Annotated in this window: 60 protein-coding genes (2 of these 60 only partly in view); 48 read left to right on the plus strand and 12 right to left on the minus strand. The window is 44.9% G+C overall.

What is annotated here, in order from left to right; all coding sequences use genetic code 11:
* Positions 1-2846: the 3' portion of a hypothetical protein gene (locus AC1DM9_RS02150; protein ID WP_477578259.1), read on the plus strand. The gene continues 397 nt to the left of window position 1, outside the view; only the last 2846 of its 3243 coding nucleotides appear in the window; its start codon lies off the left edge, out of view; it ends in the stop codon at positions 2844-2846.
* An 85-nt stretch (positions 2847-2931) separates the two neighbouring features.
* Complete coding sequence (locus AC1DM9_RS02155; protein WP_477578261.1) at positions 2932-3801, plus strand: hypothetical protein; 870 nt, start codon at positions 2932-2934, stop codon at positions 3799-3801.
* A gap of 55 nt (positions 3802-3856) precedes the next feature.
* Here AC1DM9_RS02155 and AC1DM9_RS02160 read toward each other — a convergent pair whose 3' ends face one another.
* A complete protein-coding gene (locus AC1DM9_RS02160; protein WP_441884881.1) occupies positions 3857-4213 on the minus strand; it encodes a helix-turn-helix domain-containing protein in 357 nt (118 codons plus the stop codon).
* Between the two features lie 707 nt (positions 4214-4920).
* Between AC1DM9_RS02160 and AC1DM9_RS02165 the strand changes: the two genes are divergently transcribed.
* On the plus strand, positions 4921-11802 hold the full coding sequence (locus AC1DM9_RS02165) for a rhamnogalacturonan lyase family protein (RefSeq protein ID WP_477578263.1): 6882 nt from the start codon (positions 4921-4923) through the stop codon (positions 11800-11802).
* A gap of 74 nt (positions 11803-11876) precedes the next feature.
* Here the strand turns inward: AC1DM9_RS02165 and AC1DM9_RS02170 are convergent, their stop codons facing one another.
* Positions 11877-13046, minus strand: a complete 1170-nt coding sequence (locus AC1DM9_RS02170) for a hypothetical protein (RefSeq protein WP_477510687.1) — start codon at positions 13044-13046, stop codon at positions 11877-11879.
* A 144-nt stretch (positions 13047-13190) separates the two neighbouring features.
* Here AC1DM9_RS02170 and AC1DM9_RS02175 point away from each other — a divergent pair, with 144 nt between their 5' ends.
* The 3 genes from AC1DM9_RS02175 (at position 13191) to AC1DM9_RS02185 (ending at position 14773) form a co-directional block, all read left to right on the plus strand.
* Complete coding sequence (locus AC1DM9_RS02175; RefSeq protein ID WP_477578264.1) at positions 13191-14129, plus strand: VanW family protein; 939 nt, start codon at positions 13191-13193, stop codon at positions 14127-14129.
* 106 nt (positions 14130-14235) lie between these two features.
* Entirely contained in the window at positions 14236-14361 is a 126-nt protein-coding gene (locus AC1DM9_RS02180; RefSeq protein WP_477578266.1) for a hypothetical protein, read from the plus strand.
* Between the two features lie 124 nt (positions 14362-14485).
* Positions 14486-14773: a HesB/YadR/YfhF family protein gene (locus AC1DM9_RS02185; RefSeq protein ID WP_076269083.1), complete on the plus strand. Its 288-nt coding sequence runs from the start codon at positions 14486-14488 to the stop codon at positions 14771-14773.
* Positions 14774-14867: 94 nt separating this feature from the next.
* On the opposite strand, the gene AC1DM9_RS02190 is transcribed toward AC1DM9_RS02185, so the two are convergent.
* The gene (locus AC1DM9_RS02190) at positions 14868-15050 is read right to left on the minus strand and encodes a hypothetical protein (protein ID WP_477578268.1); all 183 of its coding nucleotides are present in this window, start codon (positions 15048-15050) and stop codon (positions 14868-14870) included.
* A 223-nt stretch (positions 15051-15273) separates the two neighbouring features.
* Here AC1DM9_RS02190 and AC1DM9_RS02195 point away from each other — a divergent pair, with 223 nt between their 5' ends.
* The 17 genes from AC1DM9_RS02195 to AC1DM9_RS02275 all read left to right on the plus strand — a co-directional run bounded on the left by AC1DM9_RS02195 (position 15274) and on the right by AC1DM9_RS02275 (position 28778).
* Complete coding sequence (locus tag AC1DM9_RS02195) at positions 15274-16056, plus strand: formate/nitrite transporter family protein (protein ID WP_076269082.1); 783 nt, start codon at positions 15274-15276, stop codon at positions 16054-16056.
* Positions 16057-16058: 2 nt separating this feature from the next.
* On the plus strand, positions 16059-16973 hold the full coding sequence (locus tag AC1DM9_RS02200; protein WP_477578270.1) for an L-lactate dehydrogenase: 915 nt from the start codon (positions 16059-16061) through the stop codon (positions 16971-16973).
* Positions 16974-16998: 25 nt separating this feature from the next.
* The gene (locus AC1DM9_RS02205) at positions 16999-17523 is read left to right on the plus strand and encodes a DoxX family protein (protein ID WP_477578272.1); all 525 of its coding nucleotides are present in this window, start codon (positions 16999-17001) and stop codon (positions 17521-17523) included.
* 162 nt (positions 17524-17685) lie between these two features.
* Positions 17686-18597, plus strand: coding sequence for a LysR family transcriptional regulator (locus AC1DM9_RS02210; protein ID WP_477578392.1), 912 nt, complete (start codon positions 17686-17688; stop codon positions 18595-18597).
* A 64-nt stretch (positions 18598-18661) separates the two neighbouring features.
* The gene (locus tag AC1DM9_RS02215; protein ID WP_477578274.1) at positions 18662-18787 is read left to right on the plus strand and encodes a hypothetical protein; all 126 of its coding nucleotides are present in this window, start codon (positions 18662-18664) and stop codon (positions 18785-18787) included.
* Between the two features lie 102 nt (positions 18788-18889).
* Positions 18890-19726 carry a transporter substrate-binding domain-containing protein gene (locus tag AC1DM9_RS02220; RefSeq protein ID WP_477578276.1) on the plus strand — a complete coding sequence of 279 codons (837 nt, stop codon included), beginning with the start codon at positions 18890-18892 and terminating at the stop codon, positions 19724-19726.
* 27 nt (positions 19727-19753) lie between these two features.
* Positions 19754-20542 (plus strand): amino acid ABC transporter permease, encoded by a 789-nt coding sequence (locus tag AC1DM9_RS02225; protein ID WP_477578278.1) that lies wholly within the window; start codon positions 19754-19756, stop codon positions 20540-20542.
* On the plus strand, positions 20532-21242 hold the full coding sequence (locus tag AC1DM9_RS02230; protein ID WP_477578279.1) for an amino acid ABC transporter permease: 711 nt from the start codon (positions 20532-20534) through the stop codon (positions 21240-21242). Before AC1DM9_RS02225 ends, AC1DM9_RS02230 begins: the two co-directional genes overlap by 11 nt.
* Positions 21239-21991, plus strand: a complete 753-nt coding sequence (locus tag AC1DM9_RS02235) for an amino acid ABC transporter ATP-binding protein (RefSeq protein ID WP_477578281.1) — start codon at positions 21239-21241, stop codon at positions 21989-21991. Before AC1DM9_RS02230 ends, AC1DM9_RS02235 begins: the two co-directional genes overlap by 4 nt.
* Positions 21992-22012: 21 nt before the next feature.
* Positions 22013-23023: an LLM class flavin-dependent oxidoreductase gene (locus tag AC1DM9_RS02240; RefSeq protein ID WP_076269075.1), complete on the plus strand. Its 1011-nt coding sequence runs from the start codon at positions 22013-22015 to the stop codon at positions 23021-23023.
* Positions 23020-24216: an amidohydrolase gene (locus AC1DM9_RS02245; protein ID WP_477578283.1), complete on the plus strand. Its 1197-nt coding sequence runs from the start codon at positions 23020-23022 to the stop codon at positions 24214-24216. The genes AC1DM9_RS02240 and AC1DM9_RS02245 overlap by 4 nt, the downstream gene beginning before the upstream one ends.
* Before the next feature lie 20 nt (positions 24217-24236).
* Positions 24237-25331: an N-methyl-L-tryptophan oxidase gene (gene solA / locus AC1DM9_RS02250; RefSeq protein ID WP_477578285.1), complete on the plus strand. Its 1095-nt coding sequence runs from the start codon at positions 24237-24239 to the stop codon at positions 25329-25331.
* Between the two features lie 36 nt (positions 25332-25367).
* The gene (locus tag AC1DM9_RS02255; protein WP_477578287.1) at positions 25368-25847 is read left to right on the plus strand and encodes a DinB family protein; all 480 of its coding nucleotides are present in this window, start codon (positions 25368-25370) and stop codon (positions 25845-25847) included.
* Between the two features lie 63 nt (positions 25848-25910).
* The gene (locus AC1DM9_RS02260; protein ID WP_477578289.1) at positions 25911-26447 is read left to right on the plus strand and encodes a GNAT family N-acetyltransferase; all 537 of its coding nucleotides are present in this window, start codon (positions 25911-25913) and stop codon (positions 26445-26447) included.
* A gap of 63 nt (positions 26448-26510) precedes the next feature.
* A complete protein-coding gene (locus AC1DM9_RS02265; RefSeq protein ID WP_076269071.1) occupies positions 26511-27839 on the plus strand; it encodes an LLM class flavin-dependent oxidoreductase in 1329 nt (442 codons plus the stop codon).
* A 121-nt stretch (positions 27840-27960) separates the two neighbouring features.
* Complete coding sequence (locus AC1DM9_RS02270; RefSeq protein WP_477510677.1) at positions 27961-28185, plus strand: helix-turn-helix domain-containing protein; 225 nt, start codon at positions 27961-27963, stop codon at positions 28183-28185.
* Between the two features lie 305 nt (positions 28186-28490).
* Complete coding sequence (locus AC1DM9_RS02275; RefSeq protein WP_477578291.1) at positions 28491-28778, plus strand: 4a-hydroxytetrahydrobiopterin dehydratase; 288 nt, start codon at positions 28491-28493, stop codon at positions 28776-28778.
* Between the two features lie 108 nt (positions 28779-28886).
* Here the strand turns inward: AC1DM9_RS02275 and AC1DM9_RS02280 are convergent, their stop codons facing one another.
* From AC1DM9_RS02280 to AC1DM9_RS02300, 5 genes are all read right to left on the minus strand, one after another.
* Positions 28887-29741: an SDR family oxidoreductase gene (locus tag AC1DM9_RS02280; RefSeq protein WP_477578293.1), complete on the minus strand. Its 855-nt coding sequence runs from the start codon at positions 29739-29741 to the stop codon at positions 28887-28889.
* Positions 29738-30829 (minus strand): mannonate dehydratase, encoded by a 1092-nt coding sequence (gene uxuA, locus AC1DM9_RS02285; RefSeq protein ID WP_477578295.1) that lies wholly within the window; start codon positions 30827-30829, stop codon positions 29738-29740. The genes AC1DM9_RS02280 and uxuA overlap by 4 nt, the downstream gene beginning before the upstream one ends.
* Before the next feature lie 19 nt (positions 30830-30848).
* On the minus strand, positions 30849-31526 hold the full coding sequence (locus tag AC1DM9_RS02290; RefSeq protein ID WP_477578297.1) for a GntR family transcriptional regulator: 678 nt from the start codon (positions 31524-31526) through the stop codon (positions 30849-30851).
* Positions 31527-31678: 152 nt separating this feature from the next.
* Entirely contained in the window at positions 31679-31837 is a 159-nt protein-coding gene (locus tag AC1DM9_RS02295; protein WP_179089827.1) for a hypothetical protein, read from the minus strand.
* Positions 31838-31948: 111 nt separating this feature from the next.
* Complete coding sequence (locus AC1DM9_RS02300; protein ID WP_430059548.1) at positions 31949-32830, minus strand: alpha/beta fold hydrolase; 882 nt, start codon at positions 32828-32830, stop codon at positions 31949-31951.
* A 234-nt stretch (positions 32831-33064) separates the two neighbouring features.
* Here AC1DM9_RS02300 and AC1DM9_RS02305 point away from each other — a divergent pair, with 234 nt between their 5' ends.
* The 11 genes from AC1DM9_RS02305 (at position 33065) to AC1DM9_RS02355 (ending at position 40288) form a co-directional block, all read left to right on the plus strand.
* Positions 33065-33229 (plus strand): DUF1328 domain-containing protein, encoded by a 165-nt coding sequence (locus AC1DM9_RS02305; protein WP_076269061.1) that lies wholly within the window; start codon positions 33065-33067, stop codon positions 33227-33229.
* A 73-nt stretch (positions 33230-33302) separates the two neighbouring features.
* Positions 33303-33701, plus strand: a complete 399-nt coding sequence (locus tag AC1DM9_RS02310; RefSeq protein WP_076269060.1) for a YflT domain-containing protein — start codon at positions 33303-33305, stop codon at positions 33699-33701.
* A gap of 201 nt (positions 33702-33902) precedes the next feature.
* Positions 33903-35039, plus strand: a complete 1137-nt coding sequence (locus AC1DM9_RS02315) for a SpoIIE family protein phosphatase (protein ID WP_477578299.1) — start codon at positions 33903-33905, stop codon at positions 35037-35039.
* Positions 35040-35168: 129 nt separating this feature from the next.
* Positions 35169-35783: a hypothetical protein gene (locus AC1DM9_RS02320; RefSeq protein ID WP_477578301.1), complete on the plus strand. Its 615-nt coding sequence runs from the start codon at positions 35169-35171 to the stop codon at positions 35781-35783.
* Between the two features lie 77 nt (positions 35784-35860).
* On the plus strand, positions 35861-36193 hold the full coding sequence (locus AC1DM9_RS02325; protein WP_076269057.1) for an STAS domain-containing protein: 333 nt from the start codon (positions 35861-35863) through the stop codon (positions 36191-36193).
* Complete coding sequence (gene rsbW / locus AC1DM9_RS02330) at positions 36190-36627, plus strand: anti-sigma B factor RsbW (protein WP_477578303.1); 438 nt, start codon at positions 36190-36192, stop codon at positions 36625-36627. Before AC1DM9_RS02325 ends, rsbW (AC1DM9_RS02330) begins: the two co-directional genes overlap by 4 nt.
* A gap of 188 nt (positions 36628-36815) precedes the next feature.
* On the plus strand, positions 36816-37217 hold the full coding sequence (locus tag AC1DM9_RS02335; protein ID WP_076269054.1) for a GntR family transcriptional regulator: 402 nt from the start codon (positions 36816-36818) through the stop codon (positions 37215-37217).
* On the plus strand, positions 37210-37899 hold the full coding sequence (locus AC1DM9_RS02340; RefSeq protein ID WP_477578305.1) for an ATP-binding cassette domain-containing protein: 690 nt from the start codon (positions 37210-37212) through the stop codon (positions 37897-37899). The genes AC1DM9_RS02335 and AC1DM9_RS02340 overlap by 8 nt, the downstream gene beginning before the upstream one ends.
* The gene (locus AC1DM9_RS02345; RefSeq protein WP_441883699.1) at positions 37896-38738 is read left to right on the plus strand and encodes a hypothetical protein; all 843 of its coding nucleotides are present in this window, start codon (positions 37896-37898) and stop codon (positions 38736-38738) included. Before AC1DM9_RS02340 ends, AC1DM9_RS02345 begins: the two co-directional genes overlap by 4 nt.
* Positions 38739-38749: 11 nt before the next feature.
* Complete coding sequence (locus AC1DM9_RS02350; protein WP_477578307.1) at positions 38750-40027, plus strand: hypothetical protein; 1278 nt, start codon at positions 38750-38752, stop codon at positions 40025-40027.
* A gap of 9 nt (positions 40028-40036) precedes the next feature.
* Complete coding sequence (locus AC1DM9_RS02355) at positions 40037-40288, plus strand: hypothetical protein (RefSeq protein ID WP_477578309.1); 252 nt, start codon at positions 40037-40039, stop codon at positions 40286-40288.
* 99 nt (positions 40289-40387) lie between these two features.
* On the opposite strand, the gene AC1DM9_RS02360 is transcribed toward AC1DM9_RS02355, so the two are convergent.
* Both AC1DM9_RS02360 and AC1DM9_RS02365 read right to left on the minus strand, forming a co-directional pair.
* Complete coding sequence (locus AC1DM9_RS02360; protein WP_477578311.1) at positions 40388-41278, minus strand: CheR family methyltransferase; 891 nt, start codon at positions 41276-41278, stop codon at positions 40388-40390.
* Positions 41251-44001, minus strand: a complete 2751-nt coding sequence (locus tag AC1DM9_RS02365; protein WP_477578313.1) for a response regulator — start codon at positions 43999-44001, stop codon at positions 41251-41253. The genes AC1DM9_RS02360 and AC1DM9_RS02365 overlap by 28 nt, the downstream gene beginning before the upstream one ends.
* Positions 44002-44163: 162 nt before the next feature.
* Here AC1DM9_RS02365 and AC1DM9_RS02370 point away from each other — a divergent pair, with 162 nt between their 5' ends.
* From AC1DM9_RS02370 to AC1DM9_RS02380, 3 genes are read left to right on the plus strand one after another with little or no spacing between them, the layout of a single operon-like run.
* Complete coding sequence (locus tag AC1DM9_RS02370; protein ID WP_076269047.1) at positions 44164-44595, plus strand: DUF948 domain-containing protein; 432 nt, start codon at positions 44164-44166, stop codon at positions 44593-44595.
* 38 nt (positions 44596-44633) lie between these two features.
* Entirely contained in the window at positions 44634-45074 is a 441-nt protein-coding gene (gene rsbW / locus AC1DM9_RS02375; protein ID WP_076269046.1) for an anti-sigma B factor RsbW, read from the plus strand.
* Positions 45071-45853, plus strand: a complete 783-nt coding sequence (locus AC1DM9_RS02380; protein WP_339204732.1) for a sigma-70 family RNA polymerase sigma factor — start codon at positions 45071-45073, stop codon at positions 45851-45853. The genes rsbW (AC1DM9_RS02375) and AC1DM9_RS02380 overlap by 4 nt, the downstream gene beginning before the upstream one ends.
* A gap of 81 nt (positions 45854-45934) precedes the next feature.
* Here the strand turns inward: AC1DM9_RS02380 and AC1DM9_RS02385 are convergent, their stop codons facing one another.
* Together AC1DM9_RS02385 and AC1DM9_RS02390 are read right to left on the minus strand one after the other, a co-directional pair.
* A complete protein-coding gene (locus AC1DM9_RS02385) occupies positions 45935-46075 on the minus strand; it encodes a hypothetical protein (protein WP_339204731.1) in 141 nt (46 codons plus the stop codon).
* Positions 46076-46079: 4 nt separating this feature from the next.
* Positions 46080-46436, minus strand: a complete 357-nt coding sequence (locus AC1DM9_RS02390) for a YtxH domain-containing protein (RefSeq protein ID WP_339204730.1) — start codon at positions 46434-46436, stop codon at positions 46080-46082.
* A gap of 419 nt (positions 46437-46855) precedes the next feature.
* Here AC1DM9_RS02390 and AC1DM9_RS02395 point away from each other — a divergent pair, with 419 nt between their 5' ends.
* From AC1DM9_RS02395 to AC1DM9_RS02445, 11 genes are all read left to right on the plus strand, one after another.
* Complete coding sequence (locus AC1DM9_RS02395) at positions 46856-47437, plus strand: GNAT family N-acetyltransferase (RefSeq protein ID WP_477578316.1); 582 nt, start codon at positions 46856-46858, stop codon at positions 47435-47437.
* A 42-nt stretch (positions 47438-47479) separates the two neighbouring features.
* Positions 47480-48961 (plus strand): methyl-accepting chemotaxis protein, encoded by a 1482-nt coding sequence (locus AC1DM9_RS02400; RefSeq protein WP_477578318.1) that lies wholly within the window; start codon positions 47480-47482, stop codon positions 48959-48961.
* A gap of 300 nt (positions 48962-49261) precedes the next feature.
* Positions 49262-50317 (plus strand): phosphotransferase enzyme family protein, encoded by a 1056-nt coding sequence (locus AC1DM9_RS02405; protein ID WP_477578319.1) that lies wholly within the window; start codon positions 49262-49264, stop codon positions 50315-50317.
* A gap of 213 nt (positions 50318-50530) precedes the next feature.
* A complete protein-coding gene (locus AC1DM9_RS02410) occupies positions 50531-50911 on the plus strand; it encodes a hypothetical protein (protein ID WP_477578321.1) in 381 nt (126 codons plus the stop codon).
* 1 nt (position 50912) lies between these two features.
* Complete coding sequence (locus AC1DM9_RS02415; RefSeq protein ID WP_477578323.1) at positions 50913-51440, plus strand: nucleoside-triphosphatase; 528 nt, start codon at positions 50913-50915, stop codon at positions 51438-51440.
* Between the two features lie 740 nt (positions 51441-52180).
* Positions 52181-52966, plus strand: a complete 786-nt coding sequence (locus AC1DM9_RS02420; RefSeq protein WP_477578324.1) for a nitroreductase family protein — start codon at positions 52181-52183, stop codon at positions 52964-52966.
* Between the two features lie 125 nt (positions 52967-53091).
* Complete coding sequence (locus tag AC1DM9_RS02425) at positions 53092-53274, plus strand: YezD family protein (RefSeq protein WP_076269036.1); 183 nt, start codon at positions 53092-53094, stop codon at positions 53272-53274.
* Between the two features lie 25 nt (positions 53275-53299).
* Complete coding sequence (locus AC1DM9_RS02430; RefSeq protein ID WP_339204725.1) at positions 53300-53608, plus strand: hypothetical protein; 309 nt, start codon at positions 53300-53302, stop codon at positions 53606-53608.
* Between the two features lie 96 nt (positions 53609-53704).
* Positions 53705-54673 carry an aldo/keto reductase gene (locus tag AC1DM9_RS02435; protein WP_477510656.1) on the plus strand — a complete coding sequence of 323 codons (969 nt, stop codon included), beginning with the start codon at positions 53705-53707 and terminating at the stop codon, positions 54671-54673.
* 98 nt (positions 54674-54771) lie between these two features.
* Complete coding sequence (locus tag AC1DM9_RS02440; protein ID WP_477510655.1) at positions 54772-55881, plus strand: ABC transporter ATP-binding protein; 1110 nt, start codon at positions 54772-54774, stop codon at positions 55879-55881.
* 36 nt (positions 55882-55917) lie between these two features.
* Positions 55918-57671: the 5' portion of an extracellular solute-binding protein gene (locus tag AC1DM9_RS02445; RefSeq protein WP_477578326.1), read on the plus strand. Its footprint extends 1201 nt past the window's final position; only the first 1754 of its 2955 coding nucleotides appear in the window; it begins with the start codon at positions 55918-55920; its stop codon lies beyond the right edge, outside the window.

Raw genomic sequence — 57671 nt, forward strand, 5'->3', positions numbered from 1 at the left:
AAGCCTCTGATTTGGAGGCTATTCGCACGAATCCAGAGTTTCGTGCAACGTTAAAGACGATTGCAGCTGCCGGCGGTGACGAGAACATCCGATTAGAAGACTTTCTTGTCTTTATGTTTGGCGATGGCAGCAGCCGTAAAGGCGTTGAAGGAACGATTGGCAGCCTGATCGCGGAGAAGTCTCCGGAGGAGCTGATTTTGCTGCTTGGCAATAAGCAGGGCATTGTAACGGTTCTTCTTCAAGCGATGGAGAAGCTGATGGGTGAGACAAAGGAGTACAAGTTCAGCTCTATTTTGAAAAATTTAGGCGTGACGCCGCAGGATGTAAGAGCGACCGTACAAAACTTCCAGGTGAAGCTTCAGAAGGACGAGCCTGCGATCAGCGCGATGACTGTGGCGTATATTCGTTCAAGCGTGAAGTCAAGCGTGAAAATAGACTACACCGGTCGTGTGCATTCGTATAGCTTAAATGTGTTCGGCGTATATCTTTTCCCACAAGTGCTGCAATGGTCAAAGGTATCCGGCGATTCTAATGTAAAGGTATTGCCTACGGGTGTCGTTACTATACCGGATGCTGCGAAAACCGGCACAGCTGTTATTCAGGCTAAGCTGATTAATCCATACGGTGGCTCGGCGAAAGTCATATTTGAGCAAGAGGTAACCTTAAACGCTGCAATTTCGCATGAGACCGAATTTCCTGTAGAGTCATTCCTTGCGCGGATGAATAAGCTGCATTCTGCTCTAGCAGCAGGAGATCCAGCAGATATTGGGGCTGTTCGCAATTTGCGTGATGAGCTTGCTGGGCTGGACTTTGCTAAGGATCACAATTTAATTGATCCGATTTGGAAGAAGATTGCGGCTAAGCTGCCCGCAGAAGCAGACCAAGCAAAGCTGAAGGCTGTTTTATTCAATATGGTTAAGGAAATTAGCTTGATTCCATATGACCCGCAGGCTGCAAGTTTAGAGGAGATTCGCAAAAATCCAGAATATCGTGCTGTGTTAGCTGAGCTTGGAGCAGCCGGAGGCGGCGAAACTAGCTTTGTAATAGACGATATTCTCATGTTTTTATTTGGCGATGGTGGCGTTAACCCAGGTGTAGATGGCGCGATAAGGCAGAAGCTTGCCAGCCTGTCACCGACTCAGCTGCTGCAGTTGATTGGAGATAAGCAAGCGATTTCCACACTGCTGCTCGAGAAGACAGAGGAGCTGCTAAGTGAAACCGGCAATTATAAGTTGAGCTCCGTTTTAAGCCAGTTGGGTGTAACTGCGGAGGAGTCTGCTGCGACCATGCTTAACTTCCAAGCTCGATTGAAGATGGATGAGCCGGCAATTCAAGCGCTAATTATCGCTCATATGCGCTCTGAAGCTGTCGAGGCTGTTAAAGTCAGTGAAGATGGCCGTGAGCAAAAATTCAGCTTGAAGGTGTTCGGCGTGGATGTTCCGCCGCTTGCGCTGCGGTGGAGCAAAGTATCTGGAAGCAAAGATGTGAAAGTATCTACTGGCGGTACGGTTACGCTTCCGCGAGGCGTTGCCAGCGGATCGGCGGTTGTTCAAGCCACATTGATTAACCCATATGGTGGACAAGCTAAAGTTATATTTGAGAAAGAGGTTACGTTAACAGCTACAAATGGAGAGGGAGAACACTTCCCGGCAGAAGAATTCCTTGAGAGAATGAATAAGCTTCACGCGGCACTGCTTGCTGGAGATCCTTCGGATGTGCAGGATGTACGCAATTTGCGCGATGAGATCGCCAAGCTTGATTTTGCCAAGGATCAATCACTTATTGATCCTGTCTGGGTCAAAATTGCTCCTAAGCTTCCTGCATCGGTTAATCAAGCGGAGCTGAAGAAGACTGTGTTCCAGATCATTCAGTCTGTAGGCTCCCTGCAATATGATCCAGAAGCGAAGGGACTTGAAGCGATTCGAACGAATCCAGAATTCCGTGCTGCACTGAAGACGATTGCCGCAGCAGGCGGGGTAACAAGCCTCAGCATGGATGATTTCCTCGTTCTGTTGTTCGGTGATGGAGCTGACCGCCTTGGTGTTGAAGGGACCGTTCGCAAAATTATCTCGGATATGAAGCCGCAGGAGATCGCTCAGCTGCTCGGCAACAAGGAAAAAATAAATGCGGTTATTATGGAAGCCATGGGTGAAATTTTATCCAAAAAGGATGATTATGCATTAAGCGAGGCGCTGAACAACTTAGGTGTTAAATCGGCTGATGTACGACTATCTGTTTTTAAATTCCAACTAAAGCTGAAATATGATGAGCGGGCCCTTAACGCATTAACAGTTGCTTATATCCGTTCAGAAGTTATTTCGGCGGTGAAGATTACGGCTAGCGGAAGGCAGCATGAATACAGCTTGAAGCTGCTTGGCACTGTTTTGCCATCCTCGTTCTTGAAATGGAAGAAAGTATCGGGAAGCAAAGATGTCACGGTCGATTCGCGAGGGAAAGTAACGATTCCGAAAAAGGTTGCTAATGGTACGGCTGTTATTCAAGCGACGTTAGTGAATCCATACGGCGGCTCTGCTAAAGTGATTTTCCAGCAAGAGGTGACGCTCGTTAATGAAGATGTGGAAATTGATCCTAAGGCAGAGTTTAAGAGAATAGCTGAAGAATTGGATAGCAAGCTGAACGAGGTTAAGAAAAAGCTGAAAGCAGCGACCAACGATGAGCAGAAGGCACAACTGATCATGGATGTTGTACAGGCTAGAAATGTAGCTGTTGATGAGATTAATAAAGTAAAAACAACGAACGCGCTGAAAAATAAGGCGATAAACGAAACGAAAAGCAAGGTCAACAAATTGCTTACTACTATTATTACGGAAATCATGCGATCTTAACAAAAAGCAGCCAGTCTTCCTTCTCGTCTAAGAGAAAGGAGACTGGCTTCTTTCTATTCAAAACGGAAGGTGGTATGAGCATAATATGAGCAAGCATCATGCAAGGAAGAAACGGCGTCCTCGGCTTCAGAAGCCGGATACGATTAATATTATTTTAGGCTCGCTAACGCTTATTCTATTATTTGTGTGGGGCGGTCTCTATTGGAATGAATCCTCACAACAATCACTTATTGTGAATGCGAATGGCGCAGCAATAAACGAGCAAGCACAGCTGAGTGAGGAAGAACTGTATGGGACTGCTCCTGAGAAAACGAGTCCAACTGTAGATGGCGTACCGCCAACAACTGACAAAACCGGCAAACCAGTGGAACAGGTGGCGGGTAAGCCTGCTGGAAGTGGAGGGGAAGCTGTACTGCCGGAGAAAGAGGCGGATAAGCCGGCTGGGGAAAATGAAAATCCTTTGCCCGTTCAGACGACGAAGCCATCAAGTACAACTAAACCGAACAAAGGGACGGAGACGAAGCCGAATGATGGTTCAACGTCAACGCCAACGACAAAACCAAAGCCAACGCCTTCGCCTTCGCCTGATCAGCCAAATGTGCCGGAAACGGAAGCTCCAATTACGTCAACGGAAAAGTATGAGCAGCAGATTGTCCAGATTCAAGCTAAGTGTACGCAGGATATGAATGATGTATTGGCAGGAGCGGAAACAAGTGTTGCGCAATTGGATATGTCTGACCCTTACGCGTTTCAGGAGTTAAGCCAGAAATGGATGGACGGGCTTTCGAAGGTGGAAGCGACATGCAGTACAAAAATGCAGGGAATTATTGCACAAGCAGAAAAGGATAATGTGGAGGCAGAAATTACGGATAAGTGGGAGCAAACGTTCAGCGATCTCATGCTGCAGCTTCAAGGGCAATTCGAGGCGAAGCTGCTGCAATTGATGGGCGGTTGAAGCTAAGAACGTTTGGAGTTCCTTATTTTAATCAAATATAGATATAGTGGATAGATCATCCATCCTTTGGCAAGGTGCGATCGCGGAGTACACGTTCGAGCAAGTTGCGAATTAAATCCAGGTCGTCCTTTTCCAAAGGAACCCCATCCCAGTGCAGCTGATCATAATTCAAATATTCCTTCGCATTATGATTGAGCTCGATTGGCGGCTCAGGATAATCAGTAAGCCCAAGAAGATAATCAGCGGAAGTGCGCAGCTTGCGTGAAATGGTTTGAATGGATTCAAGAGTCGGCTGTCGATAGCCGGATTCATAGCCTGCATAGGTGCTTTTCGCAACTCCTAAATAATCAGCAACTTCCTGCATCGTTAATTTCCTCGATTTACGCAGCTGTTTAAGGCGCTTCGCAAACATCAATATCCCCCCTCTCCAACGTCACAATGTCTATTTTAAATGATCATATTGCTTGCAAGGTAAATGCACACATAATTATATCATGTTTTCCAATTGCATGTACAAATCCGAACACTAGCTTGTTGTAAGCAACCTTACAGCCGCCAAAAGTCCCGCTCCGACTGCGAATTGACTCCATAAGCACATATATGTGCTTACAGCCGCCAAACTCATGATACTTCAAGGCTCTAAGAACATATACGTGCTAACAGCCAATTTAGATCACTATTTCAACGGTGGTTTTACTCCATAAGCACATATATGTGCTTACAGCGGCCAAACTCATGATACTTCAAGGCTCTAAGAACATATACGTTCTAATAGCCACCATAAATCCCCACTCCAACGGCCCACCTAACTCTATAAGCGTATATATGTACCTGCAGTTACCAAACTAACATAACTTTAAGGCTTTTAGAACACCGACGTGCTTACAGTCACCTTCACTAATCAACAGCCCAGTATGCCGCCGCCGAAGTCTGTCGTTTTTGCAAAAGCTGCCTAAATACACGGATATTTGAACAATCATTATGGTTTTTTCTAATGAAAGCGCATTCTTTATAAGAGTACTATTAAGAGGTAAATATTTCTTGGTAAAAATTTTGCATGATTGCTAGAAACGTTTACAGCTTATTTTAGCCCATTTATGAAAGGGGAACAAATGCTGAATGAGTAAGCGATTGAAACGGAGCATGTCGTTAGTATTGGCAGTAGTTATGGTTTTCTGCACGGTTTTTGCTGGATTTACAAATGAGCAAGCAGAGGCCGCGCAAACTGCACAGCCGCAGATGTGGAAGTTTGATTTTGGTTCAGCGCCAGCACCTGCTGGAAGTACAGGCGGTCCTGTTGCGGATGGTTATATCGGAATTACTGGAACGACGCTTTATACACCTGAGAAGGGCTATGGTTTGGATATGAATCTTGCTTCTCGTTTTCGAGGGGCAGAATCACCGGATAACGTAATTAATGATTTTGTTTTGGGAGGAACCAATGTTCCTTTTGTATTCAAAGCGGACATACCTAATGGCAACTACAAGGTCACGCTTTATTCCGGTGATCTTCTACAAACGACTTCTACCTACAAAACGAAGGTAACGATTGAGGATGTAGCCGGGGAATCTATCAACTCTCGCAGAGCTGTAGAGAGCAAGGTTTATAATGCTTCAGTCGCAGATGGACAACTAAATATTCAACTGACAGGCGATGGAACATTCAGTGTTTTGAACGCTGTCATCATCGAGCAAGTACTTCCTTCTGCGCCAGAAGGACTCATGCTGACGAGTATAAGCGCAAGCGGAGTTTCAATGAAATGGACAGCTGTCACGGATGCGGTTTATTACCATGTATACCGTACGACTGGCGGCAGTGAGCCAAGTGTGCCGTTTGCTGAGCAAATCAAAGAAACGAGCTATTCCGATGCTAATGTAAGTGTTGGGGACAGCTATACGTATTATGTTTCGTCCGTCAATGCCTTTGGCCAGCAATCGCCTTTAAGCACAGCTAGCGAGGCTGCCTCGATTCCGATGCCGCAGTCTCCTGTTGTTCCCACCAATCTAGCGGTTACCGAAGTGAATGCCGCCTCTATTCGGCTTGCTTGGGGCGCTTCTGCCGGAGCGGCGGACTATGTGGTATATCGTTCGGATGCAGTGGATGGGACGTATGCTGAGATTGGCCAATCAGCAGCATTGTCGTATATCGATCAAACTGCGAATACTGCTATCGTGCAATATTACAAAATAAAAGCACGGAATGGACAAGTCTTGTCCGACTTCTCGGCCTACGCGGCAAGCACCGTGTATGTGCCGCCGATCGTCTTGCCGGATGGAGATGTGAAACGTTTTGATTTTGGAAAAGGTTGGGCAGCCGATGGTTATGTTTCCGTTTCCTCTGCGGTTGCTTATTCTGCGGAGCGAAAATACGGATTCGGTGATCCGGCAAAGGTAAGCTTCGTCGACCGCGGCACAGCGGATGCGCTGCGCTCGGACTTCAGCATCGTAAAGGACACATCCTTCATTGTGGATCTGCCGAATGCAGATTACACCGTGTCTCTTATTGCAGGGGATCTGAATGACGTAACGGATATTTCAATTACGGTCGAGAACATGGAAAAGGTAAAACGACTGGACGGCAATGCGGTTAGGCCAGCAGGTCAATTTCTTGAAATGAGCTTTGATATTGCGCTCGTAGACGGGCAGCTGAACTTCGAGTTTGCGGGTACTGCTCCAAAAATCAACGCGCTCGTCATTACGAAAAAGGCGGAGCGTACACCAGGCGAGCTGCCTACAGTTTATCTAGCAGGTGATTCTACAGTACAAACGTACGATCCGTACTGGCTTCCACAAGCGGGCTGGGGACAAATGATTCCAAGCTTTTTCTCTGAAAATGTTATTTTCAAAAATCATGCGATCGGAGGTCGTAGCACCAAAAACTTTATATCCGAAGGCCGCTTGGACGAGGTGCTGAGAGCTATTAAGCCGGGCGATTATTTCCTCGTGCAATTTGGTCATAATGATGCAACGATTAGCGTTCCGGATCGTTATGCATCTCCAGCTGATTACAAAAACTATTTGAAAACGTATGTAAACGGCGCGAAGCAGCGCGGAGCAACGCCAATTCTTGTGACGCCGATGGGCAGGCGCAGCTTCAACGCCGAGACTGGAAAGTTTAACGTCAGCTTCCCAGAATACGTGCAAGCGATGAAGGAAGTTGGGCAGGAGCTTGACGTTAATGTGGTCGATTTGAGCACGCTGAGTATTGCGTATTACGATTCAATCGGTCCAGCAGCAACGTTATCGGTGTTCCTTCATACGCCAGCTGGTGTATACGGAGCATTCCCGAATGGCTCAGCTGATGATACGCATTTCCAAGAATATGGCGCCATCCAGCTCGCGCGTATGCTTTCGGCAGCGATCAAGCAGCTGGATTTGCCTCTGGCTCAATCGGTAAAAGAAATTGAATTGCCAGCAAACGTGCCAGCTAAGCCGACCAGCCTTGTCGCTGGAAGCATAAGCAATGCAGGAGCATTGCTCAAATGGGACAAAACAGCAACAGCTGATATTTACAAAATCTATCGCAAGCTTTCCTCAGAGCCGGATAGCGCGTATGCTATGATTGGTACTTCTACACTTCCGACGCTGAATATGGGCGGCCTTGTTGAAGGGAACAGCTATCATGTTTATGTGACAGCAGTGAATGGCAAAGGAGAGTCTGCGCCATCCGATCCCATCTTTATTCAAACGAAATCGGCATTGTACAAATATGATTTCGGAACGATTGGCGGTGTAGTTGAGGCTGGTTATACCGAGGTTACTCGCAATACGATTTACACCGCTGAACGCGGATATGGCATAACAGACAGCACAGGTATGATAGATCGCGACCGCGGAGCGGGTACGGATGCGCTCAGACGAGACTTTGTTGCTTATTTTGGCAATAGCTATGAATTCAAAGTAGACCTGCCAAACGGTTATTATTCAGTCAAAACCTATACGGGGGACTGGATCGGGTCAACGAAAACGAATATTAATATTGAAAATAAGGATTATGGCACGGTATCATCGGGCAAGGAAAATATTGCTGAACGGGTGTTCAACATGATTGCCGTTAAGGACGGCCAGCTGAACATGATCCTAAGCGGCCAGACTGCTCATTTGAATGGAGTTGAAATAACGCCGCTGCTTCTAGCGCCTACAAAGCTAGAGCTAAACGATCTTGATTTGAGCAGCAATCCAATTAAGGCGGAGCTTTCATGGACGGGAGTAGCAGATGCTGTAAAATATCATGTTTATCGCAAGGCTACTGTCGCAAGCAGCGCTGAGCTGCTAGGCGAGACGACGCAACCAACGTTTACTGATACTAGCGCGGATGTTGGCCTTGAATACGTATATTCGGTGTCGGCAATAGACAATACCGGATTTGAGTCGGTGACATCCAATTTCCTACAGGTGTCCATGATTGATCCGAATGTGGAGAAAGCAGCGATTCCATCTGGCCTTGCGCTTGCTTCCATTCACAAAAACGATATCAGCTTCACTTGGGATGCCGTTCCACAAGCAAGAATGTACAATGTGTATCGCGCCAAAGAAGCGAATGGCCCTTATACGTTGATTGGAAAGTCATCTACGGCAGCTTATACCGACAACACCGTTTTGACGACGATTCCTTATTACTATAAAGTGGCCTCTGTCAATGAGGGCGGCATTTCTGAGCTGTCGGGTGCTTTGGAGACACAGGCAATTACAACGCTTGTTCGCGCAATGGAGTATCTGGATCGTTCGCCTGTCGCCATTAAGACGGAGAACGGCAACTATATGGGATGGCGTATGTTAGGACTTGATCCAGAGTCAATCGGCTTCAATGTTTATCGTGACGGCGTCAAGCTTAACGACGAGCTAATCACGAAGAGCACGAACTATGTGGATACGGCGGGTACAGACACATCCTCGTACCATATTGCATCAGTGCTGAGCGGTGTTGAGCAGGCGGCGACCAGCAGCTTCGGCGTTTGGCAAAAGCAGTACAAATCAGTGCCGCTGCAGAAGCCAGCCGATGATTATACGAAGGACGGACAGCCGTACTCGTATTCAGCGGGTGACGCTAGCGTAGGGGATCTCGACGGTGACGGTAAATATGAGATTGTCATGTTATGGTCGCCATCCAACAGCAAAGACAATTCCCAAGCCGGTTATACGGGCATTGTGTATATGGATGCTTATAAGCTAGACGGCACGCGGCTATGGCGCATTAATCTCGGACCAAATATTCGAGCAGGAGCGCATTATACGCAGTTTATGGTTTATGACTTGGATGGTGATGGACGTGCGGAAGTAACGTTCAAGACAGCAGATGGCACGATTGACGGAACGGGCAAAGCCATCGGTGATCCTAGCAAGGATTATCGCAACAGTACCGGATATGTTTTGCTAGGCAATGAATATTTAACCGTATTCGAGGGCTTAACTGGAAAAGCGCTTGCCACAACAGAATATGATCCGCCTCGCGGTGATGTTGCAGCGTGGGGAGATGCTTACGGCAATCGGGTAGACCGTTTTCTAGCAGCGGTCGCGTATCTTGACGGCGAGAAGCCGAGCTTGGTTTTTAGCAGAGGGTATTACACACGTACGGTGCTTGCTGCTTATGACTATCGCAATGGTCAGCTGACGAAGCGGTGGGTATTTGACTCTAACAATGAAGGAAACGGCTCCTTTGCAGGCCAGGGGAATCACAATTTATCGATAGGCGATTCGGACGGCGACGGCAAAGACGAAATTCATTTTGGCGCGATGGGTATTGATGACGATGGCAAGCCGCTCTACAATACGGGACTTGGTCACGGTGATGCGATGCACTTTGGCGACCTTGACCCTGAACGTCCGGGACTGGAAATATTCGCTGTACAAGAGCATAGCGACTCCCCATACGGGATGGATTTGAAGGATGCGCGTACAGGCGAAATTATTTGGGGGATTCATACCGGCGTAGATACCGGTCGCGGGATGTCAGCGGATCTCGATCCAAGATATTTGGGTGAAGAGATGTGGAGCGCCAATATTGTAAGTAGCGAGCATATCCCGGTTACAGGATTGTACAGCGCCAAAGGCGAGAAAATAACGACGAGCATCCCAAGCTCGACAAACTTTGGCGTATGGTGGGATGGCGATCTGCTGCGCGAGCTGCAGGATTATAATCGCATCGATAAATGGGATTATATGAATGCAAAAACGGTTAATTTATTGACCGCAGTTGGCTCCTCTACAAATAACTCGACGAAAGCGAACTCTAGCTTGCAGGCTGATTTGTTCGGCGACTGGCGTGAGGAGATCATGTGGCGTTCAGAAGACAGCAGCGAATTTAGAATCTACTCTACTGTGGATGAAACTGAATATCGCATTCATACGCTGATGCATGATCCGAACTATCGTTTAGGAGTAGCTTGGCAAAATGTTGCTTATAACCAGCCGCCGCATCCAAGCTTCTATTTAGGAGACGGAATGGCGATGCCAGCAGCTCCAAATATTCAATATATTCAAGTGCTAGTTACCTCGATAACGGTAACAGCGGCAGGGCAAGCCGATTCTGTTAAGGTAGGCAGCACGCTCCAGATGAATGCAGAGGTTCATATGGATACTGCGGCTAACAAAAGTGTTGTTTGGTCAGTTGTGAATGAGGATGGCAGCCCTACTGCTCTGGCAGCAATCGGAACAGATGGCCTGCTTCATGCGACAGCGGAAGGAAAGGTAACCGTCGTAGCGACGGCTGCGGATGGATCGGGTGTAAAAGGGGAGAAAAAAATTACCCTGCTTGCAGATCCAGTCGTTTCACCAAGTCCAACACCGACACCAACTCCAAGTCCAACACCGGATTCACCGCCTGGTGGTACAGCGCCAACTCCAGCACCTGCTGGCAATCAAGTAACGGTTGAAGCAGTGACAGTGAACGGCAAGGCAACAGCAGTTGTAGAAGCTGCGAATCTCCAAAAAGCGATCGAAGCAGCAGCGAAATCGCTCACCATTAAGGTGAATGCGGTAGGTTCTGCCAAATCAGTAGAGATCAGCATTCGTGGCGGTGCGTTTGCGGGCTGGAATACGAAGGATGAATTATCTTTAACAATTGATACAGGCTCGGCAAAAGTAACCCTTTCGAACAAAGCACTTAAGGGTGCGCTTGGCACAGGTACAGCAACGCTAAAACTATCAATCGATAGGATGGATACTTCTGGACTCTCCGAGGCTATTCGAGAGAAAGTTGGCGATGGAACCGTCTATGATTTCAATCTATATGTAGGCGATAAGAAAATAAGTGAATTCGCGGGCGGCAAGCATGCACTTGAGATAAGTGTTCCTTATGTGCTTAAGCCAGGTGAGAAGCCGGGCAATGTGGTCGTTTATTATATCGCAGACGATGGCAAATTCGAAATCATTCGCAATGGAAAGTATGATGCAAAAACAGGGATGATCACCTTCAAAACGAATCATTTCAGCTATTATTCTAGCCTATACGCGGCATCTGCATTCACGGATCAGAATCAAGCTTTATGGGCAATCGATCCGATTGAAGCATTGGCAGCGCGCAGCATTGTTAATGGCTATGGAGATGGCAGCTTTCAGCCAAATGGCGAGGTGACACGAGGAGCATTTGTGAAAATGCTGATGCTGGCATTAGAGCTAGAAGACAGTGAAGAAGTAAGCAGCTTTAACGACGTGAAAGCAGGCGCATGGTACGCCAGCTCAATTGCCGCAGCTGAGAAGCTTGGCATAATAAAAGGCAAGTCTGACGGAACCTTTGGCGTCAACGAGCTTATCTCACGGCAGGATATGGCCGTTATGGCCTACCGTGCAGCTGAGGTAGCTGGCTTGAAGCTTGTGAGTGGAAGCGCAATTGCTTTCACCGATCAGGAGGAGATTGCCGATTATGCAGCCAAGGCTGTTCAGGAAATGCAGTCGACAGGCATTCTGAACGGCATGTCGGGTAATACATTTATGCCAAATGGATGGAGTACAAGAGCACAAGCAGCAAAAGTCATTTATTCGATGATGAGCATGCTCGAATAAAATACGTCAACTGAGCAGATCCCTATAGCGAAGGAAAGCCGAATGATTCGGATTCCGCAGCTATAGGGATTTTTTTATTCAATAATATCTTGAATATGCCATGGGGACTTAGCGGTTTCTCGTTTGAACATAAAGGTATAAACACTGCTTCGGCGAGGCTTATTCAGCTGATGGATGGATACAGGCAATCTTATTTCGGTCGTTAAAGCATCACCAAGCTCATCGGTGTGGATCTGACCTTTGGATTTTGGCGGGATTTGCTCTCGTATGGAAACGAGTGACTCCATAACATGTAAGATGGAAGCGAGCTTTTCCTTTGGCATTTCTTTGGCGAGCGGAAGCAACAACTCATGGTCTTGATGATACATCGCTTCAACGAAGCTTCTAGCCAGAACGCTCGGCGGAACAGATTCGAAATAAGGTTTGATTTGTCCAGCAGCCTTATGTACCATCATTTGGTGCGCAGGGTCTGGAGTATCTGATTTATGGGTGGAGCTGCCTAGAAAATGAATGCAAAAGTGTCCAGAGAAGCCATTCTCCGGAATGCCGTCTCCGCCATGCGGCATGCCATTCATAGAAGCAGCGATCCAGGTGTCGCCGGAGTGGACGAGTATGGCCTTTCTTTTCCAGCTCCATTTGTCATTATAAATTTGCTTCATAACACGGGAATCTTCTTTCGTTAACGGCTGAACATCTGCATGATCGCTGCCTGCGCGCCGTTGTACATGGAAGGTTAATCCCGTCTCCAGCTCCGTCACGGAAAACATGCTTTTTTTAGGCAAAAGCTCCGTTGCTTGCTGCCATGTCAACAATTTCCCGTAATGCTGTGTCCGCAAACCTTCGGCTAACCGAACCAGCTTCTTAGCTAGCTTGTCAGGCAAAATTATTTTTTCTGCTTTTGCTTCGTTCCAGAGCTGTCCTGAGCGATCCAAGCGATAATGTACCGTTTCAGCAGACTTTAATGCGATGTCTATATCGGAGTAATAGTCTATCTCAGCTTCAGGAACATGCTTGGATTGACGCAAAGCGGCATTTATTTCTTGGCTTTCAATTTGCAACTCGCTCATAAATGAGGATTGTTGGCCAGAGCGGACAGTCATAATCATTATATGTTGCTGCTGCTGCTCATTTGATTTTTTGGGCTTCAACATCAACGTCTGTGCAGCGGCATCGTTGGCTTGTAAGGTTAACAGCGATATAAGAACGAATATAACAACAGCTGCTTTTCTCCAGATCCGGGTCATAAGTTGTCCTCCTCCAATCACAATTGTCGTTATCTTTATATTCAGCCAATTTCCCGTTAATTATGTGGTCACCGCGTATGCATGCTTCTGCCTAAAATGATTCATACTAGCACGGATACTACCGTATAGGGGTGATTAACGACAATGGGATTGCCGTGGATTCTGGCCATATTGTTTTTGTTCCAGCAAGGAGCATATTCTGATTCTTTAGTTATCGAGCATGAAGGCCATGCGATTTCGGAAATGAAACGTGCACAGTATAGCGATTCGATGACTGGCATTCCGCTCGTTAATCAAGAGAAGCTTGATAAATTTATGGATGAGCTTGATAAACGAGTGCAGAAGCCTCCTATTAACGCAGCGCTTGATGGAGCGGGGAGAATCATGTCCGAGCAGACAGGAAGTAAGCTTAATCGGAAAGCGTTCGAGGAGCTGTTTTACAGCTTTATTTATGAAGGGGAACTATTAAAGCTTGAGGCTCCTCTGCTAACGACTTATCCGAAAGTAGACAGTGAGCTGCTCTCGAACATCAAAACCAAAAAAATTGGACTCTATGCTACATACTACAACTCACGCAACAAAAACCGTTCTCATAATGTTGAATTAGCTGCGAAAGCAATTAATAACCATGTCGTTTTCCCGGATGAACGGTTTTCTTTTAATGAGGTTGTTGGCATGCGGACAAGGGAAAAAGGGTATTTGCGTGCTCCAGTCATTGTGAGGGGAGAAGTTTCGGAAGACGTCGGCGGTGGTATTTGTCAAATTTCATCTACCCTCTTTAATGCGGTGGATCGGGCAGGGCTCAAAATTGTTGAACGCTATTCACACAGTCGGCATGTCAAATATGTTCCGCCAGGCCGCGATGCGACGGTAAGCTGGTATGGGCCGGACTTTGTGTTTCAAAATAAATATGATCAGCCCATACTCATTCGTGCTTATGCGCAAGGAGGGCAGGTCAGCATCGTTATTTGCTCTTCGGAAGACGTTAATGCAAAAACGAGACAAGTGCCCAGCGCTTCGAAAAAATTGCCTGAGGAAATCAAGCTGGAGATGGATGCTGGCGGTTCGGAGCCAAAAAAATAAACATGAAAGCTTAAATTAGGGACTGCCGAATGGGCAGTCTTTTTATTATGTAATTTATTGCTAGATCTCAATTGCAAAGGTAAAGTAAAGCAAGGGAGAGATGCTTATGGATTACAAAATTGTTTTTTTCGATGTAGATGGAACGATTACGCACCATGCAGCTGATTTTGTTACCAAAAAGTCGAGCGAGGACGAAATTGAGTTTGCGCTCAAAAAGTATGGGATTATATAACCCTTTCCTTCTTATATGAAGATGGGCGGCTTTTTTTGATGATGGTTTGGTACGTAAGGGTTGACACCGCTAAGCGATTTCGTGATGATGGAGTAGAGCATGTAGCGGAAGGAGCTGACCTAAGATGAATTTAATAGTGGAACAACCAGCAGCTCGCTGGTACAAAAAAGAAATGGGTCTTTCCGATGGTGAAGCGATTCGTATTTACGTTCGCCTGGGCGGCTGCGGCAGCGTTCATCCAGGACTTTCACTTGGCATTATGAAGGATGAGCCCAAGACAGCGGGACTTCGTGATGTCGTAGAAGGTATTACCTATTTTATAGAAGATGACAATCTGTGGTATTTGGATAATAAGACGCTTCGCATTTCTTTTGACGAGAAGTATGAAGAAATTAAAATGGTTGTGGAATAACCACATGGCATAGCAGGACAACAAAAAAGGAGCAGCTTCAATAGGTTATAAACCTTAAGGAGCTGCTCCTTTTTTGCGTGTTGGCGCTTATTTGCTACTTATCAAGAGGCGATTCTGCTTCAGTTTTGTCCTGGCATGAGCTTTTTGAGCAATTGCAGCATTTGCCGTTATGACGATGACCAGCTGCCTTGTCTTTATCATGCGGTGCTCCGTTTTTCGTATTCTCCTTGTTATCCTCATTTAAAGATGCCTGTATGTCCACTTTGTTTACCGCCATCCTCTCATTTGCCGATCACTTATTTCTATTATAAAAGAATGATCATGGAGGCCACATCGGGGAACCTCCCTATTTGCTAAGCAGCTTTCGCTTAGAAACCCTTAGCTATAGTTCAGGGAGTTCCCCGACATACAAATGGAAGAGAATCCCCTAAACTAAAGGTGTAGCAAACGAAAGCGAGCACAGCATAAACGATTAACACCACACATTAGGAGGATTTCATATGGAGCATGCTCCTTTGAGAAGGGTTGAACAGCTTGCTTTGAAGAAGCAAAAGGTGTTTCTGACAAGCAAGCTGAGATATATATTGCGAGCCATGTTAGCGAGTATGTTTATCGGATTTGGCGTAATCGTAGCGTTTAAGACAGGCAGCTTTTTCTATGAGTCACATAGCCCGCTAACCTATCCAATGGCGGCGATAACGTTTGGTGCAGCAATCATTCTAATCGCATATGGCGGAGGAGATCTTTTTACAGGAAACACTTTCTATTTCACCTTTGCAGCTCTTAGGGGCAAAATGCGCTGGCTAAACGTTGTAAAGCTATGGTGTGCAAGCTACGCAGGCAACTTTCTAGGTGCAGTTGCTTTCGCCCTTCTCATATGGGCAACCGGATTGTTCAGCGATGCATCCGTTAATGGATTTTTACTCAGTGTCGTAGAGAAGAAGCTTCACGCTCCGGTATGGGAATTGTTTTTCCGAGGTGTATTGTGTAACTGGCTGGTCTGCTTAGCGTTTTTTGTTCCGATGTCACTGCGCGGAGATGGGCCAAAGTTGTTCGCTATGATGCTATTCGTATTCTGCTTCTTTATTTCAGGCTACGAGCACAGCATCGCTAATCTTTGCACCTTTGCCATTGCGCTTGTGCTGAATCATCCGGGAACCATTTCACTCGAAGGCATGATTCATAATCTTGTACCTGTAACACTAGGTAATTTAATCGGTGGCTCCGTCCTTATGGGCGTTATGTATTATTTCGTAAACAAACCATTTGAAGAGGTGGAATAACAATGAAAAAATCAAAAGTTGTCGTTATTGGTGTAGGAGCAGTAGGATCCACAACAGCCTATACGCTGCTGCTTCGCAGCCGGATGGATGAGCTTGTGTTAATAGATGCGAATGCAGGCAAAGCAGTTGGGGATGCGCTTGATATGAATCACGGGATGCCATTCCTTGGTCAGACTAAAGTATGGGCAGGCACTTATGAGGACTGCAAGGATGCGGATATCGTCATCATTACAGCTGGAGCAGCACAGAAGCCTGGGGAGCCAAGGCTGAATCTATTAAAGCGCAACATTGCCATCTATGAAAGCATCGTATCCGAAGTATTGAAATACAATGATGACGGCATTCTATTAATCGCGACGAATCCGGTAGATATTATGAGCTACTTCTGCCAGAAAAAGTCGGGCTGGCCAACTCACCGTGTAATCGGTTCAGGCACATTGCTCGATAGTGCTCGTTTCCGCTACCTGATCGGCGAGCGATTGCAGCTTGACCCGCGCAGCGTACATGCCCATATTATTGGGGAGCATGGGGATTCCGAGCTTCCATTATGGAGCTTGGCAAACGTAGCTGGTTCGTCCATCTCGCTTAGCGAGGAAGAAAAGTCAGACATCTTTACGCATACGAGAGATGCAGCCTACGAAATCATAGAAGCGAAAGGTGCCACTTATTACGCTATTGCGTTAGCACTGGATCGCATTGTAACTGCGATATTGTCCAATGAGTCGGCTGTACTCAATGTATCCACGTTAGTTGAAAACTACCACGACATATCGGATGTATACATGGGTGTACCGTGCGTCGTTGATCGCAATGGAGTAAGAGAGGTGCTGGACATTCCGATTACAGAGGAAGAAAAAGCGCTGCTGCACCGTTCGGCGAACAAGCTGAAGGAACTGATTGAAACGATCTCGGTTTAGACAAAAATAAGAGGAGCTGATCGTCATGGTAACCAAATGGCTAAGCGAAAACAAATATGCAGCGGGCTTAATGCTTGTGCTGCGGGTGTACTTGGGATGGCAATGGCTGAGCGCTGGTTGGCATAAGCTTGGCGGATTTGATGCCAGCGGATTTTTAAAAGGAGCTATCGGCAACCCTGTAATGGATAAAGCGACAAACGAATTAGTTTATCCAACGTTCACTGCATTTCTAGAACATGTTGCTCTTCCGAATGCAGGCATCATTAACTTTCTCATTCCCGTTGGTGAATGTTTGGTAGGGCTTGGACTTATCGTTGGCGCACTTACGACAGCTGCAGCATTCTTCGGATTATTAATGAACTTCATGTTTATGTTTGCTGGTACGGTATCGACTAACCCTTGGATGCTGCTGATCGGAATTATCGTATTCATCGCTGGCACGAACGCAGGCAAATTCGGTATTGATTACTTTGCCCTTCCTTATCTGCGCAAACTATTTAAGAAATTCGGCAACCGCGGCTATGCTGACAACAAGACAATCCCTCGTTAGAGCGGAACGAATGCAAGGAATAAGGGTTGCTCCTCAAGTAGGTATCTACTTTTGGGGCAACCCGTTTTTTTTGCTCGATTGACATAAACTCCTTAGTTTGTTACTTTAATTATATATATTCGTATTGGTTTAGTTGGATTTAAGTGAGTGGAGGTGTGTCAAATCAACATTGAGAATATAGAAGCATTCGTCTATGTCATCCATTGTGGAAGCTTTAATAAAGCAGCTGACGCGTTGTATTTGTCTCAGCCTTCTGTAACAGCAAGAATTAAGTCCCTTGAGCAGGAGCTCGATTGCAAGCTGTTCGATCGAAATGGCAAACAGATTCAAATAACGGAAGACGGTAAACGATTTCTCCCTTATGCCCAGCAGCTGCTGCTCATCTATCAGAAGGGCAAGCAGCATATTAATCAGAAGAAGTCTTTGCCGAACGAGTTCCGAATTGGCTGTACCGTGTCTGTCTCCAATTATATTATTCCTGACTTATTACCTCGCTTAAAGCAGAAATTCCCACACACTCACTATAAAATCGTCACAAGCACCACGGATGAGATTGTGAATAAAGTGCTGAGCAAGGAAGTAGATATTGGCTTTGTTCGCAAGGTGAATCATCCTAATCTGCAGTCGACCAAATTCTATGAAGATCCAATACGGCTGCATGTGTATCATGGGCATCCGTTCTTAACAACGGATAAGCTGACGGTTGAGGCGATCGCTGAGCAGCCGCTCGTTTTTTTTGAATGCGGCTCATTGGATTGGCTTCGCATTCATCGTATATTCGAGAATTTGGAGCTGCCGCCGAACATTCAAATTCAGACGGATAATTCTGAGATGGCCAAAAAGCTTGTCATTCAGAAAGCAGGCATCGCGTTTCTTCCAGGCTTATGCGCCCAGCAGGAGCTGCAGGATGGGAAGCTTTATCCGATACGCGTCCCGGAGACGGAAGGCATTTTTTTACAGACGAACCTCATTTCGCATCATGGAGAGCATCTGGAATTTGTACATGCCATTACCGAAATAGGCAAGCAATTAGCAGATGCGGAGCTAAGCTTATCAGCAAATATAAATCTGTAATACAAAAACTCTATTATTCGAAAAGCGATGGGTATGGTACATTCATAATTACAGTTAAGCCGATATGAATAGTGCACTTAATCACATTCGTCCGCTGCTCCTACTGAAGCAGCGGACGTTTTTTGTTGATAAAAGCATCATTGGATTATTCAATTTTCTTATAGAAGATCTCTATAAGCTAGAGGATTGACGAAGCTGGCAGTCCGGTGGTAAAGTGAATTCAACATAATCCTTACTTAACAGGTAGGAATTATAAGGATTTAAACATTTGATGATTTGGGGGAAAAAGAAAATGAAAAAACGATTCGTTTTATCGATTGCACTCGTCCTTGCCCTTACAGTTGCTGGCTGCGGAAGCAATAAAAACAACACCGGCAGCAGTGCGGAAACAGGAAGCGGAGAGGCTTCCAAATCCGTAACAAAAATTGTTGTTGGCACAGGAACACAATTCCCTAAAGTTTGCTTTATAGATGAGAATGGTAAGCTTACTGGTTTCGATGTAGAGCTTGTAAGAGAAATTGATAAACGTCTTCCAGATTATGAATTTGACATTCAAACGCTTGAATTTACGAACCTGCTGTTAAGCTTGGAAACGAAAAAAATTGACATGATTGCACATGAGATGGAGCAAAATCCGGAACGCGTACAGAAGTACCTCTTTAATAAAGAGCCTTATGCGCACTGGAGAAACAAGATCATTGTAGACAAGGACAATAATTCAGTTCAAACGTTGGCTGATCTAAAAGGTAAAAAAGTGCTAACAACGGCAACAAGCGCAGCGGCAACGATTCTTGAAAATTACAATAAGGAAAACGGAAACGCGCTTGAACTTGTGTATCAAAATGGCGGTGCAAACGACAACGTATCGCAAGTAACCTCAGGCCGAGTGGATGCCTTCCTCGCTGCTGACTTTACTTTATCGTTAGTTGATCCGAAGAAAGAGCTTAAAGCAGTAGGACCGGCACTGAGCGAAGCAGACATCTTGTTCATGTTCCGCAAGGACGATCCGGAGCAGCAAAAGCTTTCTGATGCTGTTGATGTGGTAATCAAAGAACTGAAAGCAGACGGTACGCTGGCTAAGCTTAGCTCAGAATGGCTTGGCGATGATTTTACATCCCAAGAAAAATAAACCCAATTGAAAGGTGAGATGGCTAAGGTGGGAGAACCTTTTGATATCAGCTATGTGTTCGAGTATCTAATAAAGCTGCTGCCTACCTTGAAAGTCACTCTTCTTATTGTGGTGAGTTCCATTGTACTTGGGGTTGGCGTCGGATTTATCGTCGCCCTTCCCCAGCTTTATAAGATTCCGGTTCTAAGACGGTTTTCGCAGGTGTATTTATCTTTTTTTAGAGGGACGCCTATACTCATTCAGCTATTTCTGTTTTATTACGGCTTGCCTGAGGTTTTGAAGCTTTTTCATTTGGATGTAGCTAAAGTGCCGGCATTATATTTTGTCATCCTTACTTATGCGCTGCATAGCGGAGCCTATATAGCGGAGATGATTCGCGCGGCTGTCGGGGCAGTGGATCGGGGGCAGGTTGAAGCAGCTTATGCGGTAGGAATGACGGGTTTCCAAGCTTTTACCCGAATTGTACTACCTCAAGCCGTTTCCATTGCATTGCCGGTATTCTCTAATCTTGTCATTGCAAATTTGAAGGATACATCACTCGCCTTTTCATTAGGTATTATGGAATTAACAGGAAAATCACAGACACTGGCTGTTATGTCCAGGCATTTCCTTGAAACGTATGTTTCACTCGCGATTATCTACTTTATTTTGAGCTTTGGGCTTGAGAAGCTGTTCCATTTGATCGAACGCAGGTTATTGAAGCATGAGCGCCGCATCGCGGTAGAAGACAAAGAACCTCTTATCAAAAAAGATAAATCAAGGCGGTTTGCAGCCGGAATAGGCTTTGGCAGAGGAGGAAGGGAAAATGAAGCTTGATTTCGCATTCATATGGACGGCGTTTGTTCAGCTTTTGAGCGCGGTGCCGACGGCATTGGCGATTACGTTCGTTTCTGTTTTTTGCGGCTTCCTCATTGGGACATCTGTAGCTGTCATTAGACTTTATAAGGTTCCAGTCCTTTATCCTATCGCCGTTTCCTATGTTACCGTCATCCGGGGAACTCCTATGCTAACGCATTTATTGCTTATTTATTTCGGTTTGCCGATTATCGTTGATGGTATAGCAGAGGCGTTAGGCTTATCGTTCCGTTCGGTCTCGATTCCCATGATAGGGTTCGCTTATATTTCTTTCTCGATTACGGCTGGCGCATATATGTCTGAGGTTGTCAGATCGGGACTGCTTGCCGTTAACCGCGGCCAAATGGAAGCCGCGTATTCCATTGGAATGACGACCTCGCAAGCGATGCGCAGAATTGTTTTGCCCCAAGCCTTTGCTGCCAGCTTGCCTAACTTATCGAACTCGGTAATTGGCATGCTGCACGGATCAACGCTGGCTTTTACAGTGTCTGTCGTTGACATTAATGCTAAAGCGCAAATCGTTGCTTCAACAAACTGGAAGTTTTTTGAGGCATACCTTGCCGCAGCTCTTATTTTCTGGGGATTAACCTTTTTCATCGAGCGACTGACCGCGTTAGCCGAGAAGCGCTTTAACCTGTACAACAGAGGCGGTGTCTCATGATTAAGCTGACACAAATTAGGAAGAGCTTTGGACGCAATGAAGTGCTCAAAGGAATAGATCTTACAGTCAAAAAAGGCGAGGTCGTTGCGATACTCGGGCCAAGCGGCTCCGGGAAAACAACGCTGCTGCGCTGCATCAACTATTTAGAGAAGCCTAGCGACGGTCAAATTTCGATTAGTGATTTTACCGTTAATTGCAAGCGTCCCGATAAAAAAGGAATCCATACGCTTCGGCAAAAAAGTGCAATGGTCTTCCAGCAATATAATTTATTTAAGCATAAGACGGCAATTGAAAATGTAATGGAAGGTCTCCTCATCGTTAAGATGCTTCCGAAGGAAGAGGCGCGGCAAAAAAGCGAGGAGCTGCTTGAAAAGGTTGGTCTTGGCAATAAGCTGCATGCTTATCCGAGCGAGCTGTCTGGCGGACAACAGCAGCGTGTAGGCATCGCTCGTGCGCTGGCGCTGAATCCAGAAGTTATTTTGTTCGATGAGCCAACTTCGGCGCTTGATCCAGAGCTGGTTGGCGAGGTGCTTAGCGTAATTCGCAAAATCGCAAAAGAAGGCATCACGATGATTATCGTGACCCATGAAATGAGCTTTGCACAGGATGTTGCCAGCCATGTTGTCTTTATGGATGGCGGAGCGATCGTTGAAGAGGGCAGGCCTAACGATATTTTCACCAATCCAAAAGAAGAACGAACCAAACAATTTTTGAAACGGATCACACCTGAGGGTGTCTATTCCATCTAACACATAGAGGAGCGAATCAATATGTCACTCAAAATTGGCATTCTGGATCAAAGTATAATTTTTCCCGGTCAAACTGCTGCTGAAGCCTTGGCGAATACCGTGAGGCTAGCGCAATTGGCAGAAACGCTTGGTTTCGAGCGCTTCTGGGTATCCGAGCATCATGATTCTCCCGGGATGGCGGGGTCCTCGCCAGAGGTGCTTATTGCTTATTTGCTGGCTCAAACATCATCTATTCGCATTGGTTCAGGCGGTGTAATGCTCCAGCATTACAGCCCCTATAAAGTGGCAGAAAATTTTAATGTGCTTGCTTCACTCGCGCCAGGAAGAGTTGAACTTGGCATCGGGCGAGCGCCAGGCGGGTTGCCGCGTTCTACGAAAGCTTTGCAGAAGGGCGTAGCGGAAGCCGATACTTTAGCTGAGAAGCTGACAGAGCTGGAGCAGCTGCTCCATGATAAGACTGGCGAAGAGCATCCGCTGGCTGGGCTTGTTGCAAGTCCGCTGCCGAAGCAGCCTGCTGACATTTTTTTGCTTGGCACAAGCTTATCAAGCGCGGAGCTGGCTGCGGAGAAGGGTTATCCGTATGCTTTTGCATTATTCATTAATAACGATCCAGATACGGCTCAAAAGGCGATAAATACGTATCGGAATAAATTTAATCGGTCGTTTGGCGGAGAGCCTAAAGCGATTCTAGCATTGTCAGTAATAGCATCCGATTCGGAAGAAGAAGCGAATGAGCTGGCAGGTCATTTTAAAAATGTGAGAGTTACACTGGCAAGCGGCAAGACTGTAAACGTAGGCACGCTGGAACAAGCGAAGGAATTTGCTAGGCAGGCGGGAGAGACGTTTACAGCGGAGGAAAGGGATGCCGATATTACTCGGGGCACCAAGGAGACGGTTCGCAAACGACTGCTTGAAATTGGGGAGCAGTATGGCGTGGATGAATTTATTTTTACGACGATTATTCCTGATTTCGCCAAGCGTGTACGATCCTTCGAGCTGCTTAAGGAAGCCTTTGAAGGAGAATTGGTATGAGCGATTTCTCAGTTGAATTCATAGAGGAGAAGTTGATAGCCATTCGAAGGCAGCTGCATCAGCATCCTGAGCTTTCTCATGAGGAGTTCGATACGACGGCTTCCATACGCGGCTGGTTAACGGAGGCGGGCATTCGAGTTATTGATTATGGACTTCAAACCGGTGTCATTGCAGAGATTGGAGGATTGCATGGCGGCCCGATTGTCGCGGTTCGCGCGGATATAGACGCACTGCCGATACAGGAGGAGACGGGTCTTGCATTTGCTTCAAAAATTCCGGGTAAAATGCATGCCTGCGGACATGATTTTCACACGGCCTCAATCATAGGAACTGCTCTGTTGCTCAAGGAACGGGAGCAGGAGCTGCAAGGAACGGTTCGCTTGTTGTTCCAGCCTGCGGAAGAAAAAGCAAAGGGTGCTCAGAAGCTTATTGCAAGCGGAGCTTTGGAAGGCGTGAGCGCGGTGTTCGGCATGCATAACAAGCCGGATCTTCCAGTTGGAACGATTGGAATTACAGGCGGGCCAATCATGGCGGCAGCTGATGGTTTTGTCGTTGAAGTGGAAGGCCGCGGCAGTCATGCCGCAGTACCTGAAGCGGGTCTTGATCCGATCGTAACCGCGGCGCATATGATTACGGCGCTGCAATCGATCGTAAGCCGCAGCGTAAGCGCGCTGGACAGTGCGGTTGTTAGTGTGACAAGGCTTCAGGCGGGAACCGCTTGGAATATTATTTCGGACAAAGCGGTATTTGACGGTACGCTGCGTACGTTTGAAGAGCATGTCCGCACGAAAGTGCGCGAGCGCTTTGATCAGGTCGTAAATGGTGTAGCATCGGCGTTTGCAACGAGTGCGAAAGTGAAGTGGCTGGAAGGGCCGCCGGCAGTTGTCAATGACCAGAAGTGGGCCGATCAAGCTTCGTTAACAGCGCATGCTCTTGGCCTTGCGGTGGTGAAGCCGACGCCTTCTCCGGCAGGCGAGGATTTTGCGTTTTATTTGAAGGAAACCGAAGGGGTGTTTGTGTTTTTTGGCACAGCCGGCTCACAGGAATGGCATCATCCAGCCTTTGATTTAGATGAAAAAGCATTGCCGATTGCTGCTTCTTTTTTTGCTTCCCTTGCTGTGGATGCTTTGCGCAAGCTGGCGGGCGAGAATGCGCCGGGGGGGACGACAACATTCCGAAATCATATGACGTGATCATCGTTGGGGCAGGCTCTATGGGGATGAGCGCAGGTTATGAGCTCGCAGCACGCGGAGCAAGGATTCTGCTCATTGATGCCTTTGATCCGCCGCATAATATGGGAAGCCATCACGGCGAGCCGCGTCTAATCCGGCATGCCTATCATGGCGGCGATACTTATGTGAAGATGGCGCTTCGAGCCGATGAGAGGTGGCTGGCACTCGAGAAAGCAACGGGGGAAAAGCTGCTGGAGCGATCGGGCGTGCTCAATATGGCAGAATCGAGCTTTTACAATTACGAAGGCAGATTAGGCGATGCTATTGCGAATGGCGTTCAAGTGGAGCTGCTGCGTGCGGAAGAAATTAATCGGCGTTTTCCAGGTGTTCAATTGGCTGATTCCTTCCAAGGGATGTACGAGCCGAATGCGGGTTACTTATACAGTGAAAAATGTGTTGCAGCTTATAAGCAGCAAGCTTTAGCAGCCGGAGCAGAGCTTCTGGTAAACAGCTTCGTTACAGATATTCAGGCGAATGCTTCAAGCGTCACCGTTCATACGAAAGAAGCTGCTTATACCGCACAGCAAATCATTATTACCGCCGGCGCATGGTTTGGCATGCTCGCGAATCATGTTAAGCTTCCCATTCGAGCAGTTCGCAAAGTAGTTGGGTGGTTTGAAACGCGTTCACCCGCTTTTGATGCAGGCGTATTTCCCGGCTTCACTTGGGGCGGCGCGATGGGAGGCTCCTACGGCTTTCCGAGCATCGGCGGCGCAGGAATTAAAATTGGCAGACACGATACAGGCGTGGAATGGCAGCCAGGTGAGCCGATTGCTCCATTTGGTGCTTATCCAGAAGATGAAGAGGACCTTCGCCGCGCGCTTGCCGCTTTTGTTCCGGATGCGGCCGGCAAGCTTTTGCGGGGTGCAGTATGCAAATACGAGTTTACGCCTGATGAGGATTTCATTATTGATGCTCATCCTGAGCATCATAATGTGCTGCTTGCTGGCGGTTTTTCCGGTCATGGCTTTAAATTTGCGAGCGTGGTAGGCGAGATTTTGGCTGACAAAATACAAAAAAAGAATACAGGCTATGATCTGAGATTATTCGAGCTTGATCGTTTTAGCAGGGCATAACGCTATTACTTTTGTTATTCACGAGGAGGATTTTAAATGAGCGAACCCATTGTCGATATTCATGCATTTGTGAACGTATATGATCAAATTGAGCAGGAATTGGAAGGGCTGTCGGATCACCAGCTGAAATGGAAGACTGCCCCTGAGTCATGGAGTGTGACCGAGGTGCTCGCTCATCTCGTTGATCACAGCATTATCGTATCCTTTCGCATTCGTGAAATCTTGTCTGGCTCCGAGACGAGGCTGCCTTCCTTTAAACAGGATGCTTGGGTGTCTGGCCAAAGGGCAAATGAAGGCGATGTTAAAGATATTTTGCTTGCTGCACGTTCACTTGTTCAATATAACAGCCTGTTGTTTAATCGTTTGACTGAGGAAGAATGGAGCAAGACCGGCATTAACTTTAAAGGTGAGCCCGTATCAATAGCTGTGATCGTACCGGCATTTGTGAAGCACGTGCAAGGTCACTTAGGTCAAATTCGTCGAATCAAGCAGGGAGAGCTGGACTCTCGCAATTAGATTAATGCCATTTTTTAAGGTATAGCCATTGTGATCATATAAAGGGAGAGCAGGTGAAGAAGCATGTCTGATACAGCTGTCATTATTCGTAATGCTGAGCTTGAGGATCTAGATGCTACACGGGAAGTACTTATTGATGCTTATGGCCAATATGAGCAAGTGCTGCCTGAAGCGGCATGGAATCAATATAAAGAAAGCATACTGGAATCTGTTGAAGGAGCAGCAACGAAGGCGCGTTTAGTCGCGGTGCTCGGCGGGAAGATCGTTGGAAGTGTGTTCTTGTTTGATTCCTCTGAAGCGGCCTATGGACGGCCGGAGCTTCAAATTCATTCACCGATTATTCGCCTGCTCGCTGTATCACAGGCAGCACGCGGCTTCGGCGTAGCGACGGAGCTTATCCGTGCCAGTGCAAAGCTTGCAAAGGAATGGGGAGCGGAGACGCTGCATCTTCATACTTCAGACATGATGGATTCAGCTGTAAGGCTGTACGAGCGCCTCGGCTTCGAGCGCGCATTCGATAAGGATTTAATGAACGGGGAAACGCTCGTTAAGAGCTATCGGCTTGAATTAAAGGAAGCATCGTTATTGCAGGTAACTTAGCAGGACTGCTGCTTTTGCTGTCAGAAGATCAATCATACTATGTTCATTAGGAGGCTGTTTATTATGGCGAACCGCAAGCAACTTAAGTTTGGCGCATTGATTCATGGTGTGGGAGGCAATATCTCGGCATGGCGGCATCCGGAAGTGCCGGCTGATGCGAGCGTGAACTTTAAATTTTATACGGAGCAGGCACAGACTGCTGAAGCGGGTAAGTTCGATCTTGTATTTATCGCTGACGGTCTATATATAAACGAAAAATCGATTCCGCATTTTTTAAACCGCTTTGAGCCGATTACGATATTGTCCGCGCTGGCAGCTGTTACGTCCAAAATTGGATTGGTTGGCACATTATCGAGCTCATATAGTGAGCCGTTTACGGTTGCAAGACAATTTGGTTCTTTAGATCATATTAGCGGCGGTCGTGCTGGATGGAATGTCGTTACATCTCCGCTTGAGGGCTCGGCAAGCAATTTCAGCAAAACGGATCATCCGACACATGATGAGCGCTACAAAATTGCCGAAGAGTATTTGGAAGTGACACGCGGCTTGTGGGATTCTTGGGAGGACGATGCTTTCGTCAGAGACAAAGAGTCAGGTGTGTTCTTTGATCCGTCTAAGCTGCACCGTCTAGATCATAAAGGCGAGTATTTCTCCGTTCAAGGTCCGCTTAATATTGCTCGCTCGAAGCAAGGTCATCCGGTTATTTTTCAAGCAGGTTCTTCTGAGAGCGGCAAGAAGCTGGCTGGCAAAGCAGCAGATGCGGTGTTCACAGGCCATGACAATATCGAAGATGCCAAAGCATTTTATAAAGACGTGAAGGATCGTACGGTGGCTGAAGGCCGTTCGGTGGATGATATCGTTATTCTTCCTGGCATTGGTCCGATTATTGGACGCACGGAAGAGGAAGCTGAGCGCAAGTACCAAGAGCTAGCAGAGTTAGTGACGATCGAGAATGCTTTGAACTATTTAGGGCGTTTCTTCGAGCATCATGACTTCTCTCAATATCCGCTTGATGAGCAGTTCCCAGAGCTTGGTGACCTCGGTCAAAACAGCTTCCGCAGCGGCACGGACAAAATTAAAAAAGTAGCGAAAGAGAAAAATCTGACGCTGCGCCAGGTTGCGCTTCAATCCGCGACTCCGCGTCCGCAGTTCATTGGTACACCTGAGAAAATTGCAGATCTGATTGAGGAGTGGCATGAAGAGGGAGCAGCAGACGGCTTCATTATTCATTCTTCGATTCCAAGCGGCTTGAATGATTTTGTTGAGCTGGTTGTTCCAATTCTCCAAGAGCGCGGCATTTATCGCACTGATTATGAATCGGATACGCTGCGCGGCAATCTCGGCTTACAGATTCCGGCGAATCGCTATACGAAAGAGAAAGTGAATAGCTAATTGATTTTACAATAAGGGTTCTTCATTTTATGTTGAGATAATGAAAAGTCTTAAGAGGGTATAGAGCTGGCTGCTTGGGTAGACTTGTATTGTGCGTTCCGTTAAATGGAGGTGCAATACGATGAAATACGAATTGGGCGATTGCCTGCTGGAGCAGCGATTAAGCGAACGCGGGTTATCGCAGGCACAGCTTGCAGATGCACTGATGGTGAGACCCGAGAGGATCGGCGACTATATCGACAACAAACGAATCATGCCGCTTAAGGTAGCGATTTCGATAGCTGCAACGATTAAATGTGCTGTACCCGAACTCTATGAGTTGCGGACATCCAACGAAGTAGAATAATGATCCAAAGAAAAATAGCCCTGTAGGTCTTCTACGACCTGCCGGGCTATTTCGCTGAAAATATTGGACGTGCAGGAAGCCGACCTGTACAGAGCATAAGCCTTAATAAATAACGCTGTCCAGCTCCCTGGGCGGCGTTTTTCTTGCTGCAGCTCTCTCAAATTAATAGCGGGGGTTCGCATGTGCAATATATTCATTAATTCGTGTGGCCAAACTTGTTCAATCCTTTTCCTTGCTATAACATGATGAAATAAGCTGAGTCTTGTACAGTAGTGGAGTCATAATGAGACGAGGGAGTGGAATGTATGAAGCTAACGGAGCCCGAAATCGAAAAAAGCTTGGCGGCATGTGAAGGCTGGAAGCGGGAGGATGGTAAATGGATAATCAAAAAATATCGCTTTAAATCTTTTCCAAGCGCTATCGCTTTCGTAAACGAGGTAGCGCAAGCATCCGAGCGTCTGAACCACCATCCATTCATAGCTATCGATTATAAAATGGTAACGCTCCGAATGACGACATGGCATGATGGCGGCCTTACGGAGCTGGATTTTATAGCAGCAGCAGCTTTTGACCTTGCTTATGCCAGCGCTTGAATATACCCTTGATTAAGCTGAATTTTCTAAGCAAATGTATGGGAAAAGGTTAGCAGGCTGCCCCAGACGATAAGTCCATTAGGCAGCCTGCTATTTTTTTATGAAAAACTAAACACCTGAATACGCTAAAAAACCGCCATCAACTGGAATCGTTGTACCAGTGACAAAACCTGCCGTTGTCTCGTCAGCGAGCCATAATAGAGTGCCCAGCAAATCTTCGGGTTTGCCGAAACGGCGCATCGGAGTATGGGAAATAATTTTGCCCGAGCGTTCGGTTAAATGACCATCCTCGTCCAATAGCAGCTTTCTGTTTTGCTCAGTCAGGAAAAACCCGGGAGCAATAGCGTTAACTCGAATGCCGGATTCAGCTAGATGAACGGCCAGCCACTGAGTGAAATTGACGATAGCTGCTTTGGCTGCACTATAGGCGGGTACCTTGGTCATCGGCGATGGAGCGCTCATCGATGAAATATTTATGATTGTTGCGCCCTGACGGCCAAGCATTTGTTCTGTAAAGATTTGCGTTGGAATAAGTGTGCCGATAAAGTTGAGATCCATGACGCTGCGGAATCCTTCAATGCTCAAATTAAACAGCGTCGTTATATTTTCTGCGTGAAGATGCTCTGGCTTAAAGGTCTCGTTCGTCGTATTCGCGCTAGGATGATTGCCGCCTGCACCATTAATTAATATATCGCATGGACCAAGCTTATCGAGCACAGCCGCTGCCGCTGCTTTCGTGCTTTCAGCGTTGGTGACGTCACATGCGACAGCGATGGCGATCCCGCCGGCAGCCTGTATCTCCTCAGCCACAGCAATCCCTTTCTCAGCGGTGCGATTGAGTATGGCAATTTTGGCACCTTGTCTAGCAAGCTCAAGCGCCATGACTCGGCAAAGTACGCCAGCACCACCAGTGATGACAGCGACCTTGCCTTCAAATGACTTATGCTTAGGCAGCTGTGTCATGATTTGCCCTCCAAACCTGCAGTTGAAGCGGCTGCAAGCTGATACGCGTCCCAAAGCCCCCATAAATACATAATGCCGAGCGCGCGATCGTATAGGCCGTATCCCGGTCTGCACTGCTCATCAAAAATATGACGCCCATGATCAGGCCTTGCATATCCTGTGTAGCCCACCTCGTGATAAGCTCTCACAATGCCTGCGATATCAACGGTTCCATCTTCTGTACGGTGAGACGTCTCGATAAAGTCTCCGTTCTCATACACGCGGACGTTGCGGATATGGGCAAATGGGATACGATCTGCAAACTCATGAATCATAGAAATAATATCATTGCTAGGATTTGCGCCGAGCGAGCCGCTGCAAAGCGTAATTCCGTTAAACGGACTATCATAAAGCTTAAGGAAAGTTCTGAAGTTTTCCTGTCCTGTCATAATACGCGGCAATCCGAACACAGACCATGGCGGATCATCCGGATGAATGGCCATTCGAATGCCATTGCGTGCTGCTACAGGTATAATTTCATTTAAGAAGTAACGAAGATTTTCCCATAGATGCTCTTCGGTTACGCCTTGATAAGCCTCAAACAGCTTCGTCAAATGCTGCAGCCGCTCAGGCTCCCAACCCGGCATAGTTAGCGCTGAGTTCGCGTTAATTTCTTCAACAAATTGGAATGGATCGGCATCAGCTATTCGGCTATTTTCATAAAATAAAGCGGTTGCACCATTGCCCATCGGCTTGTGCAAATCGGTGCGCAGCCAATCGAAGATGGGCATGAAGTTATAGCAAATAACTTTAACGCCAACGCTGCCTAGCTTCTCAATTGTTTTCCTATAATTGTCTATGTATAAATCACGCGACGGCAAACCAAGCTTAATGTCCTCATGCACGTTAACGCTTTCAACGACATCAATATGCAAACCGTATTGCTCTGCTTGCTGCTTTACCTCCAAAATTCGCTCCAGCGGCCATTCCTCTCCTGCCGCAACATCATGAAGCGACCAGACGATACCGTCTGTACCGGGAATTTGTTTAATATAGCTAAGGGGAACCGTATCGTTGCCTTCTCCGAACCATCTAAAAGTCATTTTCATGCGTATCAATCCTCCCGTTTTATTTGTAGTAATGAGGATATTTTTCCTTAAGCACGGCCTGATCGGATATGTTCTGAGTAAGATGCTCCGTCATGAGCCGTTCAGCAGTATCCGCATCTTGAGCTTCTACAGCTTCTGCCATCATGCGATGCTGCGCATAAAGATTTTCCCAGTGGAGATCATCCACCAGACGCAGCATACGGCTTCGATTGAGATGCCCATTCATTTGCTGCATATTCGACCAGGTATTGCTCTTGCTGCAGCCTTCAAATAAGATGCGATGAAAAGCCTCGTCAAGCGAAAACATACTTTGGTTATCTTTGTTGTGAATGCTTTCCTGCTGAAGGTGGAGGTTGTTCTGAAGCTTGAGAAGGTAGGGCGCAGGAAAATGGCTGCACGCTAACCGAATGACAGCCCTCTCTAGATGCTCTCGCATAAATCTTGCTTCCTCTACGAGTGCAGTGTCGATTAATGAAACGAGTGTTCCCCGCTGTGGAAGCACTTGAACAAGACCCTCTTGAGCGAGTCTAAGGAAGCTTTCCCTTACGGGAGTGCGGCTGACCTTAAACAAAATGGAAGTCTCATTCTCTGAAAGAGCTGTTCCAGGCGGCAGTTCCAGCTTCAAAATCTGTTCTCTTAGCTGCATATAAACGGAGTCTCTAGTGGATAGGGTCTGTTGACGTACATGGTAATCCATCGGCTCATTCCTTTCATCTTCACACTACCATACTACCATACAAGTATACAAGCGCGTAAGCGTAAATTTAAAATGCCAGAAGGGCTGCCCCAAAAGTAGATAATCTACTTCTGAGACAGCCCTTCAATATGGTTCCATACGTTTATTTTGCGCTAATCGGCATTACTCCAAGTTGTTTCATTACCGCTAATAGGACAAGCAGGGAATTTTTCTCCCTTTTGGAGCTTATCTTTCTTGCCTGACTCTGAAATGTAGTTCCCAGCATGCTTAACAATTTCTCCCGTTCGATAAGAAGTATTCGTACTACTCATAGTAACTAGCACCTCCAGTTATTTTGTAGCAGGTAGATAGGGGGTTACCTGCTTATTCTTATTTACCCCGCTTAGCATAATATGAAACATTTTGTAGTGAAAAAAGATAACTTAGCTGCTTGCGGCATTTTCCGTTTTTGCTTCAGTTCTTGTTTTCTCACGCTCTAATAGCGTTTTCAAATACGTCGACATCACTCTCGCTAGCTGATCGGATACTTCCATAAGACTCATATGTCCGACATTTTCAAAAGTAGTCTCCAGAATATGAGGGTATTTGAACGTCGTTTCTGGTTGATCCAGACTCGTAACCGTGAACGTATCATTAGGTTTAATGACACCATCCTCTGCGCCTGCTACTAGCAAAATAGGGTATTTGGCTTCAGCCAGCACATGGCTGCGGTCGGGACGCATCTTCATCCCCTCTAATGTAGCAATAGCAGCGTGTGCCTCCATCTCCTGACCTACTCCAATTAGCTGATTGACCTCGTCGCGCATTTCTCCGACTTTATCATCGGTAAATAGATTAGGAATGATGCTGTACAAGTATTTTGAAATGCCTTTTTCGTGAATCGCTTCAATATCTGTATCACGTTTCTCCTTTGTTACCTCGGAGTCGGGAAGCACAGTCGAATGGATAAGGGCAAAACCTGCGAGCTTGTCCGGATATTTTTCTGCAAAGGCAGCTGTTACATAACCGCCCAAGGAATGACCGAACATAACAACCTTCTCAATTGCAAGTGCTTCCAAAAGTGCTGCAATATCCTCGGCCATAGTCTCCATTGTATACGGGCCCTCAGGAGCAGATGAACCGCCGTGACCGCGGAGATCAGGGATGATGACGCGATATTGATCACCTAATACAGGACAGATTTTTTGCCAGTATTGAGATGAGCCGCAAAAGCCGTGGAGCAATACAATGACGTCTCCTTTACTACTGCCACATTCTTCATAGACTAAATCGATGCCATTAACGTGTATACGCTGCTTTTCCATCGATCATCACCAGCCTTTTCTATTATCGATTTGTTTTGGTGTAGTCTCTTAACCTATTCCAGAGCTTCTGAAACATTTGAAAAAACGGATTATTTATTTCTTCATTAATAGCCCTATTTTCAATTCGGAAGTCTGAGAATGGGTTGTTTCAAAGGTCAATAGGCTGGTTAATAACATGACAAGTTAACAAATTAACCAATCAACAAAAACAGCTTCAAAGGAAGGATGATTCCAATGTTAGGATGGGCATTATTATTTTTCATCTTTGCCATTGTCGCAGGCATTTTCGGATTTCTAGGCATTGCCTCCGCATTAGCCGGGATAGCAAAAATATTATTCGTCGTATTCGTTATTCTCTTTATTGTTTCCCTCATCGTTGGTAGAAGACGAGTCAGTTAAYTTCATCTAACAAAGTAAAACAACATTAATCTAAACTATACGATTCCAAACAAAAACGGAGGAGGAATTTATTATGAATCACTTATCCAATACGAAGGTACACACGGTAAACAACGCTGTCGAGGTACAAGAGCAGGTTTATAAATTTCAAACGGAAGGTTATGCGAAGGACAAAATTTTTGTACTGACGCATGACAAGGACCGGACAAATCGTATTGCTGACAACACGGACGCTGAGAAAATCGGCATTTCCGAGGAAGGTCTAGGATCGGCGATCGCAAACATTTTCCGTTCGACCGGAGATGAGCTGCGGGCGAAGATGAGGTCACTTGGTATTTCGGAGCAAGAGTCACAGCGTCTTGAGCGCGAGATGGATCAGGATAAAATCTTGGTCATCGCATGGGGCGGTAAAGAATATACAGGTGAAGAATTTGATCCTGCCGTATACTACTACCCTCAATACATGGGTTAACATCCGACTCCACAACTACCAAGAATTCAATCAGGGCCTATCCGCGAGGGTAGGCCCTTTATTAGAAAGCTAAGTTTCAATTTTATAAGTAAGCTTATAAGTTAATATGCTGCTTGGTAATTTTACTTATAAAAATTTGACTCTACTACCGCTTACGCTCAGAATATAAGTAGTAGTTATTGGAGCTAAAGGAGCCTGCATATGAGTATTATAATTGTAGATGATAATGCTACTAACCAGATTATTATTAAAGCTATTTTAAATAAAGAAGGTTATAAAAATTTGAAAATCGCGTCCTCGGCAAAAGAGCTTTATACGATGCTGGACATTGATTGTACGCTATCGACTGAATCAAACGTAGATTTGATTTTGATGGATATGATGATGCCGGAGATTGATGGCTTAGAAGCTTGCAAACGAATATTGCAGGTGGAGCGCTATAAGGATGTACMGATTATTTTTGTTACTGCGCTTGGCGATTCCAGCAAGATGGCGGAAGCGCTTGATGCCGGTGCCAGTGATTACGTGATGAAGCCGATCAACAAGATGGAGCTGCTCGCAAGGATTCGATCTGCTTTAAGGCTCAAGCGAGAAATTGATTGGCACAAAGAAAGAGACAGGCAGATTAAAGCAAAGCTGGAGTTAGCCAAGAAGGTGCAAAGAAATGTATTAAGCCAGCCGATCAACGATGATCATGTGGCGATAAGCGCTGTATATCAGCCTTCTTCGGAGCTTGCGGGCGATTTTTACGCATGGTACCCGATTGATGAGAATCGTTACGGCGTTATTTTGCTGGATATGATGGGACATGGCATTTCTTCTTCACTGGTTTGCATGTATATCTCCTCGGTGCTTAAGGATACAATTACGCATATTACCGATCCAAGTCTTGTTATGCGCGAGCTGAATCGGTATATGAACCAGCTGTATAAGAAGGAAGAACTGCTAAATTATTATTTTACCGCCATTTATTTAGTGCTGGATACGAATAAGCGGGTCATTGAATATGTAAATGCCGGACATCCTCCGGGAAAAGTGCTAATTGGCGACGAGACAACCTTGTTGACTGCAGGCTGCTGTGCGATTGGGTTGTTTGAAAATATAGACATCCAAAAGGGCAGCATCTCTTACGAGGATCATATGAAGATCGTTCTTTATACGGATGGATTAAGTGAATCTCTTGGAGATAAAGAAGAGGATAAGCTTAATAGGCTTGTCGCACAGCTAATAAAAAAAGATGCGAGTGAGCATGCAGAAATGGTCAGTGCGTTTTTATCGGAGCATGCGAGTGTCAGCCAGAAGGACGATATATGCTTAGTCATGATTGAAACCAAATAAATTTCCAGCTTAGAGATATCATTATATTTTAAAAATAAATGTTTAACCTGTTTCAAAGCAATCCGAACGGTTTATATGTAAGTATAAGCAAAAGGAAGCTCAACAATCCCGCATAGGAGGGAGATAATTATGAGGACGTTTATTCTTATTGGTTGTTTAATCGGAGGTATATTCGCATACACGGGAGATATTGGACAGGTCACCGCAACGTATTCGCCAGTGACTGCTTCAAGCCCAGTGAAGGCGATAAAGGCTGAGGAAGCAACTCATGAAATTGTAATCGCTTCTGTATCTCCCTCTACTGTAACCGAAGTTACCTATGCAGCAGAATCAACACCGGTTGTGAAGGCAAAAAAACCAAAATTTACGCTTCAAACGGTTAACGGCATCACGCTTTATGATGATCCAAGCCTTGTGATTCAGAAACTGGGTAAACCAAAAAGCAAAACGGCAGACCCGGATTTAACCGATCTGATCACCTATGAATACCCGAATATGAATGTCATCTTTAGCGGTGAGTTCATACAATCTGTTGAGATGGCGGAGAATACCAAAACGCTGCTGATTGATGGAAGTGAAGTTGCAGCGACAGTAGATGCTGTAAAGGATGCGTTAGGGGAACCCGATTATGTGACGGAGGACGGTATCGTATTCGAGCGAGATGAAGCCTTATTAAAGCTTTTCATTGATGCGGATACGCAGAAGCTGACGTCCATTCATTACTTCCACAGCTTCTCTATGTAATAAATCGCTTGTACAGCTTGTACAAGGAGAAGGATCTTGATACTATTTATTAAACAAAAGTGAGCGGAGTGAATGGAATGAAAGCTGAGCAATTTCAAGTCAAGCAAGAAGAGACACAAAATCAAATTATTCTTCATGTAAGCGGAGAGTTGGACTTATCTGTAGTGCCGCAGCTGCGGGCAGCTCTGGAGCCGGTTATGAACCGCGAAGATAAAGCATTGATTCTAAATCTTAAACATTTAAAATATATCGACAGTACCGGAATCGGCATTATCGTTTCGGTGCTAAAACTTCGTGATGAGCTAAAAGCGCCGTTTTTCGTGCGGGATATTCCTTCCGCGGTTAAGCGTCTGTTTGACATCACAGGCATTTCAAGATATTTAATAGAAGGGACAGAGGCCCAAGCATGAATGCCATTCGTTTACAAATACCGGCCCATGCGGACTATATCGATCTGGTCAGAATCTGTCTATTCGGAATTGCCTCAAAGATGAGTTATGCATATGAAGAAATGGAAGATATGAAGGTGGCTGTTTCTGAAGCCTGCAACAACGCAGTTATTCATGGCGTTCAGACCTCCGAGCAAGAGGTTATCGACGTTTCCTTTGAACCAACTGAAACGGGATTAACGATCAAAGTAAAGAACAGTGGATCAGCTTTCCCTTTATCGGATGCACTCGATAAAGCAGCTCCGCTCCCTGAAGCCGACGTTAGCGGGCTTCGGGTCGGAGGCCTAGGCATTTATTTAATGCAGGCGCTGATGGACGAGGTAGAGGTTCATCCATTGGAGAATGGAACGGAAGTCGTCCTAACCAAATATTTGGATGCAGCAGCAGAGGCTTAGTGTGATTTAGGTTACAAAAACATAAAAAAAGCGGTGCAGGAATATTTCCTGCACCGCTTTTTTTTTTGATTCTGATCTAGATCTGTTGGATAATTTCCCATTGACTTCCAAGTGTATTACATGCATAATACGCTTATGAAGTGTATTATGTGCGTAATACACATTTGCGATGAATGTGAGGTATGACTATGAACACGATTGAAGGCTGGACGGAAGTTGCGTTCAATAATCGGGACCCTGTTTATTTGCAGGTGGTCCGTCATTTTAAAGAACGAATCGCAACGGGCAAGCTTGCCGCTGGCCAGGAAACTCCCTCGAGAAGGGAGCTGGGCACGCTTATGAAAATTAATCCCAATACGGTACAGAAAGCGTATAAGGAAATGGAGGAGCAGCAATTGATTATTACGGAAGGAAACTCACCTAGCCGAATTACGAATGATAAAGAACTGCTGAATCAAATAAGATCGGAGCTTATTGGCGAGGCGGTAGGTGCTTTTGTGGCGTCGGTGCGCAAAATTGATGTACCTATCGAAGAGCTGCTGCAGCTGGTTAAAAACAAATATGAGGAAGGTGAGCCGGAGCATGATTGAGGTAAAAGATATACATAAGCGGTATCGACGCCGCGATGTTCTGAGTGGCGTTTCTTTTACCGTGCAAAAGGGAGAAATCGCTTGCCTTATCGGCGTGAATGGAGCCGGTAAGTCAACGATTCTGAAGGCAATCATGGGACTGACTCCTATATCAACAGGCTCGATCCTTATTGATGAACAACTTTTAAGTCCAGGCTTGTATGAGAAAATAGCGTTCGTGCCCGATCATTTGACGATGCCAACCAGCATGAAAATATCCGAAGCGATCAGGTTTATGGCTGACTTTTATGAAAGCTGGAATCCAAAACGCGCAAGTGAGCTCATGCAGTTTTTTAAGCTGGAGTATTCGGATAAAATCGGGAACCTGTCGAAAGGAACAGCCGCTAAATTCAATCTCATGCTGGGGTTAGGACAAGATGCTGATTATATCTTAATGGACGAACCGTTTTCCGGCATTGACTTGTTCAGCAGAGAAACGATAGTGGACGTGTTTACGAGTGAATTGATTGAGGGGCGTGGCGTTTTGCTCACAACGCATGAAATCGGAGAGATGGAGCAGCTCATTGATAAAGCTATTTTATTGCAGAACGGAAAAATTAACCGGGAGTTCTACTGCGAAGAAATGCGCAGCGAGCAAGGGAAATCAGTCATTGATGTGATGAGAGAGGTGTACCGAGGATGAACCGTTATTTGAAGCTTGTTCATATGGAAGTACATCGTTTCCGCTGGGTGCTCGCTATTCTAATGGCAATTGTTGCGATTACCCAATTTGCTTCGCTCATTTGGGCGACGACCAAAGAATTGTCATTTCGAGAAAAGCTGTTGTTAGAGACCGTAGACAAAAGTCTCCTGGGTGGTTTTTCTCCTCAATATTTATCGTTTGAATGGGCTATTTTCAGCTCGCAGATGGGTTATATTTTGCCGATGTTCCTTAGTATAGGTGTACTTGCCTTATATGTTTTTGTTATCTGGTACCGTGATTGGTTTGGCCGTTCTACTTTTGTATATCGATTGCTAATGCTGCCAACGGCTAGAAGGAATCTTTATTTAGCCAAAATATCGGCATTTCTCCTGTTCGTTCTTGCGTTTATTTCGTTTCAATTACTATTGCTCCCGATTCAGCATATCGTATTCAACCTCATCGTTCCGGCTGATCAGCGAATAGACTCCCATATCGTTGAAGCGATCATCAGCAATCAAGCACTTGTATGGCTTATTCCGCAGCAATTTGAACAGTTTGTTTATTTATACGGCTTTGGAGCCATCGTTGTAGTCGCTGTGTTTACTGCCATTTTGCTGGAGCGAAGCTATCGCCGTTTAGGCATTTTGTATGGCGTGCTCTATTTGGCCGGTTGTGTGTTCGTTGTGGCAGCTCCATTTTTATTTTTGTATATGGATCAGTACTATAGTTATTTGTATCCCTATGAAATATTTGCGCTTGGGCTAACCCTGTGCATTCTTGTGCTCGGCATTTCAGTGTGGCTCGGCATGCGGCTGATGGCCAAAAAGATTACGGTGTAAGGAGAATGTTCATGAGACGTTATTGGTTATCGATCTTAATGGTTGTGCTCGTTGTAAGCGGAATAGCCACTTATTATTCATATGGCAGATTAGATTTCTTGCCTGATTATAAGCTGGAAACGATACAAGGCGATGCCAAGGAAGGCGCTGATATCGAATTATCAGGCTCTCAATATTTAGAGAGACGCTCCGAAGCTCTAAATATTAATTTCAAAGGAAGCGAATATTACAGGTCGAACGAAAATATGCGTAAAAATGTGCTTAGCGGAGACTCATGGTTCTATAAGCAGCCTGACATTAAGCAAATGATAAAAGATCATAAGTCATTTATGCGGGGTAAACTTAATGCACAAGGCTTTTACAGAGACGAGGAGTGGGTTGTCTATGCAGAAGTTAAAGCAGAAAAAAAGGGCTCAGAAGCCGCAATTGCGGTATTTCAGCTGCAGCTGCTTGAAGAATCAACAGATAAAGTATCGAAGCTTAAAGTGACTTATGAGCTGCCGAAAGCTGTGAAAACGACAAGAGTGAACAATTTCAGCAATAATTATATGAATTTAGTGGATGTTCAAAAGGTAGATGAAGAGATTCATTTGCTCGTCAGTACATATGATTACGACAACGAGAGCAGCAGCTACGAGATATTTGTCATCGATATGAAAAGCGGGAAGCTGCTGCGTAATACGAACATCGAGTCACTGGGCATCAAGTCCACAAGTAATAAAAAAGATGTTCAAATCCAAATTGGGCATATGGGGGATTCAAGTGGCCAATACAGTTCTCCTTTCGAGAAAATAATCTTTATTGTAAGGGAAGAGAAAATTCGCCAAGAAGATCGAGAAGCGAACAAGGTACCAGAAACGCTAAGCGAGAAATATTTTGCTTATACCTACCGTACGGGCTTAATGACTGAATTGACTAATTTAGAGATTAAGGAAGCGTGGACGAGCCTGCAAGGCGATGAGTATTATGTAGCAAAAAGTGGACCTGAACACATCACCTTATCGCGGTATCATTTATCAACTAATAAATTCGAGCAAGCTTATGCCAAATTATCCGCAGAGCAGTTGAACGTAGACGAGATCAAATTTCTGTTGATTAACTCAAATCGTGTATACGTTATGACTCAACATGCAGATGTTGCCGGAGCATCTGTGCTCGATCTTGCAACAGGAGAGTTGCTCTATACTGGCCGTGTTGTTGAAATCGGCAATGGCAAGCAAACACCAGAAGAATTAAAGGAGAATTTACATTTAAACAATATGGAAATTGTCGGAAAAATAAATGGATGAGGAAATGTTATGAGCAGAGCCATTCTAACACCTTGCAAGCTCCAGCAACTAAAAGGGATTGAGCAATACGCCTATCAGGTTGCTCACTATATTTTGCAAGATGCATATCTCGCTGAAGAGGCAGCAAAAGCTGCTTTATTGCAATTATGCCTTGCTCACAAGCCATTCGAGGGAACGGCGGAGGAGCTGCAAGGCCTAGCGAAAAAATTAACGATTAGCGCCTCGATTAAAGCAGCAGGTTCGGTTTCGATTAGCCGATAGGAGACAAACGAAATCATCCATACGTTAAAACGGAAAGAGCCAAAATCCTTAGGAAAGGATTTTGGCTCTTATTTGTTTCGTTAGCTGAAGCAGCTTTAGCTAATTACTTATTTTGCAGAAAATTCGTTCTGACTGATTAAAATCCTCGTATTTGATTTTATGAACCGAGATTAGTGATTCCATATTGCCTAGTGCCAAGAAGCCTTGTAGAGCGAGGCTTTCAAAAAACAAAGTATGAACACGGCTTTGCAGATCCGGGTCAAAATAAATGAGAACGTTCCGGCACAAAATAACATGAAACTCATTGAAAGAACGATCCGTTGCCAAGTTATGCTGGGCAAACATCATATTTTCTTTGATATAAGGATGGAATAAGGCATGCTCATAATCAGTCGTATAATAAGAGGAAAATTCTTTTGTACCGCCAGCCTGCAAGTAATTTTTGGTGAATCCTTGCATTCGTTTGAGCGGGAACTTCCCTTGTTTTGCACTCTCGATAACATGCTCATTCATATCCGTTGCATAAATCTTCGCTTTATCCAGCAAGCCCTCCTCTTGGAGCAGGATAGCCATCGAATAAACCTCTTCTCCAGTCGCACAGCCCGCATGCCAAATGCGAATTTCAGGAAGGTTCCTAAGAAAAGGAATAACATCCTTGCGGAACGCAGCAAAGAAATGTGGATCACGGAACATTTCCGTTACTCGTATGGAGAAATCATTAAGCAATATATGAATAAATCCAGGCTCATGGAGCACCTTCTCAAGGAGAGAGGTGATCGTGGGCAAGCCTTCAAGATTCATTCGATGCGTAATGCGTCTGCGAAGCGATGAACGCAAGTAATTGCGGAAGTCATAACCATAGACGCGGTAAATACCGTCCAATAACAAATCGATTTCGATTCGTTCCAGATCATCGAGCGTTAATTCATTATAATCTACAGCTTCTTCATTTCCTTGACTGGTCAATTGCCCACCTGCTTCGTCAACCATACCCGCATGAGCGAGAAAAGCTGGTCCATATTTAGAGGTTTGCTAATATAATCGGAAGCACCGGCTTCTAAACATTTGTCGCGATCGCTTTTCATCGCTTTCGCCGTAAGCGCAATAATTGGCGTATCCTTCATTTCGGTATCCTGACGTATGATTTTCATCGTTTCAAATCCATCCATAATTGGCATCATAATGTCCATGAGCACAATATCGAAGTCGGATTGTTCTTTTATAATGTCCAAGCATTGTCTACCATTGCTTGCCACGGTTACGTTAAATGCTTTGTTCTCAAGCGCTTTGACGAGAGCGAATACATTACGGGAATCATCCTCGACGAGCAGTACCTTTTTCCCTTTAAATAAAGTGCATTCATCTTCCGATAAGTCAGAAATGTTATGATCATCGGCAATATCAGGTGAGGCATCGATGACCACAGTTTCTGAAGCTGCTGCAACCTCTTGATTAAGGGATACAAGCTGTTCTTTCTCCATATCAGGCAGACTTGGTACATAGAGAGTAAAAGTACTCCCTTTTTTTGGCGAGCTTTCAAGGATGATACTGCCGCCCAGAAGCTTAGTAAATTCATTGCAAATGGATAAACCTAAACCTGTTCCGCCATATTGACGATTCGTTTCGCCATCGACCTGCTGGAACGCTTCAAATATTAGCTGCTGTTTATCCAGTGGAATGCCTATTCCGGTGTCGGTTACAGATATGGCCAAAACGTCTTTATTTATATGTGCTGGTACAAGTTTTTGTACTTCATGCGAGCCAGCCTTCTGGATGTCGAGAGTAACTGATCCTTTTTCCGTAAATTTAAAAGCATTGGACAGTAGATTTTTCAAAATTTGCTGCAGCCGCTGACCATCTGTATAAAGCAATTGAGGTACATTAGCATTGACGTTAATATGGAAAGCTATTTCTTTCTGCTCAGCGACAGGTTGGAATAGCAGCTTCATATGTTCAGGAACTTCACTTACGTTTACTTCATCCATCGTCAAGATGAGTTTTCCGGCTTCGACTTTAGACAAATCAAGAATGTCATCTATTAGTGTTAATAGATCTTTACCGGATGTATTAATGACTTTAGCATACCCTTCTTCATCCGAATTAAGCGTATGGTTCTCATTTTCCGCAAGGAGCTGAGAGAGAATTAAGATGCTGTTTAATGGAGTACGAAGCTCATGCGACATATTAGCCAAGAAATTGGATTTGTACTGCGAGCTTTGTTTAAGCTGCTCCGAATAGGCCTCGAGCTCTTCTTTTGCTTTTTCCAATTCCTTTGTTTTCTGTTCGGCAAATAGATTCTGTTCCTCTAAATGCTCGGTAGTCATGCGCATTTCCTCTTGCTGCATCTGAAGCTCTTCAGACTGTGTCTGCAGCTCCTCGGTTTGCGTTTGAAGCTCCTCCGTCATCACTTGCGATTCGCTAAGCAGCCTCTCGATTTCCATTCGGCCAACAACGCTGTTAATCGCAACGCCAAAATGAGTATCGATTTGCTCAAGCAGCTTTAAGTGCTGAGAAGTGAATGACTCGGTGGAAGCAAATTCAACGACAGCTACTACTTTGCCTTCATACTCGAAAGGCACGATTAGGATGCTCTTAGGCTGAAGCGTTCCAAGACCCGAGGTTAAGTTAATTCGATGCTCTGGAGCCGTGTTCAACAAAAACGTACGTTTCTCCACTGCCGCTTGACCGATAAGGCCTTCGCCCAATCGGAAGCTTTCTAGTCCTGACTGATCGCCATGGGCTGCATAGGAAGCCATTTTTACAAGTCTCTGCTGCTCGCCTGCACCTTGGCGGAGATAAAATAAGCCATAGGCTGCACCTAGAATTGGAGCAAGCTTCGTGAGAAAAGAATCTGCTAGCGTTGATGTATCATTAATGCCTTGATTCATCGTTGCCACCTCGGCAACTTTTGTTTTGATCCAATCTTGATCGTTTATATTATCAAGCAAACTATTGGTAGCTTCAGCGAGATCTTTAATTTCATCTCTTGTATTTACTTTAATACGAGTGGATAAATCCCCTCCGGAGGATGCGATATCGTTTATCGTCTTCACAACCTGTTGGATCGTTTTGACGATTGCGCCGGAAACAAATGAAACGATGATGAAAGCAATAACTGACACGATAAGCAGCATGAGATACAAGCTAATAATCAGTATGTCATTTCGATTTTCCAATTCAGCAATATGCTCTTTCGTTGAAGTGATCTCATTTTGTCGCAAGGTTTCTAACTGTATCCGAAGAGAATCAATTTGGTCTTTTCCAATATCGTCATTATAGAAATCAATAATACCTTGCGTATCGTTATTTTTGCGCATGGTTAAAGTAGGCTCACCGGCAATTTCGATCCAATTTTGTATGGTCAGTTTTATTTCTTCCATACTTTTGAGAGTAGTTGGATTATCGGACAAATACTGGTACAGTGCGTTATAGTTGGCTTCCCATTCGCTTTTTCCACGAATATAGGGCTCTAAATAAAGGTCATTGCCCGTAATCACATAACCGCGCTGGCTAGTCTCCATGCTTACGACATTATAGCGAATACTGGTAATCAAATTATGCACTTCGATATCTCGACTTGTAATTGACTCAATTTCTGTTTGTAAGGATGATATTCTCTCGCTGACGACAAGGATAGAAACGCCTAAGCAGAGTATGATCAGAAAATAGCCGAGTAAAATCTTTGAGCGGATTTTGAAACGTAAATTACCCAATAGAATAAACTCCTTTATATGAAAGAATTCTAGTAACAGTCTCTCTTTATTATAGCATGAATGAGTGCATAGAATATTCCTGCCTCTTATATGAGAAAAACCGCTTATTGTTTCAAAGAATGAAATAGCGGGTATGTAATGAAAAAAAGGAAGTGATGACCGATGGATCTACTTATGCAAATCAGTATTGCGGTTATAGCGATTGCTTTTCTTGTTCTCTTGTATTCACTAATTCAAACGTTGAAAGTATTGCGAGGTGCACTTGATGAAATGAGGCAAACCGTTGGCTCGCTGCGAACTGAAGTGACTCAAATTAGCGTTGAGGTGAAGGAGGCTATTCATAATACGAATGCAATGACACTTGATGTACGAACGAAGCTAAGCTCGCTCGATGTGTTGTTCGCATCCGTCAATGATCTTGGTCACGCCTTGCACTCATTTACTGGAGCGGCTAAGGAATCGGCAGCAAGCGTAGTTGCTTCGATAAAAGGTGAAGGCAAGAAGAAACCAGCATCTGAACCTAGCTTAATAAGTACGATATATGATGGTGCAATTTCCACAATAAGGATATGGAATAAAGTGAAGAAAATATAAGCTATAATAGGAACATAGAAGAGAGGACAGAAGCGACTATGAACTCATTCATTCGTTTATCGATTCCGGCGAGAGCAGAATTTATTGATATTGTTAGACTTACATTATTTGGCGTTGCGAACAAAGCAGGTTTCTCTTATGAGGAAATTGAAGATATGAAGGTTGCTGTAACCGAGGCTTGTACGAACGTTGTACTCCATGCATACAGCAATAGCCAGCCTGGTGTAGTGGATATTAGCTTTGAGCTTGAGGAAGAGGGGCTTTCTATTCGTATCAAGGACGAGGGTACGAGCTTTAAATATGAGCCATCCGCAAGCAAAACCGAGTCTCTGCACAATAAAGAACTAAGTGAAGTAACGGCTGGTGGACTTGGGCTGTTTATGATGCATGCATTGATGGATAAAGTGGAAGTGTTTTCTGAGAGAGGCACTGAGGTAATTTTGACCAAGCTATTTGGTAGGAAAGAGGAGATGGCATGAACGCAAATTCATCCTTCCTGGATCCAGAACATATGATTGAAAAAATAAAATTGTATCAGCAATCGAATTGTAATGAAGTTGCAACCGTATTGCTGCAGCATTTTGAGCCCATAGTGAAGATGGCAGCTGCAAAGATGTCGCGCAGCAGACCAGATCTCTATGAGGATTTATACCAAGTCGGTCAGTTGTCTATGCTGCGTTTATTTAGGCAGTATGACAGCTCGCGTGAAATCCCGTTTGAGGGATATGCAATGAAGAGCATTATCGGGCATTTGAAAAACTATTTGCGAGACAAGTCTTGGTATATCCAGGTGCCGAGACGGATTAAGGAAAAAGGCTTGCTGATTCAGCAAGCCATCGATCACTTAACCGTTGAGCTCGGCCACTCGCCCAAAATGGAAGAAATTGCGGTTCATTTGGGGCTTTCGGTGGAAGAAACGATAGAGATACTTTCTTGCCGCGAATCCTATCATTATGTATCGCTTGATACTCCATTATCAAGCGAAGGGGAAAGCGCTGCTACTATAGGCGATCTAATTGGCTCAGACAAGGACGATTATCAGAATGTTGATAATCGTCTAGACTTGGAGGAGGCGATGGATCAACTGAAAGCAGAGGAGAAGAAGGTACTTATTCTTGCTTATCATAATGGTCAATCTCAGCGTGATATAGCCGATCAGCTTGGCGTATCGCAGATGAGCGTTTCTCGCATACAAAAGCGGGCGATTGAAAAGCTGAAGGTACTGCTCGCAGATCATAGCGCTGAATTTGGAATGTAAAGCACTTTTATTAATTTTTAATATATTAAAAACCCCCTTTCCATCTTGATGGAAAGGGGGTTTTTGTTATAAGCCTTATTGTTATTGAACCGGATCGGGTACCATGCCATTCTCAATGACTTGTGCATTGGTTTCCATGTTCTCCATATCCTCGCCAAGCTTAATCATCTCTTCTTCTGTAGGTGCCATTGAATTTGTAGTTGATTCAAGCTCGTCTTTCATTTCATTACCTCCCAGTTGTTGCAAGTCCATCCTTGACATCATCTTTAGCAGAGGAAATGGAATCCATAATATGCTGATTTGATTTTTTGGCGTGATCTACCAAGTCGCCAGCTTCCTCTTTGATATTAGTTGCTATATCCTTCGTGTTTTGTCCGACGGCAGCAGCTAAATCCTTTGTATTATTTCCCACCGTAGTGGCAATTTCCTTTGTCTTTTCGCTAATCGTCTTGAACTTGTTGGAGAGATCCTCCCGCAGGTTTGCACCTGTTTTTGGTGCGAACAGCAGAGCTGAAATAGCACCGATAGCACCTCCTACAATTGCGCCAATCAATACGCCGTTACTAGAGTTTTCTCGTGACATTTGTCATCTCTCCTCGATTTGTATTTGTCGATCAAGTTGATCAACGTTGTTTGAATTTCTTAGTTATATATAAACGAAAACAAACGTTTTGAAACAAATCAATAAGGAAACTATTGACAATTAAAGGGAGACGATGCTACGATTTGTTTCGATTTCTCACTTACTTGCTAGGAATTATGTGATATGAACGGTTGAGTAAATCGATTGCATGGAATAATTTATATAAAAAGATTGAGAAGGAGGGCGTTTATATTTAGTAAGATGAAAAATTAGAAGTAGCTTTAGAAAAGTTTTTAAAAATAATATATTTATTCTCTTAAATTGGTTAATTATTGAGTTAATTATTCCGATAAAAAAATTGCCTGCCTATTTCACCTATGTAGAAACTCGCAAAAATAGAGAGATAGAGGAGAGAAATCATGTTTAAACGAGTGGAGAATGAGCTGGAGCTGGCTATGTTTAACGGCATTTGGACAACCGTCTGGATGGAGAAAGGTTTTGAACTTGAATTTTCTGAAAACACTCTTGAGAGATTCGTCATTGTGACAGAGGAAGGACATTATGTAGGGACATCTGAAATTAAGCCCTATTGCTTGACTTCAAGCTCCATTAACGATGCAGGTCCGTTTCAAACGCATCCGAAAATTATTGAAGCAGGCGACGCTGTAGCTGAAATTGACAAAATTGCACTGCTCCGATCCTATAGAGGAAGGCATATCTCAGATTTGCTCTCGTCGGCAGTCTACATAGCAGAGAAGCTGCAGCTGAAATATTTTGTCTCGTTGCTTGAGCCGAAATTTATGAGGGCACTTCGTATTTCATATCAAGTACCATTAGAAAAAGTAGGAGAGAAGGTGTTCTATAAGGGAGATGACGTCATTCCCGTATTGTTCGATATGGAAAAGATGTATCGCAACAAAAATAGTTATGAATGGCTCGTCTATCCGCAAGAAGCGGTTTTGGCTGCAAACGGTGCAGGAGGAACTGGACGTACCGTTTAAACGTATGAAAACATGAGTTAACACAGAAAAGGCGGAAATGTCATGAAAAAAGAATTAACAGAACTAGACAAACGGAATCGATTGTTAATAAAAATCCTGTGGAGTTTGCTTGCTCTCGGGATCGTTACAGATCTTGCTATTGGGCTTGATGCAAAGATGGTTCTTCTTCTTGCGGGAGTCGGTATATTTTTGTGCGGTGCAGCTACTTTCATGACATACCGTGGCATTTTTACACAATTTATTAAATTTTTTGTACCCTTTATATTGACCATTATCGTTACTTTATTAATCGTATCGGATCCGAATCCTATTGTGAGCACGTACTTTTTAGTTTATGTAAACCTCGCAATCATTACTCTTTACGCAGACTATAGACCGATTATTTTGACAGGTGTTTTGGGAGCTGCAGTAAGCACATATTTATTTTTTGATCCTGTGCTGCAGCCTAAGCTATTCCCAAACGAATCGCTTGTTTATTTATTTTTGTATCTCTTATTTGCTACGGTTGCGCTCGCATTCTCAGCCGGCTTCAGCGGCAAATTGCAGCGGCAGGTAACAGACAAGCAGCGGGAAGCTTTAGCTTCTAAGGATATGGCAGAGGCGCTGCTCGCTAAACTAAACTCTTCTATTATTGTATTAACGGAGTTCAGCAGCAGCCAGCAGCTGACGGTTCGTTCCACTGGAGAAATATCGAAAGAGGTAACGGCAACGTTCTCCGAAATGTCGGCTGCGATCGAGAAGCAGACAGGGACTATTATGAACATTAGTGAATCCTCGCAGGTCATTGATACTTCGGTTAAAACGCTTTTGGAAGGTACGGAGCAGCTGAAGCAATTTTCTACGGTTAATGCAGATTTGACGGAGAACAATCGGGAGAAAATGGCTGTGTTATCGTCAGAGGTAGAAAGTGTTCGCTCTATCATTACACATACCGTGGACATGATGATTGAACTCAATGAGCAAAATGATCGTGTAAGCTCAATTGTAGAAACGATTAGTACGATTGCTGAGCAGACGAATCTACTTGCGCTTAATGCTGCGATTGAAGCAGCTCGCGCAGGCGAGCACGGCAGAGGTTTTGCTGTCGTATCAGGCGAGGTGCGCAAGCTTGCAGATAATGCGAGAGYGGCGACGAATGAAATATCTGAAATTTTGACGGGTATTCGTTCACAAATCAGTGCTGTACACGCGCAAGTTGAAAGTGGCCAAGCAGCAGTGACGACGAGCAGAGATGTATCTTTGCAGGTTGAGAAGCTTATTGATCAGATAAACGAGAATACGGAGCTTGTGAAAAGGCATTCTGATTCAGTTGGCAGCTCTGCCAATGAACTGCATGAGCGTTATGCGAGCATGTCGAGTGAAATGCTCAATATCGCAGCTACTACGGAACAAAATATGGCTTCTGTTGAAGAGGTTCATGCCAGCATGGAAACACAGGATATGAAGATTCATACGATGGTAGAAGAATATGCTCAGCTTGATCAATTGCTTTCAGAGCTTAAGCAAATGGCGGCGAAGCATTAAGCTGATTTATCATAACATCATTCGTTTTATAGAAAACGTCAATAGAAGGAGTACTGCTTACCTCGAATGGGGTTGGCGGCTCCTGAAATGGCGTTTTTTTTGTTAGTTTTATATGAATATGGATGAATAATTAACGGACAAATATGGAGTCACAAACCTCTGTTATCGGTGAGCAGTTAATAGAGTGATTTTGTGTATTAAATGATTTCTAAATGTTTATTACTTAGGTTCACGGCATGATAGCCATTATAATTACAAGAACAATGAAATGGTGGTTATAGCCGTTGAAGGAGATAATATATGATTGATTTTTTTCGTTTTGATACAGATGAGAATAGGATATCACTGCTAGCTCGAGCGAGGAAAGTTGCGTTATCGGCACTGCAAGAGTATGACTTGGAATGGGTGAGCATTCGATTTATTCAGCTGTCGGACACAATCACGTATAAAATTGAGACAGATACAGCGGAAAAATATTTGCTTCGAATTCATTCGGATCGACTCAGCATAGAGGAAATTCGTTCAGAGCTTGCTTTGCTTCAGGCCTTAAATAAATCGGAGGATTTGCATGTGCCAGAAGCGCTGGCAAGCTGCAGTGGAGCTTATGTTTTGCAGATCGATACGGAAGCCGGCTATCGTCGTCCGTATGTTACTCTGATGCGATGGGTAGATGGCGAGCACGCTAGCGGGGAGTTTTCGGATCATACGGTTCATCTTATGGGTGTCATGATGGGGAGGTTTCACAAAGCAACTGCAAATTTTGTCCCGCCTTCTGATTTTGTTCGTCCTGTTTGGGGAGCAGAGAGCTTTAGTCGTCAAATGGCTAAGCTGGAACAGTATTATGGATGTTTTTTATCGGGTGAGGCATGGAGATCGTATCAAGCAGCGGCTGAGAAAATCATATCGGAACTGGCTGTAATGGAACGCAGCGGTGATAACTACGGACTCATTCATGCGGATTTGCATAGCGGCAACATCGTTTTTAACGAGGATCTGCCGTATCCCATTGATTTTGGCAGATGCGGTTTTGGTTATTTTCTGTACGATATGGCAGGCTCGCTATTAGAGCTTTATCCGAAGCATCGCTGGCTGTTTATTCAAGGCTACGAAAGTGTAAGAAAGCTGGAAACGGACTATGTTAAGAGGCTTGAATGTTTTTTCGTCATGTTCATGATCGAGAATTATTGCCATCATGCCTCAGACCCAAGAGAAACAGCCAGTTTAATTGCAGAACAGCCGTATGCTCAGGCGTATATAAGAGATTATTTAAACGATACACGGTTTTTATTCCAAGTTATCGAACCTATGGAAATCGATAGAACAGCAATTTTAGGGAGGACGGATAATGGAGAGTGAAGGTGAAAATATGATATTAGTCCCATAAAGGCTGATCGTTATGAAGTCCGTGCGCTGCGCGGGCTTTTTTGTGAATGGAGCGAAGCATCAAAATAATAAAACAGATAAGGCAATTGTGAAACATTGTAAATTAAATAAACGTTTAATACTTATCTAAGCAAACAAGGCGGTGTTTAATTGGAGATAGTCAAACATTTTTTTCTTTGGATTTTTATGATTATATTGTTTGTTGCGGCAGCGGTGGTCTTGGAATTATTCGAGGGGAGCAAAATTATGACAACCGAATATTATGGTCTCCGTAATATCGGGCTGACGTTCGTTTTGCTGATGGTTGTTTACGCCTTCCTTTTTTATCCGATTACATTGCTGCCCATCTCTTTGGTTGTTCATAAGCTGGTGAAATCTTTAATAATTAAGGCTTCAATCTATATCCTGTTTGGTGGATTGGTGGGCGTATATATGTTTCATTATTTATATGATAATTTTGTCTCGGGATACGAGTTGAATAGAAATAGCTCTATTATAATATTTGCGGTTGTGGGTTTGTTATATGCCCTAGCAGAAAATATGCTGCACCGCCGAATGAGGGAATGATATGGAAACATGTTTTTTGTTGACTGGGAAGCCGCGAGTAGGCAAATCGACTGCCATTGTACAGCTTATTAACCGAATAGGCGCTGAGCATGTTGGAGGATTTTATACGGAAGAAATACGGAGCGAAACGGATCGTATTGGATTTAACTGCGTAACATTGGATGGAGTAAGCGAAAGAATAGCAAGTGTAGATAGTACAAGTTCCATAAGAATAGGAAGATATGGCGTTGAATTAGAAGTTTTTGAGAATTTAGCTCTAACGTCAATTAGACATTCCTTGAAGACGAAGAAGGTAACGGTTATTGATGAAATTGGCTACATGCAAATGTTATCGGTACCTTTTCGGAAAATGGTCTATGACATGGTTTCAAGCTCGCAGCATCTCATCATAGGGACGATTTGCTTGGATAGCCATTCCGAAATTGACAAGATAAAGGAGCTGCCAGGCATCAAGCTGTACGTTATGAATGAAGAAAATAGAGAATTAACAACAGAGGCATTGGCGAACGATCTTTTTAGGGTGTTGTAGGTGGTTCATTGTACGATAAAGAAGCTTCCTAATCCACGTTCTAAGTGGGTGGGGATGCTTTTTTTGAATCTGCAGATTTGCTCGATAATGAGTATGTGTAAGGTTAATCGTATTTTGAGTAATCGTATCTTCTAACAGGAAAAACTCCTGTTAATTTCTCAGTTTATACGTCAAATGCTCAATTAACAGGAAAATCTCCCGTTAATTTCGGGAAATTAGCTCTATTTCAGGAAAATGAAGAAAATTAACTGGAGAATTTCCATGTAATTAGTTAAATTAGACTCTTTTTGATGAATTAACAGGAGAAATTCCCGTTAGCGTAGGGATTCTCGTAACAATTGAAGGGATTTACGTGTGAAAAATGGATTTAGTAAAGGGTTTGGGTAACATTTGCGTGAATCGCGCGTAAAAAATTGAGTTAGCGTAGGGATTTCTCGTACCAATTGAGGGGAAATCCCGTGTGAAGAATCGAGTTAGTATAGGGAGTTTCGTATCATGGGAAAATTCATACGAAGAATCCAGTCAGTATAAGGATTTAGGTAATAAATTAGTGAATTCAGTGTGAAAATTTTCAGTTGGCGTAGGGAGCTTAGTAACGAGTGGCGAAGCAAGCTTGACTTTGGCAGCAGCGAAAGCGTGGCGCCAATTTGTAAAAAAGAGTCGTGGAAATTAGACGGATAAGTGTTGACGGATGGAAAACATCATGTTAAATTTAATTTATCCTATTGAATTAGTCGGAAATGAATAATGACACTTGCATCGTCATTCATGGCAATGGTTTCGCTATATTTGATTGCAAGTCGCGCTCGCTAGAAAACTGGAGGCGCATGCCAACCGAATGCCGAATCGGTTGTCGTGCGCCTTCTTTTTATTCAAAGGAAGAGGAGATGGGGATAGTGAGTCATGTTGGTTTTGGAGCTAATGCTCAGTCACTTGAGCAGCAATACAGTAAAGAGGTTGCCGATGCAAGAAGCCCTGATTATCCTGTACACCCGCTTATTCTGAATCGATGGTCGCCACGATCCTACTCGGAGCAGCTTGTGAGCGATGAAGAGCTTTATACGGTTTTGGAAGCTGCAAGGTGGGCGCCATCGTCCAGCAATTTGCAGCCTTGGAGATTTTACGTGGCAAGGGAAGAAGCCGAGCATGAGCAGTTCCGCAAGTTCATCGTGCCTGGCAACCGTTTGTGGACAGACCACGCACCCGTGCTGCTGCTTCTAGCTTCTGAAGCGGTTAAGCAAGATGGCAATCCGAATGTGTCGCATGCTTTCGATACAGGAGCTGCTTGGGCAACTTTGGCGCTGCAAGCGAGGCTGCTTGGTCTATCGACTCGTGCCGTTGGAGGATTTGACCGAGCGGAAGCACGCAAGATTTTAGAAGTACCTGAACATATTGCACTGCATGCCGTCATCGCACTCGGTCATCGTGGAGGACTTGATACGCTCGATGAAAAGTTTCGCGATAAAGAAATTCCGAATGGGCGTCGTCCCTTGGCTGAGAGTCTATTGGAGATTAAGGTAGATTAAACGGCAAATGCTTTCTGGAAACCCGTGTGACCATGCATTTGGTTTGATGGCACTAATAAATTTGGTTTGCTAGCACTTATAAATTTAGTTTGAAAACACTCATAAATTTGGAGAGGATGTTGAATATGTCCAGAACGGTTGAGGTTGCTGATGAATGGTTGAAGCGAATACAGGATCAATTGGCAGGCGTTCAATATGGCATCGTTCAAATTACGATTCATAATGGTCAAATTGTACAAATTGATCGGACGGAGCGCAGCCGTTACGAGGTGGAGAAGCTGCCATCTGCTGCTCGCAAGCAAAGATAACCGTTTATAAATGGAGAGGATGCGTATGAAGAACGATAGGAGCTCCAGTTTATATGAATGGCCGGATCTTGCCTTTCATCATTACTGCTTGCAAATGTATCGGCTGAACCGTGGTGTCTACAATACCATTGATCAATGGCTGTATGACAACGGTTATGCTGGAATCAAAGGCCGGCGGAAGATGATTATTCAGTTTCTAGATCACATGATCAAGCTGCAGGCGGAAGAAGGCCATAAGTATTTATCCTTTGGTAAAGGAAATTTGGTCGCTCAGCTTAGCCAATTTGCTGCTGAACACGAAGTTCCAGTAATAAGAGCATTGGCCGCATACTAATAATGAATATATTCGACCGGAAAACCGGAGACATTTTGCAAATGCAAAACCTGTCTCCGGTTTTTTTTTGTACAAAATTTGAGGAGGATAACGAACATGGAATATCGTAAATTGGGAAGAACAGGACTAAAAGTATCTGAGGTGAGCTTAGGTACGATGGCGTTTGGAAGATGGATTGATGAGGAGGCATCTGCTGGAATTTTGGATGCCGCGCTGGATCATGGCATTAACCTCGTGGACACTGCTAATGTATACGGGGAAGGTGAGTCGGAACGTATACTGGGCAATTTGTTAAAAGAAAGACGTCACCAAATTGTGCTGGCAACCAAAGTTCATGGCCGCGTAGGCGAAGGGGTAAATGATTCGGGGCAAAGCCGCTATCATATTTACAAGGCTGTTGAAGACAGCTTGAAACGGTTGAAAACCGATTATTTGGATCTGTATCAGGTACATCGATTTGATCCTAATACCCCTCTTGAAGAAACGCTTCGAGCTTTAGATGATCTGGTGCGTCAAGGGAAAGTAAGATACATAGGCGCTTCTAATTTTGCTGCATGGCAGCTTGCGAAGGCTCACGGTATAAGCGCGCTGCATAGCCTGCATCGCTTCGAAAGTCTCCAACCGGAATACAGCATCATCTCGCGTGAAATTGAGAAGGAAATTATACCTTTTGTGCAATCGGAGCAAGTAGGCGTTATCGTTTATAGTCCGCTTGGCAGAGGAATACTCTCTGGCAAGTATAGGGTTGGAGAAGCGCCGCCTGAAGGATCACGGCTTGCGGCAGGCGAGCAAAGGCTGGAGGAGCTTTTGAAGAAAAATGCAATTCCAGTTGCTGAGGCGATTAGACCTTTGGCGGAAGAAAAGGGCCTTACTCAAGCGCAATACGCATTGTCTTGGGTACTGAGTCGTCCTGGCATTACTTCGGCAATTCTAGGCGCTTCAAAGCTTGAGCATATTACGGAAGCTGCAAAAAGCTGGGATGTTAAACTAAGCGCTGAGGAACTGGCGAAGGCTGATGAAGCAACCTCCAATTTGGAGTCGGCAAAAGAAGCCATTCCGAGCTAATTCTATAATGGAATACATTCTACCGTATAAATGGAGGATATCAGAGCAGTGTGTGATATCCTCATTTTTTTATCAAGTTCGGATGGGAGGCGGTAAGCATGGCGGGAGTAACGATTAATCATCTATACAAAAGATATGGCAAAGACAAACACGCGGTTGTGCAGGATTTCCAGCTGGAAATTAAAGATAAGGAATTTATCGTATTCGTCGGTCCTTCCGGCTGCGGCAAATCGACGACATTAAGAATGATTGCCGGGCTTGAAGAGATCTCCGAAGGCGAAATTTATATTGGAGAGCAGCTCGTCAATAAGCTACCTCCGAAGGACCGTGATATTTCGATGGTTTTTCAGAACTATGCCCTCTACCCCAATCTAAGTGTATATGAGAATATTGCGTTTGGACTGAGGATGCGCAAGCTTCCTAAGCATGAGATCGATTTGGCGGTAAAAAATGCTAGCCGAATTCTGGAGATTGAGCCGTATTTAAATCGCAAGCCAAAGGAGCTGTCGGGCGGTCAGCGCCAGCGGGTGGCGCTTGGCAGAGCTATCGTGCGTGACCCGAAGCTGTTTTTGATGGATGAGCCGTTGTCTAACTTAGATGCCAAGCTTAGAGTAACAATGCGTATGGAAATAACGAAGCTGCACAAAAAATTAGGCACAACCTTTATATTCGTTACCCATGATCAGGTCGAAGCGATGACGATGGCGGACCGTATTGTCGTGATGAAGGGCGGACTCATTCAACAATGTGATACGCCGGAGCTGATCTACTCCAAACCTTCGAATACGTTTGTTGCGAGCTTCATAGGTTCTCCTCAAATCAATTTCATTCATGGACGCGTGCAGGAAAATCCGCAGGGGCGATTAGAGTTTCATACGAATCGTTTTCAACTGAAGTTAAATGAAGTGATGGAGGATATTTTACGCAAAAATAACCAACTAAACAAATCGGTGATATTAGGTATAAGGCCGGAAAATGTGAAGCTGGAAGGCTTGTTCTCGGAGACGATCATTACCGGAACCTATAAGGACAATGAACTTATGGGCGCTGATCGTTTTCTTTATTTAGACATCGGACAGGAGAAGCTGCTCATTGCACGCGTCGATCCCGATAATCGTTTTGCTGAAAATGAGAAAGTGAAAGTAGAGCTTGATATATCGAAGGCTCATTTCTTTCATAAGGATACGGGTGAAAGATTTACAGAATGATCGGTATTTGCGAAGGAGGGAGGCGGCTTAACCTTTATGAATAAGAAACGGAAATGGCTTGTCTATGGTGCCAGTATTGTCATTGCAGCATGGCTGCTTAATGCTGGAGCGGCAGTAAACTCAGAATCTGGAGACAAAACCGATACGGTCCAATATGACAAGCTCGTAACTACATTTAATTATGAGGTTGATCCTTATTTTAGCGATGCGCTGGCAGCATGGCAGGAGAAGGGCCTGAGCAATGCAACAACTTCAATTCAGCTGGATGCAGCGAAGCCATCTCGTGTATCGAATGAAGAGGAGATCAAAGCAGGCGATTATGACGGTAAATCAAACATACTGATTTGGAATACAAGGAACACAGGATGGGTTGAATATCAAGTTGACGTTGCAGAGAGTGCGCTGTATGAAATCCACGTATCTTATAACCCTCTGAAGGATGGAAGAAAGGGACCGATCGGGTGGGAGGTAACGATAGATGGCCAAAGGCCGTTTAGGGAAGCCTCTTCCATATCCTTATATCGGACATGGGAGGATGTGCGCCCTATTCTGAAGAACTCAGACGGCGATGAAATTCGTCCTCGTTCGATTGATGTGTCGGGCTGGAGCGAGAAGCCGTTAACGGATTCAGGAGGGGCATATGCGCAGCCTTTGCAATGGCATTTCGAACAAGGAACGCATACCATTCGATTGCAAGGGTTTGACCCCGTTGCGCTTGAGCGAATTAAGCTTGTTCCGAGCAAGCAAATACCTGATTATGCTGAAGTTAAGGCTGCGTATGCCGATACGCCTTCTCTTGCGGGCGATGTATTGACGATTCAAGCGGAGGATTTTACGAGCAAAAATGATACGGCAATAAAGCTATTTTCGGATAAAAACTCACGCACGCTGCCGCGGTATACGGGAAGAATTATTTACAATACGGTCGGCGGTCCGCGCTGGCTTGAACAAAACCAGGAAATCTCATGGTCGTTTGAGGTGCCGGAGAGCGGCTTGTACAAAATAGGCTTTCGCGCTCTGCAAAATACGATAGCTCAGAAAACCTCCTACCGGGTCGTTCGAGTGGATGGAGAGGTACCGTTTACGCAATTTTTAGCGTATGGCTTTCCTTATTCTACTGGTTGGAACGGAATGATTTTGCAGGACGAAAAAAAGAATCCGTATTTGCTTAATCTAGAGAAGGGCAAACATACGTTGTCGCTAGCCGTCACACAATCGCCTATTAAGTCTATCGTTGTGGATGTCGAGAAGCTGATCGCTCATTTGGATGCGATTGACTGGGATTTGCGTACGATTACAGGCTCGAGCTCGAAGAAGACCATTGACCGCAATCGTACGTGGAACATGGAGCAGGACTTCCCAGGGATGACTGACAAGATGGCGCTGGCAGCGGATGTCATGGAGTCACTGTCGAAGCGGGTAGTTAAAGCAAATGGCAACAAGGATTCAATCAGTCAAGGACTCGATACATCAGCAAAGGATTTGCGAGCATTGCTTAAGAAGCCTGAAGAAATTCCTTATCAGGTCGAAGAGATTTCTTCGATGAGAGAGAAATTCGGTACTTTTATCGATACACTGCTCAAGCAATCGCTGCAGCTGGATGAGGTTTATATTATTCCCGAGAAGACGGATGCTCCGAAAATGGAAGCTGGTTTTTTTGGCCGGCTATGGGGCAGCGCTCAAAACTTTATTTACTCTTTCGATGCGAGGGACAGCCTTAACGATTTGGACGACAAGAAGCTGAACATTTGGGTTCAGCGCGGCAGGGATTATGTGGATCAGCTGCAGCA

The sequence above is a fragment of the Paenibacillus sp. 01T431 genome, assembly GCF_056398625.1.

Coding starts and splice junctions, on each gene's coding strand:
- AC1DM9_RS02415 (WP_477578323.1), top strand. CDS start 50,913: ATGGAAACATGTTTTTTGTTGACTGGGAAGCCGCGAGTAGGCAAATCG.
- AC1DM9_RS02325 (WP_076269057.1), top strand. CDS start 35,861: ATGAAAGCTGAGCAATTTCAAGTCAAGCAAGAAGAGACACAAAATCAA.
- rsbW (WP_477578303.1), top strand. CDS start 36,190: ATGAATGCCATTCGTTTACAAATACCGGCCCATGCGGACTATATCGAT.
- AC1DM9_RS02280 (WP_477578293.1), bottom strand. CDS start 29,741: ATGACACAGCTGCCTAAGCATAAGTCATTTGAAGGCAAGGTCGCTGTC.
- AC1DM9_RS02320 (WP_477578301.1), top strand. CDS start 35,169: ATGAGGACGTTTATTCTTATTGGTTGTTTAATCGGAGGTATATTCGCA.
- AC1DM9_RS02235 (WP_477578281.1), top strand. CDS start 21,239: ATGATTAAGCTGACACAAATTAGGAAGAGCTTTGGACGCAATGAAGTG.
- AC1DM9_RS02430 (WP_339204725.1), top strand. CDS start 53,300: ATGAAGAACGATAGGAGCTCCAGTTTATATGAATGGCCGGATCTTGCC.
- AC1DM9_RS02310 (WP_076269060.1), top strand. CDS start 33,303: ATGAATCACTTATCCAATACGAAGGTACACACGGTAAACAACGCTGTC.
- AC1DM9_RS02355 (WP_477578309.1), top strand. CDS start 40,037: ATGAGCAGAGCCATTCTAACACCTTGCAAGCTCCAGCAACTAAAAGGG.
- AC1DM9_RS02155 (WP_477578261.1), top strand. CDS start 2,932: ATGAGCAAGCATCATGCAAGGAAGAAACGGCGTCCTCGGCTTCAGAAG.
- AC1DM9_RS02305 (WP_076269061.1), top strand. CDS start 33,065: ATGTTAGGATGGGCATTATTATTTTTCATCTTTGCCATTGTCGCAGGC.
- AC1DM9_RS02345 (WP_441883699.1), top strand. CDS start 37,896: ATGAACCGTTATTTGAAGCTTGTTCATATGGAAGTACATCGTTTCCGC.
- AC1DM9_RS02255 (WP_477578287.1), top strand. CDS start 25,368: ATGAGCGAACCCATTGTCGATATTCATGCATTTGTGAACGTATATGAT.
- AC1DM9_RS02175 (WP_477578264.1), top strand. CDS start 13,191: ATGGGATTGCCGTGGATTCTGGCCATATTGTTTTTGTTCCAGCAAGGA.
- AC1DM9_RS02160 (WP_441884881.1), bottom strand. CDS start 4,213: ATGTTTGCGAAGCGCCTTAAACAGCTGCGTAAATCGAGGAAATTAACG.
- AC1DM9_RS02390 (WP_339204730.1), bottom strand. CDS start 46,436: ATGTCACGAGAAAACTCTAGTAACGGCGTATTGATTGGCGCAATTGTA.
- AC1DM9_RS02405 (WP_477578319.1), top strand. CDS start 49,262: ATGATTGATTTTTTTCGTTTTGATACAGATGAGAATAGGATATCACTG.
- AC1DM9_RS02270 (WP_477510677.1), top strand. CDS start 27,961: ATGAAATACGAATTGGGCGATTGCCTGCTGGAGCAGCGATTAAGCGAA.
- AC1DM9_RS02165 (WP_477578263.1), top strand. CDS start 4,921: ATGAGTAAGCGATTGAAACGGAGCATGTCGTTAGTATTGGCAGTAGTT.
- AC1DM9_RS02180 (WP_477578266.1), top strand. CDS start 14,236: ATGGATTACAAAATTGTTTTTTTCGATGTAGATGGAACGATTACGCAC.
- uxuA (WP_477578295.1), bottom strand. CDS start 30,829: ATGAAAATGACTTTTAGATGGTTCGGAGAAGGCAACGATACGGTTCCC.
- AC1DM9_RS02395 (WP_477578316.1), top strand. CDS start 46,856: ATGTTTAAACGAGTGGAGAATGAGCTGGAGCTGGCTATGTTTAACGGC.
- AC1DM9_RS02440 (WP_477510655.1), top strand. CDS start 54,772: ATGGCGGGAGTAACGATTAATCATCTATACAAAAGATATGGCAAAGAC.
- AC1DM9_RS02295 (WP_179089827.1), bottom strand. CDS start 31,837: ATGAGTAGTACGAATACTTCTTATCGAACGGGAGAAATTGTTAAGCAT.
- AC1DM9_RS02340 (WP_477578305.1), top strand. CDS start 37,210: ATGATTGAGGTAAAAGATATACATAAGCGGTATCGACGCCGCGATGTT.
- AC1DM9_RS02220 (WP_477578276.1), top strand. CDS start 18,890: ATGAAAAAACGATTCGTTTTATCGATTGCACTCGTCCTTGCCCTTACA.
- AC1DM9_RS02425 (WP_076269036.1), top strand. CDS start 53,092: ATGTCCAGAACGGTTGAGGTTGCTGATGAATGGTTGAAGCGAATACAG.
- AC1DM9_RS02335 (WP_076269054.1), top strand. CDS start 36,816: ATGAACACGATTGAAGGCTGGACGGAAGTTGCGTTCAATAATCGGGAC.
- AC1DM9_RS02215 (WP_477578274.1), top strand. CDS start 18,662: ATGAATAGTGCACTTAATCACATTCGTCCGCTGCTCCTACTGAAGCAG.
- AC1DM9_RS02205 (WP_477578272.1), top strand. CDS start 16,999: ATGGTAACCAAATGGCTAAGCGAAAACAAATATGCAGCGGGCTTAATG.
- AC1DM9_RS02245 (WP_477578283.1), top strand. CDS start 23,020: ATGAGCGATTTCTCAGTTGAATTCATAGAGGAGAAGTTGATAGCCATT.
- AC1DM9_RS02200 (WP_477578270.1), top strand. CDS start 16,059: ATGAAAAAATCAAAAGTTGTCGTTATTGGTGTAGGAGCAGTAGGATCC.
- AC1DM9_RS02230 (WP_477578279.1), top strand. CDS start 20,532: ATGAAGCTTGATTTCGCATTCATATGGACGGCGTTTGTTCAGCTTTTG.
- AC1DM9_RS02300 (WP_430059548.1), bottom strand. CDS start 32,830: ATGGAAAAGCAGCGTATACACGTTAATGGCATCGATTTAGTCTATGAA.
- solA (WP_477578285.1), top strand. CDS start 24,237: ATGGGGATGAGCGCAGGTTATGAGCTCGCAGCACGCGGAGCAAGGATT.
- AC1DM9_RS02385 (WP_339204731.1), bottom strand. CDS start 46,075: ATGAAAGACGAGCTTGAATCAACTACAAATTCAATGGCACCTACAGAA.
- AC1DM9_RS02370 (WP_076269047.1), top strand. CDS start 44,164: ATGGATCTACTTATGCAAATCAGTATTGCGGTTATAGCGATTGCTTTT.
- AC1DM9_RS02275 (WP_477578291.1), top strand. CDS start 28,491: ATGAAGCTAACGGAGCCCGAAATCGAAAAAAGCTTGGCGGCATGTGAA.
- AC1DM9_RS02435 (WP_477510656.1), top strand. CDS start 53,705: ATGGAATATCGTAAATTGGGAAGAACAGGACTAAAAGTATCTGAGGTG.
- AC1DM9_RS02185 (WP_076269083.1), top strand. CDS start 14,486: ATGAATTTAATAGTGGAACAACCAGCAGCTCGCTGGTACAAAAAAGAA.
- AC1DM9_RS02195 (WP_076269082.1), top strand. CDS start 15,274: ATGGAGCATGCTCCTTTGAGAAGGGTTGAACAGCTTGCTTTGAAGAAG.
- rsbW (WP_076269046.1), top strand. CDS start 44,634: ATGAACTCATTCATTCGTTTATCGATTCCGGCGAGAGCAGAATTTATT.
- AC1DM9_RS02380 (WP_339204732.1), top strand. CDS start 45,071: ATGAACGCAAATTCATCCTTCCTGGATCCAGAACATATGATTGAAAAA.
- AC1DM9_RS02290 (WP_477578297.1), bottom strand. CDS start 31,526: ATGGATTACCATGTACGTCAACAGACCCTATCCACTAGAGACTCCGTT.
- AC1DM9_RS02410 (WP_477578321.1), top strand. CDS start 50,531: ATGATTATATTGTTTGTTGCGGCAGCGGTGGTCTTGGAATTATTCGAG.
- AC1DM9_RS02190 (WP_477578268.1), bottom strand. CDS start 15,050: ATGGCGGTAAACAAAGTGGACATACAGGCATCTTTAAATGAGGATAAC.
- AC1DM9_RS02240 (WP_076269075.1), top strand. CDS start 22,013: ATGTCACTCAAAATTGGCATTCTGGATCAAAGTATAATTTTTCCCGGT.
- AC1DM9_RS02420 (WP_477578324.1), top strand. CDS start 52,181: ATGAATAATGACACTTGCATCGTCATTCATGGCAATGGTTTCGCTATA.
- AC1DM9_RS02360 (WP_477578311.1), bottom strand. CDS start 41,278: ATGGTTGACGAAGCAGGTGGGCAATTGACCAGTCAAGGAAATGAAGAA.
- AC1DM9_RS02170 (WP_477510687.1), bottom strand. CDS start 13,046: ATGACCCGGATCTGGAGAAAAGCAGCTGTTGTTATATTCGTTCTTATA.
- AC1DM9_RS02260 (WP_477578289.1), top strand. CDS start 25,911: ATGTCTGATACAGCTGTCATTATTCGTAATGCTGAGCTTGAGGATCTA.
- AC1DM9_RS02265 (WP_076269071.1), top strand. CDS start 26,511: ATGGCGAACCGCAAGCAACTTAAGTTTGGCGCATTGATTCATGGTGTG.
- AC1DM9_RS02350 (WP_477578307.1), top strand. CDS start 38,750: ATGAGACGTTATTGGTTATCGATCTTAATGGTTGTGCTCGTTGTAAGC.